This window comes from Streptomyces sp. NPDC003635, from assembly GCF_053587635.1.
On sequence record NZ_JBSFOK010000007.1, the window covers coordinates 1 to 57,671 of the forward strand.

Here is a 57,671-nt window from a genome sequence, read left to right on the forward strand (position 1 = left end):
GCGACCCGGACGATCTGGCAGCCGGACGCCGTCAGCTCGGCGATCTGCTGGAGGGTCGCGCCGATGTCCGACGTACGGGTCGTGGTCATCGACTGGACGGAGACCGGGGCGTCGCCGCCCACCGCGACCGTGCCCACCTGGATCTGCCGGCTCTTCCGACGCTCGGCAACCCTGGTCGGAACGGACGGCATGCCGAGAGAAATCGCAGTCATCTGCTGTGCAACCCCAAGTCGTGGATCAAGGTCCGGTCCCGTCAGCGCCGGGCTCCAGGCTTCGAGATTACGGCACGGGCGATCGTCGAAGCACATCCCGTCGGCAAACCCACCGATTGCGTGACGGCCGGGAACCCATGGTCCCCGGCCGTCGAAAACGCCGTGTGCCCGCTGCGGTGAACTCCGTACGACTAGGAGATTCTCACCGGGTTGACCACGTCCGCGATCAACACGAGCAGGGTGAAGCAGACGAAGATCCCGGCCACCACGTAGGCCACCGGCATCAGCTTCGCCACATCGAACGGGCCCGGGTCGGGACGGCGCAGGACCCTGGCGACGTTCCGGCGCAGCGACTCCCACATCGCGCCCGCGATGTGGCCGCCGTCGAGCGGCAGCAGCGGGAGCATGTTGAACAGGAACAGGGAGAGGTTGAAGCCCGCGACGAGCATCACCGCCATCGCCAGTTGCTGGGAGGCGGGGATGTCGAGGGTGAAGATCTCGCCGCCCACCCGGGCCGCGCCGACCACACCCATCGGTGAGTCCGCCTCGCGCTCCCCGTCGCCGAAGGTCGCGTCCCACAGGGCCGGGATCTTGCCGGGCAGGGCCGCGAGGGAGTCGACGGCGTCGCCCACCCGGTCGCCCATCCAGGTCACGGAGTCGCCGAAGTCCTGCTTGACGATGCCGGTGGCGGCGCTGAAGCCGAGGAAGCCCGCGGTGACGTACTCGCCCTGAACGATCTGGCCGCTGGAGTCCTTCTTGGCGACCTGGTTGGTGGCGATCTTCGCCGTCAGGGTGACCTGCTCGCCGCCCCGCTCGACGACGATCGGCACCTGCTTGCCGGGGTTGGCGCGGATCAGGTCGGAGAGCTTGTTCCAGTCGTCGGTGCGGACGCCGGCGAAGGAGACGATCTTGTCCCCGGCCTTCAGGCCCGCCGCGGCGGCCGGGGAGGCGGGATCGGACTTCTTGCACTCGTCGCGGTTCTCGCTCTGCGCGATCACGCACTGGGAGACCGAGCTGACGCTGGTGGTCTGCTGGGAGATGCCGAAGCCCATCAGCACGGTGAGGAACAGGCCGATGGCGAGGACCAGGTTCATGAACGGGCCCGCGAACATCACGATGACCCGCTTCCACGGCTTGCGCGTGTAGAAGAGGCGGGTCTCGTCACCCGGCTTGAGCTCCTCGAACGCGGCCTCGCGGGCGTCCTCGATCATGCCGCGCCAGGGCGACGTGGAGCGGGCCTCGAGCCGTCCGTCGGGACCGGGCGGGAACATGCCGATCATGCGGATGTAGCCGCCGAAGGGGATGGCCTTGACGCCGTACTCCGTCTCGCCCTTCTTGCGCGACCAGAGGGTCGGGCCGAAGCCGACCATGTACTGGGGCACGCGAATGCCGAAGAGCTTGGCGGTGGACAGGTGCCCCAGCTCGTGCCACGCGATCGAGAACAGCAGCCCGACGGCGAAGACCACTATGCCGAGGATGAACATCAAGGTCGTCATGCACGGGCCTCCGCCGTCTGTGCCGCCAGTTCCCGGGCCCGGGTGCGCGCCCAGGTCTCCGCTTCGAGGACGTCCGCGACGGTGAGTGAGGTTCCCGTCACCGGGGTGCCGTGCTCCTGCACCACGCGGGTGACGGTCTCCATGATCCCGTTGAACGGCAGCGCGCCGGCCCGGAAGGCGTCGACGCACTCCTCGTTGGCGGCATTGAACACCGCCGGGGCCGTGCCCGCGAGCTCGCCCACGTGCCGCGCGAGGTTCACCGAGGGGAACGCCTCGTTGTCGAGCGGGAAGAACTCCCACGTCGAGGCCTTGCTCCAGTCGAAGGCGGGCGCCGCGTCCGGGACGCGCTCGGGCCAGCCCAGACCGATGGCGATCGGCCCGCGCATGTCGGGGGGCGTCGCCTGGGCCATCGTGGAACCGTCCGTGAACTCGACCATCGAGTGGACATACGACTGGGGATGCACGACCACCTCAATGCGGTCGAAGGGAATGTCGTAGAGGAGGTGCGCCTCGATGACCTCCAGGCCCTTGTTGACGAGGGTCGCGGAGTTGATCGTGATCACCGGACCCATGGCCCAGGTGGGGTGGGCGAGGGCGTCCTCGACGGTGACGTGCGCCAGCTGTTCCTTCGTCCGGCCGCGGAAGGGGCCGCCGGAGGCGGTCACGACGAGTTTGCGCACGTCCGCGCGCGTGCCCGCGGCGAGCGCCTGGAACAGCGCCGCGTGCTCGGAGTCGACCGGGATGATCTGGCCGGGCTTGGCGAGGGCCTTGACCAGCGGGCCGCCCACGATGAGCGACTCCTTGTTCGCGAGCGCGAGGGTGCGGCCGGCCTCCAGGGCGGCGAGGGTCGGGGCGAGGCCGATGGAGCCGGTGATGCCGTTCAGCACGGTGTGGCACTCGGAGCCGGCGACCTGGGTGGCCGCGTCGGGCCCGGCGAGGATCTCGGGCAGCGGCTCTCCGGCGCCGTACAGACCGCTGAGCGCCTCGCGCAGATCGGGTACGACGTCCTCGCGGGCGACCGCGACCGTGCGGACCTTCAGCCGGTGGGCCTGCTCGGCGAGGAGGGCGACGCGGCCGCCGTTGGCGGAGAGCGCGGTGACCCGGAAGCGGCCGGGGTTGCGCAGCACGAGGTCGATGGCCTGGGTGCCGATCGACCCGGTGGAGCCGAGGATCACCACGTCCTTGGGACCGTCTCCCGCGACGGGGTCGTAGACCAGGTGCGGGTCGGCGAGGGCGCGGGCCGGAAGCCCCGTCGTCCGCCCGGAGGGCGGGGCCTGCGGCGCCAGGCGCGTGCTCTCGGGGTGCCGGGCGCTGACCCTCGTACTGGATGTACTTGGGTCGGTGCCCGGTGCGCCGAGAGTGCGTGCATGGCGTCGCGGGGCAGACGGGGCTTCCGGCCCGCGCCCTCGGGGGGCTGGAGAGTCGCTCATGCTCCCATTGTTGCCGCAACGCATGTCCGGAAGGACAGGGCGTCCCCCTCGCGTCGGTGGCGAGGGGAACACCCTGTCGGTCACCGCTCAGCGGATCGGGCGGTGGACGTTCTCCCGTTGGCTCGGGCCGGGGGTGGTGTCGGCGATCCAGGGGCCGTCGCCGGAGGGGTCGACGATGCCCTCCTCCAGCCAGGTGTAGGTGCCGGACATGACGCCCTTGACGACCTTGCCGTCGAGGTCGTCGGTGTTGCTCCACAGGCGGCCGAAGAGCTCCTCGACGCGCAGGCGGGACTGCCGGCAGAAGGCGTCGGCGAGCTGATAGGCCTCGCGGCCGTGTTCGCCCTGGGAGCGCAGGTGCTCGGCGCGGACGACGACCGCGCTCATCGCGAACAGCTCCGCGCCGATGTCGACGATCCGGCCCAGGAAGCCCTGCTTGCTCTCCATTCGGCCCTGCCAGCGGGACATGGCGTAGAAGGTGGAGCGGGCGAGCTTGCGGGAGGTGCGCTCGACGTAGCGCAGATGCGTGGAGAGGTCGACTCCGTGCTTGAAGTCGCCGTACGAGTAGGGCAGTTGCCCCTGACCCGCGACCAGTTTCGGCAGCCACTTGGCGTAGAACACGCCCGCGTTCGCGCCCGCCTTCGCCTTGTCCTGGAGGGACTTGTCGGGGTCGATGAGGTCGCCGGCGACCGAGAGGTGGGCGTCGACTGCCTCCCGGGCGATGAGGAGATGCATGATCTCCGTCGAGCCCTCGAAGATGCGGTTGATGCGCAGATCGCGCAGGATCTGCTCGGCGGGGACCGCCTTCTCGCCGCGCGCCCCGAGCGACTCGGCCGTCTCGAAGCCGCGCCCGCCGCGGATCTGGACGAGTTCGTCGGCCATCTTCCAGGCCATCTCGGAGGCGTACAGCTTGGCGAGGGCGCCCTCGATCCGGATGTCGTTGCGGTCCTCGTCGGCCATCTGCGAGGACAGGTCGAGGACGGCCTCCAGGGCGAAGGTGGTCGCCGCGATGAAGGAGATCTTGGAACCGACGGCCTCGTGGTGGGCGAGCGGCTTGCCCCACTGCTCGCGCGCCGCCGACCACTCACGGGCGATCTTCAGACACCACTTGCCCGCCGCCACGCAGGACGCGGGCAGCGACAGGCGTCCGGTGTTCAGCGTGGTGAGCGCGATCTTCAGGCCGGCGCCCTCCGGGCCGATGCGGTTGGCCGCCGGGACGCGGACCTGGTGGAAGCGGGTGACGCCGTTCTCGATGCCGCGCAGGCCCATGAAGGCGTTGCGGTGCTCGACGGTGACACCGGGCGAGTTGGTCTCCACGACGAAGGCCGTGATGCCGCCCTTGTGGCCCTCGGACTTCGGCACCCGGGCCATGACGACGAGGAGGTCGGCAACCACTCCATTGGTGGTCCACAGTTTCACCCCGTCGAGGACGTAGTCGTCCCCGTCCGGCACCGCGGAGGCGGCGAGGCGTGCCGGGTCCGAGCCGACGTCCGGCTCGGTGAGCAGGAAGGCGGAGATGTCGGTGCGGGCGCAGCGCGGCAGGAACCGCTCCTTCTGCTCGTCCGTGCCGAACAGCTTGAGCGGCTGGGGGACGCCGATCGACTGGTGGGCGGAGAGCAGCACGCCGATCGCGGGGGAGGCGGAGCCGGCCAGGGCGAGGGCCTTGTTGTAGTACACCTGGGTGAGGCCGAGGCCGCCGTACCTGGTGTCGATCTTCATGCCGAAGGCGCCGAGCTCCTTGAGGCCGCCCACGACCTCGTCGGGGATGCGGGCCTCGCGCTCGATCAGGGCGCCGTCGACCTTCGTCTCGATGAAGTCGCGCAGCTTGGCGAGGAACTCCTCGCCGCGCTGGGCGGCCTCGTCGGTCGGCATGGGGTGGGGATGGATGAGGTCGAGGCGGAAGCGGCCGAGGAACAGTTCCTTGGCGAAGCTCGGCTTGCGCCAGTCCTGCTCACGGGCCGCCTCCGCCACCTGGCGGGCCTCACGTTCGGTGACGGTGGGTTTGACGGGTGTTGCGGACATGAGGACCACCTCGCCGCGAATCGGGATCATGGGCCGTTTGGTTACCGACGGGTTCTACCCGATCGTATGTACCCGATTCCGGGTCACCCCACCACCCCGCGCGCGGCCGTTCGGCCGATCCTGATGGAATTGCGCGGGGGAGATTGACTGTCGAAGCGCTTCGACAGCCTATGGACACCCACCCCCGCTACAGCTACTGTCGAACCACCCTCACCCGCCCCTGTTCATCGTGCGCTCTGTCGAAGCGCTTCACAAAGCTTGGAGAGCGGATGGTCACCCTCGCCGAGGTCGCCCAGCACGCCGGAGTCTCGGCGAGCACGGTGAGCTATGTCCTCAGCGGCAAGCGGTCCATCTCCCAGTCCACCCGGCAGCGGGTCGAGCAGAGCATCCGCGTGCTCGGCTACCACCCGAACGCGGGGGCCCGGGCGCTGGCCAGCAGCAGGTCGAACATCATCGCGCTGATGATCCCGCTGCGCACCGACATGTACGTGCCGGTGATGATGGAGATCGCCATCGCGGTGGCCACGACCGCGCGCACGCACGGCTACGACGTCCTGCTGCTCACCGGCGAGGAGGGCCCCGACGCCGTGCGCCGGGTCACCGGCAGCGGGCTCGCCGACGCGATGATCCTCATGGACGTCGAACTCGACGACGAGCGGCTGCCGTTGCTGCGCGACACCGACCAGCCCTCCGTGCTCATCGGACTGCCCGCCGACACCTCCGGGCTGACCTGCGTCGACCTGGACTTCCGGGCCACCGGCGCGCTGTGTCTGCAGCATCTGGCGACGCTCGGGCACCGGGACATCGCTGTCATCGGCGAGGCCCCCGCGGTCTACGAACGCCACACCGGCTTCGCCGAGCGCACCCTGGACGGACTGCGCTCGCGCGCCCAGGAGCTGGGCGTACGGCTGCTGCACCGGCCGTGCGAGGGCGGCTACGACGCCATGGCCGTCACCCTCGCCCGCGTCTTCGACGAACGCCCGGGCACCACCGGGTTCGTCGTGCAGAACGAGGCGGCGGTGGAGCCGCTGCTCGCGCTGCTGCGCCAGCAGGGCCGTGCCGTGCCCGAGGACGTGTCGGTGGTCGCGATCTGCCCGGACCAGGTCGCCACCCAGGCCTCGGTGCGGCTGACCTCCGTGTCCATCCCGGCCCAGGAGATGGGACGGCGGGCCGTGGAACACCTGGTCGCCAAGCTGGACGGGCGGGGCGAGGCCGAAGTCGTCCTTATCGCACCCGAGTTGACGGTCCGGGCGAGCTCGGGACCGGCCGCTTCCTGATCAGTACGCCCCGTGCGGCCCCCGCGGGGGCGGCTTCCCCCTGTCATCGTTCAGGAGTACGCCTCGTGAATCAGCCTGCCGGAACCCAAGCCAAGGTCAGCCTGGCGCAGTCCTCCCCCACCGTCGGCATGTTCCGCGAGCGGGACGGGGCGTTGGAGTGGAGCGGGCGTCAGGAGACCGTCCGCGTCGAACCCTGGGGGCCGGACGCGGTGCGGGTGCGGGCCCGGCTCGGCGGCCCGGTCCTCGACGGCCTCCCGGGGGCCCTGCTGGACGAGGCTCCCGCCACCCCCTCCACGGTCAAGATCGAGGACGGCCGGGGACGGCTGACCGTCGGATCGCTGACCGTTGACATCGATGCCGAGGGCCGGCTCCGCTTCCTGCGCACGGGGGACGGCGGGGAGCTGCTCGCCGAGGAGCGCGCGCACTTCTGGTGGCCGGGTCCGCGGCTGTACACGGCCGTCGGGGGCGGCCACCACCGCCTGGAGCAGCGCTTCGCCGCCTACGACGACGAGCGGCTGTACGGCCTCGGCCAGCACCAGCACGGCCGCCTGGACCAGAAGGGCCTGGTGCTGGACCTGGTCCAGCGCAACGCCGAGGTCGGCATCCCGGTGCTCGTCTCCAGCCGCGGCTACACGCTGCTGTGGAACAACCCGGCAATCGGCCGCGTGGAGCTGGCGCACAACGGCACGCGATGGGTGGCGGACTCGGCCCGGCAGATCGACTACTGGATCACCGCGGGCGACCCGGCCGACGCCCAGCGCCGCTACAGCGCGGTGACCGGCCGTACGCCGATGCTGCCCGCGTGGGCGGCCGGTTTCTGGCAGTGCAAGCTGCGCTACCGCACCCAGGACGAACTCCTCGCCGTGGCCCGGGAGTACAAGCGGCGGGGCCTGCCCCTGGACGCGATCGTCTGCGACTTCTTCCACTGGACGCACCTCGGCGAGTGGAAGTTCGACCCGAAGGAGTGGCCGGACCCGGGGGCGATGGTCCGGGAGCTGACCGAGCTGGGTGTGAAGCTGGTGGTCAGCGTCTGGCCCTCGGTGTCCCCGCTGTCCGAGAACCACTCGCTGATGGAGCAGCGCGGCCACTTCATCGGCACCCAGTACGGTCCGATGGCGCACGCCGACTGGCCGGACAAGGAGGTGGCCTCCACCGTGCAGGTCGCGTTCTACGACGCCACGAACCCCGACGCCCGGGAGTTCGTGTGGTCCCGGGTGAAGGCCAACTACTTCGACCCGTACGGCATCACGGCCTTCTGGCTGGACGCCTGCGAGCCGGAGCTGAAGCCCGGCTTCCCGGAGAACCTGCGGTACTGGGCCGGCCCGGGTCTGGAGGTCGGCAACCTCTACCCGGCGGAGAACTCCCGCACCTTCCACGAGGGCCTGACCGCGGCGGGCGAGACCGAGATCGTGACCCTGAACCGCTCGGCGTGGGCGGGCAGTCAGCGCTACGGCGCCGCCCTGTGGTCCGGTGACATCGGCACCGACTTCCCCACCCTGCGCCGCCAGATCGCGGCGGGGCTCAACACCGCCCTCTCCGGCATCCCTTGGTGGAACACCGACATCGGCGGCTTCCACGGCGGCGATCCCGAGGACCCCGCCTACCGCGAGGTCATGGTCCGCTGGTTCCAGTTCGGCGCGCTGTCCCCCTTGATGCGCCTGCACGGCTTCCGCGACCCCGGTATGCCGCTGGGCCCGGACATGACCGGCGGCCCCAACGAGGTCTGGTCGTACGGCGAGGAGGCCGGCGCGATCCTGGAGCGGTACCTGCGGCTGCGCGAGCGGCTGAAGCCGTACGTGCTCCACGTCATGCGGGAGGCGCACGAGGAGGGGCTGCCGGTGATGCGGCCGCTGTTCCTGGAGTTCCCCGAGGACCCGGCGTGCTGGTCCGTCGACGACGCCTACCTCTTCGGCCGGGATCTGCTGGTCGCACCGGTGCTGACGGCGGGGGCCACGGCCCGGACGGTGCGTCTCCCGGCGGGCGCGCGCTGGACGGACGCGTGGACCGGGCAGACCTACGAGGGCGGTGCCCGCGTGACGGTCGACGCGCCGCTGGACCGGATCCCGCTGTTCCTGCGGGACGAAGCGCGGCTGCCGATCGCGGAATGACGTGTGCGGCCGGTCCCGTAGGGGAGGGACCGGCCGCACCTCACCTGGTCAACTGCTGCTGACCGTCAGGTTGTTGGTGACGAAGTCCAGGCCGCCGGAGGACGAGGTGATCTCGTAGCCGAACTGGACGTCCCCGATGGTCTCGCCGCTCGACATCCAGCCCTTGGTGTTCGATATCCAGGTGAGGATCGGCTTGATGTTCACCGTGCCGGAGCTGGAGTCCGAGGTCCGCAGGAACGAGAAGACCTCGTTGGCGCCGTTGTCGCCCTTGTAGACGTTCCAGGTGTGCCCGCCGAGCGTCACCGAGCCCTGGGAGGTGCCGAGCGGGCCGACGGCGCCGTTGTGGTTGACCCACAGCATGATCTCGTAGTCGTAGTCCGTGTCCCAGATGTCGTACGACGTGTTGTAGGCGCCGGACGACGGGACGGTGACGTTGTAGCTGCTGGTCAGCGAGGCGAGGGAGGTGATCGTCCGGTTGACCACCTTCTTGCTGTTCGGGTACGACTTGATGCCCCCGGTGTTGGGGTGGTTGGCCCAGACGCCCCAGTTGGTGCCGGAGTTGGCCCAGACGCACTGGCTGCCCGCGCCGGAGCCCCAGATGTTGTTGTAGAGCGTGTAGCCGTTCAGGGTCGTGTTGCCCCACTGGTCGCAGGAGCTCCAGACGGCGGCGTGGGCGGGGGCGGAGGCGAGGCCGACGGTGGCGCCCAGGGCGAGCGCCGGGGCCAGCAGGGCCTTGGTGAGGCGGCCGAGCGTGCGGGTTGTTGCCATGGTGTCCCTTCCATGGGTGGGGGGAGTGCGGGGAGCTACCACGTCCCCGGGGCGAGGACGTGGTCTTCTCCGGCGACGAGGTCGAGCGGTCTCGTGCCGGTGGAAGTCCTGAGCTCGACGCGGACGGAGCGGCTGGGGTGGATCACCGCGGTCGCCCCCGCCGGGGCCCAGTCGAGGTCGACCACCGCCCCGAACCGGGTACGGACTCCCCGGAGTTCGCCTTGGGGGTACGCCCGTGGCAGCGCGGGCAGCAGAACGAGCCGGGCGGGGGTCGACTGGACGAGGGCCTCGATCAGCACGGCGGGCAGGGCGTGGGCCGCGTCCGCGTTGTAGACGTCGCGGTTCGGGTAGTGCGCGCTCATCAGGGAGGCGTGGAAGAAGTCGCCGTCCAGGACCTGGCCGAGGGCGTGGGCGACGCGTTCGCCGTCGCGCAGGCGGGCCGCGACGAGGGCGTGGTGCAGGTGGCCGTGGGCGGAGTCGTTCTCGGGTCCCCGCAGTTCGAGGGCGCGGTGGGCGGCGCCGGCGAGGTCGGGGGTGTCGTAGGGGTTGATCTCGTCGAGCGGCCAGACGCCGTAGAGGTGGCTCAGGTGCCGGTGGTCGTAGCGGTCCTCCAGGCCTGGCCAGGCCCATTCGGCCAGGGCGCCCCGGTCGTTGACGCGGTGCGGGGGAAGCCGGTCGGCGAGGGCGCGCCAGGGGTGTGCGTGCTCGGGGTGGTACTCGGCGGCGGTGCGCAGGGCGTGCCGGGCCGCGGCGAGGTCCATGGCGGCGTTCAGGGTCCCCCAGCTCGCGTGGGCGGGACGGTTCTCGGGCGAGTAGGAGGGGACGACGACCGGCCGGCCCTGGTCGTCGGTGCGGGTGAGGAAGTCCTCGTAGAACCTGGCGACTTCGGCGAGCCACGCGCCGGTCTCGGGGTCTCGCGCGCCGCGGGTCTCGTCGTGGTCGACGAGAGGCTTGAGCAGCCAGTCGGCGCCCGCGGTCCACAGGTGGAGGGGGTACTCGCGGCTGTAGTGGCAGGTGTGGCCGGACTCGCCGTCGGTGTGCGTCGGCGCGACGACGCCCCGGGCGCCGAAGATCGCGCGGGCGTTCTCCCGCCAGTGCGGCAACTGGCGGCGGATCAGCGCCGCTTGGGCCTCGGTGACCTCGGGGAGCGCCCCGGCGACGGCGGAGGCGGTCTGGAGGTTGAGGTTGGCGTTGGCGGTGAAGGCGCCGGACCAGGCGGTGTTCCACTCCCCGGTCCACAGGCCCACCAGGCGGGGTGGGCACAGGCCGCTGCTGGACAGCAGGTGGTAGCGACCGGCCGCGAAGAGGCGCTCCAGCAGGGCCGCGCTCCGGGGCCGCTTGAGCAGTTCCGAGCCGGGGAGGGCGCGCTCTTCCGGGTCGGCGGCGAGGTCAAGGGTGACGCGTTCGTAGGCGGTCCGGTGCAGGTGCGTGTGCCGGGCCAGGAGAGCCTCGTACGGCCGTTCGACGGCGGGGAGCAGTGCGCGCAGGGCGTGGCCCTCCTGGCGGACGTCGATCTCCCCTGTGTGCCGTCGGACCCGGGTGAGCAGCAGCACGGAGGCGGCGCCCTCGACGCGGAGGCCGGGTGGCACGAGCGACGGGGTGCCCCGGTCGACGACGACGAGGGTGACGCCGGTGTACGCGCGCTCGCTGTCCGGGTAGCGGGCGCGCAGGCCGAGCAGGGCGCCGTCGGGGGTGAGCAGCGCGCTGTGGCCGACGCCCAGGCGATCGGGGGCGCCGGGCAGACGGTGGTCGAGGGAGATGTCGAGGCGCGGGCCCGCCGTGGTGACCCGCTGGACGATCACGTCGTCCGCGCGGGAGACGAAGACCCGGCTGGTCCAGTCGGCGCACTCGGCGGTCGTCTCGCCGGTGGTGAAGTCGACGCGGCGGCGGTAGCCGTGGGTCTCGCCGGGAGGCCTGCGCAGTCGGGTCCGGAAGGCCGGGTGGAACGGCTGTACCCACTGGAGGGGGCGTCCGTAGGTGAAATCCTCGGCGGCGGTGGTGTCACCCGCGAGCAACCGGTCCTGGACCTCCCTGAGCCGGGCGGCCAGTTCCGGGGGACGGGCGTGCTCGCTGCCGTTGGGGCGGACGAGGGTGTGCTGGGTGACGATGACACGGTCGTCGTTCGGATCGCCGAACACAAGGGCGCCGTGATGGCCGTTGCCGCTGAGAAAAGCGTCCTCCCAGCGGGCGGCCGGGGCGGGTTCCCAGGTGCCCTCAGCCCTTGACCGCACCGGTGAGCATGCCCTTCTTGAAGTGCCGCTGGACGAAGGGCGACAGCACGGCCACCGGAAGCAGCGCCATCACCATGACGGCCATCTGCACGGCGAGCCCCGACAGTTGTCCCGTCTTGATGGCCTGCCCGAGACCCACCGGCGCCTCCTGCTTCTGCACCAGCTGGATCATCACGTTCTGCAGCGGCATCATGTCCTGGTCGTTGAGGTACAGCGAGGCGTTGAACCACGCGCTCCAGTAGCCGACCGCGTAGAACAGCGTGATCACCGCGATGACGGCCCGGGACAGCGGCATGACGATCTGCCAAAGGATCCGGACATCGCCCGCGCCGTCGATCCGCGCGCTGTCGGTCAGCTCCTGCGAGATCCCCATGAAGAACCCGCGCAGCACCAGGATGTTGAAGACGCTGATGGCGCTCGGCAGGATCAGCGCGAGATAGCTGTCGGTCAGTCCGAGGGTCTGCACCAGCAGATACGTCGGGATCAGACCGGCGCTGAAGAACATCGTCGCCAGCAGGGTCATCAGGATCCAGCGGTGGCCGAGCGACCCGCTGCGGGACAGCCCGTACGCGCACAGCACGGACACCGTCATCGAGAACGCCGTACCGACCAGGGTGACCAGCACGCTGATGATCGCCGCCCGGGTGACCTGCCCGCCGCTCAGCAGCTCCTGATAGGCGATGAAGGTGACGTCCTGGGGGATCATCACGAGACCACCGGCCTCGTCGATGGTCTCGCGGGAGGAGAGGCTGGTGACGACGACGATCCACAGCGGGAAGAGGATCGCGAGGCAGGCGATCCCGAGCACCAGCGCCTTGCCCGCCAGGCCGGCCTTCGTCGGCTCCTCCTCCCAGACGGGCCGGGGCGGGGCGGCCCAGAGGCGCCGTACCGGCCGCTCCGCCGGCTTCTCCATGACCGCGGTCATTTCTTGTACACCCCCTGCTCGCCCATCAGATGGGCCACCTTGTTCGCGGCGAGGACGAGTCCGATGCTGATGACGCCCTTGACGAGCCCGGCGGCGGCCGCGTAGCCGAAGTCCTGGTTGCGGACGCCGTTCCACCACACGAAGGTGTCGAGCACTTCCGCCGCGCCCGGTCCCACGGCGTCGCGTTGCAGCAGGATCTGCTCGAAGCCGACGGTCAGCGCGTCGCCGACGCGCAGCACCAGCAGCAACGCGATCACCGGCCGCAGCGCGGGCAGGGTGACGTGCCACATCCGGCGCCAGCGGTTCGCGCCGTCCATCGCGGCGGCCTCGTACAGGTCGGGGCTGACCGCGGCCAGCGCGGCGAGGAAGACGATGATCCCCCAGCCCGCGTCCTTCCACACGGCCTGCGCGGTGACCAGGAACTTGAAGGTGCTCGGGTCGGTCATGATGTCGAGCCCGTCGTACCCGTGGTCCCGCAACAGCTGGGAGAGCAGCCCGGCGCCGCCGAGCAGCTGCTGGAAGACCGCGATCACCAGCACCCACGAGAAGAAGTGCGGCAGATAGAGCACGGCCTGCGCGATCGCCCGCACCCGGGGCCTGACCACGCTGTTGATGAGCAGCGCGAGCAGGACCGGGATCGGGAAGAACAGCACGAGCTGGAGGAAGAACAGCACCAGGGTGTTCTGGACCGCCTGCCAGAACGAGGAGTCCTTGAAGATCCGCTGGAAGTTCTCCAGGCCCACCCAGGGGCTGTTCAGGATGGAGACGACGCCGTTCTCGCTGATGTAGGGGTCGTAGTCCTGGAAGGCGACCACGTTGCCGAGGATCGGCACGTAGTTGAAGAGCAGGACCAGGACGAGGGCGGGGATCGTCATCAGCAGCAGGACGCGGTCGCGTGCGAACCTGTGCCGCAGCCTCGGTCGTCCCGAGGGTGGTGTGCCGCCGGACCCGGTGACGTCGCCGGACGCCACCGGGAGCTTCTCCGTCGTGTCGGCCTCGGCCGTGCTCCGAGGCACCGTGCTGTGGGACACGGCCGTCTCCTCGCTGTGGTGCCGGGTCAGTTGGCCGCGGAGCCGTTCTCGTCGAGGATCTGCCGGTACCAGTCGCGCAGCTTGTCGCCGCCCTTGCTCTTCCAGTCGGAGACCGCCTGCTGCATGTCACCGACCTTCTTGCGGCCGCGGACGATGTCGTCCTCCAGCTGCTCGAAGTCGTTGGAGAGATTGGTGTAGCGGCTCGGTTCGGTGATCTGCATGCCGTAGAAGGAGGACTTCCTGGTGAAGGCGCCCATCCGCTGCTGCCACTCGACCTGGCCCTTGGCGACCTCGGGGAAGTCGGGGTGGGCGATGGTCGCGGCCGGGCTCGCCACCATGACGTAGGCGTTCAGCACGTCGATGTTGCCCTGGTCGGTCTTGGTGGGGACGCCGTCCTTGACGGTGTAGTGGGTCCCCTCCACGCCGTAGTTGGTCATCATGTACTCCTTGGTGCCGTACGGCGCCGCGGTGACGTTGGCGACGGCGAGCACCTCGCGGACGACCGACTCGGAGGCCTTCTTGTTGACGAAGGCGAAGATCCCGGCGGGCTGTTCGGCCCACATCGTGGGGTTGCCGCCGTCGTGGCCCCAGACGTCCATGCCCCAGATCTTGAAGTCCGGGTTCTGGGCGGCCTGTTCGGCGGTACGGCTCCACCATTGCGAGATGTTGTTCGGGTAGATGAGGAACTGGCCCGAGGCGAACTTGGGTCCGGGGTCGGGGGCGTTCTTGCCCATCTCGGAGTCGGGGTGGACGACCCCGGCGGCGAAGAGCTTGCGGGACCACTCCAGCGCCTCGAGGTACTCGTCGGTCTCGATGCGGTTGATCAGCCTGCCGTCGACCATGTTCCAGCCGAGCGGCTTCTCGCTGCCCGAGAGGACCCCGAAGGCCTGGAAGGCGGTCCACTTCATGTCCAGACACGCCCAGCGCTTGGCCTTGGCGTTGGTGATGTCCTTGGCCAGCGCGAGGAACTCGGCGCAGGACGTGGGGACTTCGTAGCCCTCCGCGTCGAAGATGTCCTGGCGGTACAGGGGCACCATGCTGGGGGCCCAGGGCGCCGGCATCGGCAGACCGCGCAGCTTGCCGCCGAAGATGGAGCGCTGCCAGGCGTCCGTGGGGATCGCCGCGAGGTTCGGGTACTCCTTGACGGCGTCACCGGAGAGGTAGGGGCCGAGGTCGGCGAACTTGCTGACGATGGCGCTGGGTATCTTGCCGCCCATGTTCCAGCCGGGGACCACCACGACGTCCGGGATGTCACTGGAGGCGAGAACCGCGCCGAGCTTCTGGTCGTAGGTGTTGCCGTCCTGGTTCCGCCAGACGACCTCGACGCCGATGAGGTCGTTCATCGCCTTGTAGTAGGCGTTGTCGCCCTTGGGCGGGGAGCCCCAGAACGGCGACATGACGGTGACCTTGCCGCCCTTGCCGAATTTCTTGGGCACGGAGGTCTTGAGCGTGGCCAGGTCCAGCTTGCTGGTGAAGCCGACCGCCGAGCCGTTCTTGGCGGCGATGTCCGGCACGACGACATGGCCGGCGACGTAGGCCGGCAGGATCTTCTCGGCGTCCTTGCCCGAGGTGGTGCCTTCGCGCGAGCCGTTGTCCGAGCCGCCGCACGCGGCGAGCAGCGGCATTCCGCCCGCCACCGCTGCGGCGGCGACCGCCGAGGAGGCGAGGAAGCTTCTCCGGCTGGGTGCGGAGGCTGCGGAGGAGGCGTTCGGCGTCATTGCGTCAACCCTTCGTGGCGCACCTGGACACCCGGCGGTGGGCCGTCGGCTGCGGTGTCGTAAGTGGAACTGGCCGAGCTGAAGCGAGGCTTCGACGATCCACCGTGTCGAAGCGCTTCGAAGTTGCTGCGAGGTTAAGTGAACACCGGGGGGTGCACAAGGGCCGCCCCCAAGATTCCTCGAAGGTGTGCGCGGACGCCGGGACTCCCACGCCACTTGAAAATGTCGACTCGGAAGTGGTGCACGTCTTGACACCCGGGCCCGCGTCGAATGAGCATCGAAGCGCTTCGAAAGCGCCGCCGTCGCTGCCATCGCAAGGGATCCCCACGTGACCTCACCCACGCCGCCCGCGCCTCCGTTCCGTGATCCGCGACTGCCGGTCGCGAAGCGCGTCGACGACCTGCTGGCGCGGCTCACCCTCGACGAGAAGACGGCGTTCCTGCACCAGTTCGCCCCCGCCGTCGAGCGGCTCGGCATGGCCGCCTTCCGCACCGGACAGGAGGCGCTGCACGGCGTGGCCTGGATGGGCCCGGCGACGGTCTTCCCGCAGGCGGTCGGGCTCGGCGCGACCTGGAACCCCGAGCTGGTGCGCCGGATCGGCGAGGCGGTGTCCCGGGAGACCCGCGCGATGCGCGCCCGCGACGAGCGCGTCGGCCTGAACGTGTGGTCGCCCACCGTCAATCTGCTGCGCCACCCGCTGTGGGGGCGGGGCGAGGAGGGCTACTCCGAGGACCCGAAGCTGACCTCGGCCATCGCCACCGCGTACACCTGGGGTCTGCGCGGCGACCATCCGAGGTACTGGCGCACCGCGCCGGTGCTCAAGCACTGGCTGGCCCACAACAACGAGACGAACCGTGACACCTCGTCCTCCTCGGTCCGCCCGCGCGTGCTGCACGAGTACGACCTGCGCGCGTTCCGCGAGACGGTCGAGGCGGGCGCGGTGGCCGGGGTGATGCCCGCGTACAACCTGGTCAACGGCCGCCCCAACCACGTGTCGCCGTATCTGCGCGAGCAGTTGCGCACCTGGACCGAGGAGGACCTGCTGGTCTGCTCGGACGCGGGCGCTCCCTCCAACCTGGTCGACTCCGAGCACTACTTCGACACCCACGAGGAGGCGACGGCCGCCGCGCTCCGGGCGGGCGTCGACAGCTTCACGGACCACGGCACGGACAGCTCGAAGATCGTCGGGCGGGCGAGGAGGGCCTACGAGCAGGGGCTGTTGACCAAGGCCGACATCGACACGGCGGTCCGGCGCCAGCTGTCGGTCCGGTTCCGGCTCGGCGAGTTCGATTCCGGCGCGTACGACGAGCCGGGCGCCTTCGACACCCCCGAACACCGCGCCCTCGCCCAGGAGGCGGCCGAGCAGGCGGTTGTGCTGCTCCGCAACGACGGGGTGCTGCCGCTGGCCCCGGGCAGCCGGATCGCGGTGGTGGGCCTGCTCGCCGACGAGTGCAAGCTCGACTGGTACAGCGGCACCCTCCTCCATCGCTCCACCCCGCTGGAGGGCCTGTACGAGCGGTTCGGCGCTGAGCGCGTCGAGTTCGCGGAGGGCGTGGACCGGGTCCTGCTGAGGACTTCGGCGGGCCGGTTCCTGTACGCCCCCGCCGCCGACGCCGCCGACGAGGTGCGCGGCGCGGAGGGCGCCCTGGACCCGGCGCTGCTCGCGGGGCGGACCGATCTGCCGCCCCTGACCGCGGAGACCGTCGGCACCGAACTGGCGCTGGTGGACTGGGGCGAGGGGGTGCTGACCCTGCGCGCTCCGGACGGCCGCTACCTCTCGGTCGCCGAGGACGGCTATGTCCGCGCCGCCGCCGACCAGCCCGGCGGCTGGGTGGTCCAGGAGACCTTCCGGCTGGAACCGCACGGCAGGGGACACCTCCTCCGGCACATCGGTACGGGTCGTCATGTCTCGGTCGCCGCCGACGGCGTGAAGGTTGCCGAGGCGGATCCGGAGGTCTTCGAGCTGGTCGTGGTCGAGCGCGGCGAGGAGGCGGTGGCCCGGGCGGCGGCGGGCGCGGACGTGGTGCTGGTGGTCGCGGGCAACGACCCGCACATCAACGGGCGCGAGACCGAGGACCGTACGACCCTCGCGCTCCCCGTCCACCAGGACCGCCTGCTGCGCGCGGCGCGCGCCACCAACCCGCGCACCGTGCTGGCGCTGGTCTCGGCCTACCCGTACGCCGTCGAACCGGGCTCCCTGGCGGCCGTGCTCTGGACGGCCCACGGCGGACAGGCCGCCGGCACCGCGCTGGCCCGGATCCTGGCCGGTGACGTCTCCCCCGCCGGGCGCCTCCCGCAGACCTGGTACGCGAGCGACGCCGACCTGCCGGACCTTCTCGACTACGACGTGATCGGCGGCCGCCAGACGTACCTGTACTTCGAGGGCACCCCTCTCTACCCCTTCGGGCACGGCCTGTCGTACGCGTCCTTCTCGTACGGCGACCTCGCCGCGCGGCCGACGCCGGACGGGGTGCGCGTGGCGTTCACGGTGACCAACACGGGCGACCGGCCGGCCGACGAGGTGGCCCAGGTCTACACCCGGGCCGTGGACCCGTCGGTGCCGCGCCCGCGCCGTGAGCTGGTGGCCCATCGCCGGGTCACGCTGGCCCCGGGCGAGCGCGTCGAGCTGACCTTCGAACTCCCGCTGAGGTGCTTCGAGTTCTGGGACGTGGCGCACGGCCGCCCGCACGTCGACCCCGGTCCGTACGACGTCCTGGCGGGCGGCTCCAGCGAGGACATACGGCTGCGGACGACGGTGATCCTCGACGGAGCGCCCGTGCCGCCGCGAGCGGTCCGGGAACAGGGCCTGGACGCGGCGGACTTCGACGAGCAGAGCGGCGTCGCGATCGTCGACCGCGCGAGGGCGAGGGGCGACGCGGTGACCCCGGCCGGGGACCGAGCGGGCGAACTGCTCTACACCACCTGCGACTTCGGATCGGGCGTCACCCGGGTGACGGCGACGGTGGCGGGCACGGGAACCGTGGAGGTGTCACTGGACGGCGGCCCGGCGCGGGCGGTGCTGACGGCGGAGGCCGAGGGCGGCCCCTACGACTACACCGAGCTGACCGGACAGTTCACGGCCGAGGGCATCCACGACGTCCACCTCGGACTGCGCGGCCCGCTGCGGCTCGCGCACGTCGGCTTCTCCGGTTGAGGGTCCGGACCAGGCCGACGTACAGGAAGGGGCCCGGCGCCGGAAGGCATCGGCGCCGGGCCCCTTCGGGGACGACGATCGCGTCACCGCCAGCTTATATGAAAACGGTTCCCATTAACCAGGGGTTGCGCCGGGAAGTTCCCGTGCCGTCGAGTTCCCCCATGCGCTGGGTCATGGCCCGCGGTACGGCGACGGCCGCAGCCCCCGCACAGTGGGCTGCGGCCGTGCCTCCGACCTGTCCGTGGCAGGTCGGTCAGAGGGCGAGGCCGGTGAGGACCAGGACTCGCTCGTAGGTGTAGTCGTCCATCGCGAACTTCACGCCCTCGCGGCCCACACCGGACTGCTTGGCGCCGCCGTACGGCATCTGGTCCGCGCGGTAGGAGGGCACGTCGCCGACGACCACGCCGCCCACCTCCAGCGCGCGGTGGGCGCGGAAGGCGGCCTGAAGGTCGTGAGTGAACACGCCCGCCTGGAGGCCGTACTTGGAGTCGTTGACCGCGGCGAACGCCTCGGCCTCGCCGTCGACCTTCTGCACCGACAGCACCGGGCCGAAGACCTCCTCGCACGCCAGGGTCGCGCCGGCGGGCAGGTCGGTCAGGACGGTCGGCGCGTAGGAGGCGCCGTCGCGCTTGCCGCCCGCGAGCAGCGTGGCGCCCGCCTCGACGGCCTCCTGGACCCACGCCTCGACGCGCTTGGCCGCGTCCTCGCTGACCAGCGGGCCGACGTCGGTCTTGTCGTCGGAGGGGTCACCGGTGACCTGGGCCTCGACGGCGGCGACGATCCGCGGCAGCAGCCGGTCGTAGACGGAGGCGTCGGCGATCACGCGCTGCACGGAGATGCAGGACTGGCCGCCCTGGTAGTTGGAGAAGGTCGCGATCCGGGTCGCGGCCCAGTCCAGGTCCTCCTCGCTCGCCCAGTCACCGAGCACGACCGCCGCGCCGTTGCCGCCCAGCTCCAGGGTGCAGTGCTTGCGGGGCACCGAGTCCATGATGGCGTAGCCGACCTTCTCGGAGCCGGTGAAGGAGATCACCGGCAGCCGCTCGTCCTGGACGAGGGCGGGCATCCTGTCGTTGGCGACCGGCAGGATCGACCAGGAACCGGCGGGCAGGTCCGTCTCGGCGAGCAGGTCGCCGATGATCAGGCCGGAGAGCGGGGTGGCCGGGGCCGGCTTGAGGATGATCGGCGCACCGGCGGCGATCGCGGGGGCGACCTTGTGGGCGCACAGGTTCAGCGGGAAGTTGAACGGCGCGATGCCGAGCACGACGCCCTTCGGGAAGCGCCGGGTCAGCGCCAGCCGGCCCTGGCCGCCGAGGTCGGTGTCGAGGCGCTGTGCCTCGCCGCCGTTGAAGCGGCGGGCCTCTTCGGCGGCGAAGCGGAACACGGACACCGCGCGGCCGACCTCGCCGCGGGCCCACTTGATCGGCTTGCCGTTCTCGGCGGAGATCAGCTGGGCGATCTCCTCGGTGCGCTCGACGAGCCGGCGGCTGACGTGGTCCAGGGCGGCGGCCCGTACGTGCGCCGGGGTGGCGGCGAACTCGTCCCGCACGGCGTACGCGGCGGCCACGGCCTTCTCGACCTGCGCGTCGGTCGGCACGCTCACCTTGCCGACGACCCGGCCGTCCCACGGAGAGGTGACATCGAAGGTGTCCTCGCCGGTGACCTGGCGGCCGGCGAGCCAGAAGGCGTGGGTGGCCCCCACATTCGTTTCCTGGGGCATGTGCGAATCCCGGCCCTTCCGTGGTTGGCGGTGGTGTTCCTGGTTCGTCCACGGTAGGGGCGCGGCGGCCGCGGGGCGTTTGTCCGAGCCGTAGTAGTGGCGGGCGGGCGCACTACGGAATGGAGTGGGCTGTTCCCCCGAGGTCTACTCCGCCGACGTCGCCTTCAGCGCCAGCCACAGCTCCATCCGTACGTCCGGGTCGTCCAGGGAGCGGCCGAGGATCTCCTCCACGCGACGCATCCGGTAGCGCAGGGTGTGCCGGTGGACGCCGAGGTCCGCCGCCGCCGCGTCCCACTGGCCGTGCCGGGACAGCCACGCCCGCAGCGAGGCGACCAGATCGCCGCGGCCGGTCGCGTCGTGCTCGCGCAGCGCCCGCAGCAGCCCGTCCGCGAAGGCCCGTACCGCGTCGTCCGCGAGCAGCGGCAGCACCGAACCGGCCGCCAGCTGCTCGTGCTCCACGATGACCCGCCCCCGCCGCCGCGCCACCGACAGCGCCTGCTCGGCCTGCTTGTACGCCCCGGCGGCGGCGATCGGTCCGGACGGCGCCGAGAGCCCGACGACGAGTTCGTCGTCCTCCGCCTCCCGTACGGCCGCTCCCGCCCGCGCCCCCTCCAGCGCCGTCGCGTACTGCGCGCAGGCGGCGACCGCGGCCCCGCCGTCGGAGGCCAGCACCACCAGGCGCTCACCGTCCGGTACGACCAGCACGGCCTCCCCGGCCCGCGCGGCGGCGGACTCCACGACCTCCGCGAGCGCTCCGAGGGGATCGCCGTGCTTGTCGGAGGCCGCCGCGAGGGCCGCCGCCGACGGCTTGGCGGTGGCCTGGAGCGGCTCGGCGGGCTCCACCGAGGCCAGCGCCGCCGACACCGCCACCGACTCCGCGACGATCATCCGGAAGGGGGCGTCCAGGAGCTCGCCGTACAGGCCCCCGGCGACAGCCCGGGCGTGGTCCGGCTCCCCGGCGAGCAGCATGCGCAGCACGGCCGCGCCGATCCGCTGCTCGGCCGCGTGCAGGGAGCGGGAGCGTTCCGTGGTCAGGGTGAGCAGGGCGATGGCCGAGTGGACGGCGTACCGCTCGGCGGTGCCGAGGGCCGCCGCCGTGCCGACGGCGAGCGCCGCCCGCGGCCGCCGTCCCGTGCCCAGGGAGTGCAGCTCGACCCGGTCCTCGTTGTCGGGCCCCGGCCCGCCGACCACCGAGGAGGCCGGCGCCGGGCGCTCCCGCAGCCGCTCCACGTCCGCCGTGAGCCGCGCGGCCCGGCGGCCCGCCCAGTCCGGGGCGGTGGCGACGACGGCGCCGGAGGCGTCGTAGAGCGCGGCCCAGCCGTCGACCTGCGAGGCGAGCGCGGCGAGCAGCCCTTCCGGCCCCTCCGCCAGCGCCTGCCTGGTCAGCTCGCGCTGGGCGGCGAACCCCGCCGTCACGGCCCGGTACTGGTCCGCCGCGATGGCCGCCGACACCGCCTTGCTGATGGCGAGGAAGGGAGTGCGCCGCGGCACCTCCAGCAGCGGGAGTCCCTCCTGCCGGGCCGCCTCCACCAGGGCCTGCGGGATGTCCTCGTAGTTCACCCCGACGGCGAAGCCGAGTCCGACGACCCCGGCGCCGGCCAGCCGCTTCACATAGCGGCGCATCGCCTCGGGGTCCTCGGCGTCCAGCTTGAGCGCGGTGATCAGCAGCAGCTCCCCGCCCTCCATGTAGGGGACGGGGTCGGCGAGCTCGCTGACGTGCGCCCAGCGGACGGGCACGTCCAGACGGTCCTCGCCCGCACGCACGGTCAGTTTGAGCGCGGAGTGGTGGACGAGCGAGGCGAGCGTGGGGGGCATGAGGCCTTCAGGTCGGTGAAGTCAGTGTGATCGTCGTGATCATTTGGCCGCCGTGTATGAACAGCCTATGCCGATTCTGCCGCACCGTACGGACGAGCAGTCACTCCCCGAGAGGTCACTGCCGGAGATCCACCAGCAGCGGCGGCGCGTGCTCGCCCCGCACGCTGGTCAGGGACAGCACCGCGTGCCCCGGCGGCACCGCGTGCGCCAGCTCGGACGCCGACCAGCGCTCCCGCTCGACCTGCCGCACGGTGACGGCCCGGGCGGTGGGCGCCTTGCCGGTGATTACCCGGCGCACGGCGTGCAGCGCCTTCCCGGCGGGCGTCTCGGCGATGATCTGCCGGTCGGTTACGTCCCGCGCCTCGGTCCACTCCTTGCCCCACACCTCGGCGAAGTCCTGCCCGTCCCACGGCGTGAGACCGGACAGCGCCATCCGGCATCCGGCGGCCCCGAGCAGCGGCCCGCGCAGCGGCCGGGGCACGTCGTCGAGGCTGCGCAGGGTGAGCACGGCCCCGGCGTTCCCGGACCGCAGCCGCTGGATGCCCCGGACCGCCTCGGGCGTGACCACGCCGGTGGCGTCGTCCAGGATCAGACAGGCGAACAGCGACCGGTCCTCGCGCACGGCGACGCTCGCCGTGAACTGGGCGAGCACCAGACGCGCCAGCATCCGCGAGGCGTCCGCGTGCCCGCGCGCGGGCAGGTCGATCCGGACCCGCACGGGATGGTCGAGGGCCTTGAGGGAGAACGGCCGCGACTGTCCCGACGTGTCGAAGAACCCGGCGAACGCGGGCCGGTCCAGCAGCGCCACCCGGTCGGCGAGCACTCCCCCGACATCGCCGGGATGCGCCAGCTGCCGCTCCCGCGCGTCCAGTTCCCGCAGCAGCGACTCCTGCCCCGAGCCCTCCAGCGCGGTGCGCAGCGCGGCGAGCGGCCCGGGCGCGCCGTCGAGCAGTTGGCGCAGCTCCGGGACGGACGGGAAACGCCCGTGCACCGCCCGGAACGGACCGAGCAGCTGCGCCAGCACGGTCGTCGAGCGGCGGCTGTCGCTCCCGGGGTGCGGATCGGCGAGGTCCCCGACCAGCGCCTCGGCCAGTACGGCGGCGGCCTCGTCGGGGTCGGTGGTCCCGCCGTACAGGTCCAGGTCGTACACGGACTCGGGATTCCCGATGCGTACGACGACGTCGTAGGCGTCGGCCGGGCCGAGCGCGGCGCCCGCGGCGCCGACCACCACGACGGCGGCGCGTCCGGCGAGGGCGTGCAGGCACAGGGACTCGGCGAGCGGGCGGACGACGGTACCGGTCTTGCCGGCGCCGGCCGGGCCTACGGCGAGCAGGGAGGTGCCGAGCAGGTCGGGGCCGAGGGCGAGGCCGGTGCCGCGGTAGGCATAGGGGTTGCGGGTGTCGTCGGCGGTGGTGCCGAGCCGGACCTGGCCGGTGACCAGGTCGTGCCGGGCCTGCCGGGCGGGCAGGTCGCGCTCGCCGGAGGGGTGGGGACAGGCGGCGGCGCCGTCCTTGAGGACCGCGCCGGTGAACGTGGCGAGGGAGTGCCGGCCGGTGCGCACGCCCTGCCAGGCGCGGGTGATCCGGGCGTGGTCGACGTCCCTCATCAGCCCGGCCTTGGCCTCGGTGGCCAGCCGCTCGGCGGCGTCGACGGCCCCGGCGGCCCGGAGCTGCGGCCACTCGGCGGGGTCCTGCTCGGGGGCGGGCGGGCGCTCGGCGGCGGGTGCCCCGCGATTCCAGGAGGGCGGGCCGTAACGGCGCCAGACCTCGCCCCAGCGGCCGAGCCGCCCCACCGCGATCATGATGGCGAGGGCGATCAGCGTGTAGTAGCTGTACCAGAGGATCGCGTTGCCGACGCGGTCGTTGTTCTCGCGCCAGGAGTCCGGGGTGAACAGCTCCAGCGGCAGCACCCACCAGCCGCCGAGGTAGCCGTTCCACAGCAGCGACCAGACCAGCCAGCCCACCAGGAACGCGATCAGCGCCCCGCTCAGCAGCTGCCGTCCGGGGATTCGCTCGGGCTCCTCCTCGGGCCGCGGCCGGTGCCCGAACCGCCAGACCCCGGGCAGCGCCTCCGGGCGGGAGGTGCGCAGCCAGGTCAGGAACGCCGACCCGTCCGGCCTGGGCGGCGTCGCGGGCATCGGCGGAACGGCGGAGCGTGATCGCGGCACAGGCGTCGCATGCGTGCCCCGCGCGTCCTGCGTCCCGTCGCTGTCCATCGCCCTTGCCCCCTGACCAGCCGTTCCGTCCACCGTCGTCAGCGGGAGCCAATCTAACGCCCCGGCAAGGGGAGTTCACCGTTGGCGGCCCCGGCACGCGGGAGGGAGCCGAACTCCGGCTATGTCCACCACGGACAACCGGGCGCGCCGACAACGCCCACATGGAGCATGCCCACCCCCCGCTCCCCGTCCTAGCCTGCGAGAAAAGAGAAGACAAGCATCCGCAAAACCCCCAGGAGCCCCTCATGACCGACCTTCCGCAGGAGCGCCGCGTCGTCACCGCCATCCCCGGCCCGAAGTCGCAGGAGCTTCAGGCCCGCCGCACCGCCGTGGTCGCGCAGGGCGTGGGCTCCGTGCTGCCGGTGTTCACCGCGCGCGCGGGCGGCGGCGTCATCGAGGACGTCGACGGCAACCGCCTCATCGACTTCGGCTCCGGCATCGCCGTGACCTCCGTCGGCGCCTCCGCCGAGGCCGTCGTACGCCGCGCCTCCGCGCAGCTCGCCGACTTCACCCACACCTGTTTCATGGTCACGCCGTACGAGGGCTACGTCGAGGTCGCCGAGGCCCTCGCCGAGCTCACCCCGGGTGACCACGCCAAGAAGTCCGCGCTGTTCAACTCGGGCGCCGAGGCCGTCGAGAACGCCGTCAAGATCGCCCGCGCGTACACCAAGCGCCAGGCCGTCGTCGTCTTCGACCACGGCTACCACGGCCGGACCAACCTGACGATGGCGCTGACCGCGAAGAACATGCCGTACAAGCACGGCTTCGGTCCGTTCGCGCCCGAGGTCTACCGTGTCCCGGTCGCCTACGGCTACCGCTGGCCGACCGGCCCGGAGAACGCGGGCCCGGAGGCCGCCGCGCAGGCCATCGACCAGATCACCAAGCAGATCGGCCCGGAGAACGTGGCCGCGATCATCATCGAGCCGGTGCTCGGCGAGGGCGGCTTCATCGAGCCGGCCAAGGGCTTCCTGCCGGAGCTCGTGAAGTTCGCGAACGCCCACGGCATCGTCTTCGTCGCCGACGAGATCCAGTCGGGCTTCTGCCGTACCGGCCAGTGGTTCGCCTGTGAGGACGAGGGCATCGTCCCCGACCTGATCACCACCGCCAAGGGGATCGCGGGCGGGCTGCCGCTCGCCGCCGTCACCGGCCGCGCCGAGATCATGGACGCCGCGCACGCGGGCGGCCTGGGCGGCACCTACGGCGGCAACCCGGTGGCCTGCGCCGGTGCGCTCGGCTCCATCGAGACGATGAAGGAGCTCGACCTCAACACCAAGGCGAAGAACATCGAGGCGGTCATGAAGGCCCGCCTCGGCGCCATGGCCGAGAAGTTCGACATCATCGGCGACATCCGTGGCCGCGGCGCCATGATCGCCATCGAGCTGGTCAAGGATCGCACCACCAAGGAGCCGAACGCCGAGGCCACCGCGGCCCTCGCCAAGGCCTGCCACGCCGAGGGTCTGCTGGTCCTGACCTGTGGCACCTACGGCAACGTGCTCCGCTTCCTGCCCCCGCTGGTCATCGGTGAGGACCTCCTCAACGAGGGCCTCGACATCATCGAGCAGGCCTTCGCCCGTATCTGACGTCACCCCGGCCCCAGCCCTTACGCGTGTCACGCGTGGGGGACTGGGGCCGTCGGGTTCAGGGCGTGTGAAGAAGGTGTGCGGGGTGTCTGTCGGGACTCGAATCCGACTGTCTTGGGGGCACCCCCTGTCGTAGGTTCTACCCAGATGAGAGATACACCCCGCCCACAGGGGACTGTGGGCGACATCAGGACGGGGCCTCCCCAGCTTCGCCCTGGTCGTGCCCTCGCGCACACATACGGGGCCTCTGGCTCCGGATCTCCTCACCGATCGGACAGTCGCCCGCCCCAAACCCCCCGGGGCGCGCGGCCATCCGATCCGGACGGCCGCCTCGGAACCACCCCCCCTGTTCCGGGGCGGCCGACCTCCCTTCTCGGATTTCTCGCGCTCCTCGGGCTTCCCGCCCTTCTCTTCGCGCTCATCACCTGGCAGGTCGTGGCCGACGGCCCGCTGGTGAGGGTGGACGAGCGGCTCAGCAAGGCCCTCGTCCACCCCGACCGCGTCTCCGAACTGCTCTCCGACCTGGGCAACGCACAGGTCGCGATCCCGGTCATGCTGGCCGGAGCGGGGTACGCGGCCTGGCGGGCCCGGCGCGGTGGTACAGACCGCTGGTGGCAGCCGGCCGTCTGGACCCTGCCGCTCATGGCGCTGGTCCCGGCGCTGGTCGTCCCCGTCAAGGAGCTGACCGACCGCCCGGGCACCCCCGCGGTCCCTCCGGCCACCGGCTACTTCCCGTCGGGCCACACCGCGACCGCCGTCATCGCCTACGGCGCCGCCACCCTGCTCCTTCTGCCCTGGCTGCGTTCCCGGGCCGCCCGCCGCACGCTGGTGGCCGTAGGCGGCGCCCTGGTGCTCGGCGTCTCCTACGGCCTGGTCCGGCGCGGCTACCACTGGCCCCTGGACGTCGTGGCCAGTTGGAGCCTCGGCACGGTGCTGCTGACCTGCTTCGTCCTGGTCGTCAGCCGAAGTACCCGTCGAAGGTCCGCTGGAACTCCCAGTTCGAGTAGCGGTCCCAGTTGATCGACCACGTCATCAGGCCCCGCAGCGCGGGCCAGGTGCCGTGGGTGGCGTACGAGCCGCAATTGGCCTTCTTCGTCAGACAGTCCAGGGTCTTCACGACCTCGGCGGGAGCCACGTGGCCGTTGCCCGCGTTGGTGGACGCCGGCATGCCGATCGCCACCTGGTCCGGGCGCAGCGGCGGGAAGACGTTGTTCGCGTCGCCCGCGACCGGGAACCCGGTGAGCAGCATGTCGGTCATGGCGATGTGGAAGTCGGCGCCGCCCATGGAGTGGTACTGGTTGTCCAGGCCCATGATCGGACCCGAGTTGTAGTCCTGGACGTGGAGCAGGGACAGGTCGTCGCGCATCGCGTGGATGACCGGGAGGTAGGAACCGGCGCGCGGGTCCTGGCCGCCCCACTTGCCCGTGCCGTAGTACTGGTAGCCGAGCTGGACGAAGAAGGTCTCGGGGGCCATCGTCAGCACGAAGTCGTCGCCGTACCTGGCCTTCAGGGTCTTCAGCGCCGAGATCAGGTTGACGATCACCGGGGTCTTCGGGTTCCTGAAGTCGGTGTCGTCGGAGTTCAGCGACAGTGAGTGGCCCTCGAAGTCGATGTCGAGGCCGTCCAGGCCGTACTCGTCAATGATCTTCGAGACCGAGCTGACGAAGGTGTCCCGCGCGGCGGTCGTGCTGAGCTGCACCTGGCCGTTCTGGCCGCCGATGGAGATGAGCACCTTCTTGCCCGCCGCCTGCTTGGCGCGGATCGCGGCCTTGAAGTCGGCGTCGCTCTCGACGTTCGGGCACTCGCTCACCGGGCAGCGGGTGAAGCGGATGTCGCCCGAGGTGACCGAGGTCGGCTCGCCGAAGGCCAGGTCGATGACGTCCCAGCTGTCGGGGACGTCGGCCAGCCGGGTGTAGCCGGAGCCGTTGGCGAAGCTCGCGTGCAGGTAGCCCACGAGGGCGTGGGGCGGGAGGCCGGGATCGCCGCCACCGCCCGCGCCGGTCGTCGCGGTCACCGTGGCCGACTTCGCGGACTCGCCGGCGTCGTTCACGGCGGCGACCTGGAAGGCGTACGCCGTCTGCGGCGCGAGGCCGGTCACCGTGGCCGACGTGCCGCTCACGGTCTGGACCCTGACGCCATCGCGGTAGACGGCGTATCCGGAAGCGCCCGGCACCGCGTTCCAGGACAGGGCGACGCTGGACGAGGTGATGGTGCCGGCTCTCAGGCCGGTCGGCGGTACGGGTGGCTGACCGGGGTCGACGGACGGGCCGACCAGGGAGATGTCGTCGGCGTGGTAGGCGCCGGTGCCGTACCAGCCGTGCGTGTAGACGGTGACCCTGGTGGTGGACGGGCCGGTGCGAAAGGTGGTGCTGAGCTGCTGCCAGGCCGGGGCGGACTGGGTCCAGGCCGAGACGTCCGTGGTGCCGGTGCCGCTCGCGCCGAGGTAGACGTAGGAGCCTCGGACGTATCCGGACAGCGTGTACTGGGAGTCCGGTTTCACGGTCACGGTCTGCGCGCACCGGGCGTTGTGGCTGCCGGCCGGGGTCGCCTGCAACGCCGAACTGCCGCTGCGCACGGGTGAGGTGACGGTCGTGCCCGCTGTGCAGGTCCAGTCGGCGAGGCCGGACTCGAAGCCTCCGTTCTTGACCAGGTCCGCGTCGGCCGCACGGGCGGCCGACGAGAGCGCGGTGATGCCGGGCACGGCCAGCAGGGCGGCCGTGAGTATGGCGACGAAAGGTCTGGAGCGGTCCACAAGTGCCTCCGGGCATGGGGGAATTGGAGGGGTGGAGCGCATACAACTTGGTCCAGACCAATCAGGGTGTCAAGACTGCGAGGCGGTTCATCAACTCCCTATAGGGCGCGGGGAACTGCGCGACCAGCCACGACGAACCCGCAGCCGACCACAACCCCTTCGCGGCACCCCTCATTCGTCATCGGCCAAGCCGGCGGCAGCCTCGTGCATCGCCAGCTCCAGCAGCGCGGGATCCGTCAGCGTCCCCGAGCCGTCCGGCGGCACCAGCCAGCGGACACCTCCCGTGGAACGCCCTGGATACGGCACCACGATCCACGTGCCGGCGCCCGCCGTGCGGATGCCGGTGCCGAGCCAGCGGGCCGCGGTGCCCGGCGGTACGAAGAAGCCCATCCTGGAGTCGCCGAAGTCGACCAGCACCGGGCCCGGTTGGTCGAGGACGCGGGTCAGTACGTCGAGTGTCGGATAGCCGAGTTCGCCCGGCAGGATGAGCACGTCCCAGGCTTTCCCGGCGGGCAGCAGCGCGACCCCGTGCGGGTTGCGCTCCCATTCCCAGCGGCAGGCCTCGGGATCCGGTGCCACGGACGCGAGCCACTCGACCGCCGTCTTCGCCCCTGTCATGACGGGGACCTCCCTCTTTCCGTCGTGGACGCCTTGTGCGTCACGAGGGAGAGGGAGGTCGCCGCCAGGCATTACGCGGGTTCGCGCACCTTTTTGGAGTGATCCGGATCACGCGCGGGGCGCGTCAGCTGTCGAACCCCAGCCCCAGCCGGTCCATCGTCTTCAGCCACAGGTTGCGCCGCCCGCCGTGCGCGTCCGCGCGGGCCAGCGACCACTTGGTGAGCGCGATCCCGGTCCAGGCGAACGGCTCGGGCGGGAAGGGCAGCGGCTTCTTGCGGACCATCTCCAGCTCGGTGCGCTCGGTGGACTCCCCCGACAGCAGGTCCAGCATCGCGTCCGCCCCGAAGCGCGTCGCGCCGACGCCGAGCCCCGTGAAGCCCGCCGCGTAGGCGACCTTCCCGTGATGCGCGGTGCCGAAGAACGCCGAGAAGCGCGAGCAGGTGTCGATGGCGCCGCCCCACGCGTGGGTGAAGCGGACGCCCTCCAGTTGCGGGAAGCAGGTGAAGAAGTGGTCGGCGAGCTTGGCGTACGTCTCCGGGCGGTCGTCGTACTCCGCGCGCACCCGGCCGCCGTACGGGTAGATGGCGTCGTATCCGCCCCACAGGATCCGGTTGTCGGCGGAGAGCCGGAAGTAGTGGAACTGGTTGGCGCTGTCCCCGAGGCCCTGGCGGCCCTGCCAGCCGATCTCCTTGAGCTGGTCGTCGGTGAGCGGCTCGGTCATCAGGGCGTAGTCGTAGACCGGGACGGTGAAGGCACGCACCCGCTTGACCAGGTTCGGGAAGATGTTGGTGCCGAGCGCGACCCGGCGGGCGCGGACCTGGCCATAGGGGGTGCGGACGGCCATTCCGGCGCCGTACGGCTTCAAGGTCAGCGCGGGCGTGTGCTCGTAGACGCGCACGCCGAGCCGGACGCAGGCCTCCTTCAGTCCCCAGACCAGCTTGGCGGGGTTGAGCATGGCGACGCCCCGGCGGTCGTACAGGCCCGCCTTGAAGGTCGGTGAGTCGACCTGCTCCCGTACGGCGTCGGCGTCCAGGAACTCGACGCCCTCGGCCAGGCCCTGGCGCTCGATCTCCTCGTACCAGTCGCGCAGTTCCGCCGCCTGGTAGGTCTCGGTGGCGACGTCGATCTCGCCGGTGCGCTCGAAGTCGCAGTCGATGCCGTGCCGGGCGACCGCCGCCTCGATCTCGTCGAGGTTGCGGGCGCCCAGCTCCTCCAGCTTGTGGATCTCGTCCGGCCAGCGGGTGAGCCCGTTGGGCAGACCGTGGGTGAGGGAGGCGGCACAGAAGCCGCCGTTGCGGCCCGAGGCGGCCCAGCCCACCTCGCGGCCCTCCAGCAGGACGACATCCCGACCGGGGTCGCGCTCCTTGGCCAGGAGCGCGGTCCACAGTCCGCTGTACCCACCGCCGACGACCAGCAGGTCGCAGGTCTCGGGGCCGGTGAGCGCGGGCTCGGGGTGAGGCCTGCCGGGGTCGTCCAGCCAGTACGGAACCGGCTGCGCTTCAGAAAGTGCCTTTGTCCAACGGCTCATGGCGCTTGGGGCCATGATTTTCAACTCCCTACAGGGGGTTTTCGTGAAAGGCCTAGGCCTTTTGCTTGTTACGGCGGTTGGTGATGACCATGGAGGTCAGGACGAGGAGCACGGCGATGACGAACATGGCCGTCCCGATGACGTTGATCTGAACGGGCGTTCCGCGCTGCGCCGAGCCCCAGACGAACATGGGGAAGGTGACGGTCGAGCCCGCGTTGAAATTGGTGATGATGAAATCGTCGAAGGAGAGCGCGAAGGCGAGCAGCGCGCCCGCCGCGATTCCGGGTGCCGCGATCGGCAGGGTGACCCTGACGAACGTCTGGAAGGGGCCGGCGTAGAGATCCTGCGCGGCCTGCTCCAGCCTCGGGTCCATCGACATGACGCGCGCCTTGACGGCGGTCACGACGAAGCTGAGGCAGAACATGATGTGGGCGATGAGAATCGTCCAGAAGCCCAGCTGGACGCCCATGTTGAGGAACAGGGTGAGCAGCGAGGCGGCCATCACGACCTCGGGCATCGCCATCGGCATGAAGATCAGCGAGTTCACCGCGCCGCGCGCCCGGAACCGGTAGCGGACGAGCGCGAAGGCGATCATCGCGCCGAGGACCGTGGCGCCCAGCGTCGCCCAGAAGGCGATCTGGAGGCTGAGGGTCAGCGAGTCGCACAGGCCCGAGACCCCGCACGGGTCGGTCCATGCGTCGGTGGAGAACTCCTGCCATTCGTAGTTGAAGCGCCCCTTCGGGTTGTTGAAGGAGAACACCGTCACGACGACGTTCGGCAGCAGCAGGTACCCGAGCGTGAACAGGCCCGCGATGACGACGACATTGCGCTTGAGCCAGTTGACGAAGGCCATTTAAACCAGATCCTCCGTCCCCGACTTGCGGATGTAGAGCGTGACCATGATGAGGATCGCGAACATCAGGATGAAGGAGAGCGCCGCCGCCGTCGGATAGTCGAGGATCCGGAGGAACTGCGACTGGATGACGTTGCCGATCATGCGGGTGTCGGTGGAGCCGAGCAGATCGGCGTTGACGTAGTCACCGGCGGCCGGGATGAAGGTGAGCAGCGTGCCGGCGACGACACCCGGCATCGACAGCGGGAAGGTGACCTTCCGGAAGGTCGTGACGGGCTTGGCGTACAGGTCGTTCGCCGCCTCGTGCAGCCGGCCGTCGATCCGCTCCAGCGAGGTGTAGAGCGGAAGGATCATGAACGGCAGGAAGTTGTACGTCAGACCGCAGACGACCGCCAACGGGGTGGCCAGCACCCGGTCCCCCGCGGTCATGCCGAGCCAGCTCGTGACGTCCAGGACGTGCAGCGAGTTCAGCGCGCCGACGACCGGGCCGCCGTCCGCGAGGATCGTCTTCCAGGCGAGTGTGCGGATCAGGAAGCTGGTGAAGAACGGCGCGATCACCAGGATCATGATCAGGTTCCGCCAGCGGCCGGCCCGGAAGGCGATCAGGTACGCCAGCGGATAACCCAGCAGCAGACACAGGACCGTCGCGGAACCGGCGTACAGCACCGACCGCAGGAACTGCGGGTAGTACTCGGTCAGCGCGTCCCAGTAGGTGGCGAAGTGCCAGGTGACCTCGTAGCCCTGCTCCAGCGAGCCGGTCTGCACCGAGGTGGAGGCCTGGTAGACCATCGGCAGCGCGAAGAACACCAGCAACCAGGCGAGTCCGGGCAGCAGCAGGAGGTACGGCGTCCAACGGCCCCTCTTGCGCGGGGGTTTCTTCTCGGTGGCGGGGGGCGCCAGGGGCGGCGGCGCGTCGGTGATGGTCGCCATCAGACCGCCTCTTCCTGGATGCCCGCGTCGATGTCCTGCGTCGCGTCCAGGCCGAAGGTGTGCGCCGGGCTCCAGTGCAGGACGACCTCGGCGCCGGGGACCAGGCGGGCGTCGCGGTCGACGTTCTGGACGTAGACCGCGAGCTCGGGGCAGACCGGGCTGTCGACGACGTACTGCGTGGAGACGCCGATGAAGGAGGCGTCGGCGATCGTGCCGGTGACGCGGTTGCGGCCGTCCGGGATCTCGCCGGCGTCGTCCGCGTGCGTGAGGGAGATCTTCTCCGGGCGCACGCCGACCAGCACCTTGCCGCCGGCCGCGGTGGGCGCGGAACAGCGCGCCTCGGGCAGGACGAGCTTGCCGCCGCCCGCCTTGAGGACGATGTCGTCGCCGCTCTTGGTGTCGACCTCGGCCTCGATGAGGTTGGAGGTGCCGAGGAAGTTGGCGACGAAGGTGGTCTTCGGGTTCTCGTACAGGTCGGCGGGAGCGCCGAGCTGCTCGACGCGGCCCGCGTTCATCACGGCGACCGTGTCGGCCATGGTCATGGCCTCCTCCTGGTCGTGCGTGACATGCACGAAGGTGATGCCGACCTCGGTCTGGATGCGCTTGAGCTCCAGCTGCATCTGGCGGCGCAGCTTGAGGTCGAGGGCGCCGAGCGGCTCGTCGAGGAGGAGCACCTTGGGGTGGTTGATCAGCGCGCGGGCGACCGCGACGCGCTGCTGCTGGCCACCGGAGAGCTGGTGCGGCTTCTTGCGCGCCTGCTCTCCGAGCTGGACCAGCTCCAGCATCTCCTCGACCTGCTTCTTCACACTCTTGATGCCGCGTCGGCGCAGGCCGAAGGCGACGTTCTCGAAGATGTCGAGGTGCGGGAAGAGGGCGTAGGACTGGAAGACCGTGTTGACCGGCCGCTTGTAGGGCGGCAGCCGGGTCACGTCCTGGTCGCCGAGGAAGACGGTGCCGGAGGTCGGCTCCTCCAGGCCCGCGATCATCCGCAGGGTCGTGGTCTTGCCGCAGCCGGAGGCACCGAGCAGGGCGAAGAAGGATCCCTGCGGGACGGTCAGGTCCAGCGGGTGTACGGCGGTGAAGTCGCCGTAGGTCTTGCTGATGCCCGTGAGGCGGACGTCGCCGGTGTTGTCGTTGATGTTCGTCACGTCGGTCACGCCCCAGTCAGCTTCGCGAACTTCGTTTCAAAGGCCGTCTCTTCCTCCGAGCTCAGCGAGCGGAAGGCGCGTGATTTCGCGGCCATTTCCTTGTCGGGGATGATCAGCGGATTGTTCGCCGCGTCCTCGTCGATCTTCGCCAGCTCGTCCTTGACGCCGTCGACCGGACAGACGTAGTTGATGTACGCGGCGAGTTCGGCGGCCGCCTTCGGCTCGTAGTAGTAGTCGATGAGCCGCTCGGCGTTGGTCTTGTGCCGGGCCTTGTTGGGGACCAGCAGGTTGTCCGTCGACGTCATGTATCCGCTGTCCGGGATGATGAAGTCGATGTCGGGGCTGTCCGCCTTGAGCTGTACGACGTCTCCGGCCCAGGCGATACAGGCGGCGAAGTCGCCGCTGGTCAGGTCGGAGGTGTAGTCGTTGCCGGTGAAGCGGCGGATCTGGCCCTTGTCGACGGCCTTCTGGATCCGGGCGATGGCGGCGTCGTAGTCGTCGGCGGTGAAGTTCCCGGGGTCCTTGCCCATGTCGAGCAGGGTCATGCCGATGCTGTCGCGCATCTCGGACAGGAAGCCGACCCGGCCCTTGAGCTTGGGGTTGTCGAGCAGGTCCGAGACCGACTTCACCTCCTCGCCGTCCAGCGCCTTCTTGTTGAAGGCGATGACCGTCGAGATGCCCTGCCACACGTACGAGTACGCGCGTCCCGGGTCCCAGTCGGGGGTGCGGAACTGGGCGGAGAGGTTGGCGTAGGCGTTCGGCAGGTTGGCCGGGTCCAGTTTCTGGACCCATCCGAGGCGGATCAGCCGGGCGGCGAGCCAGTCGGTGACGCAGATGAGGTCGCGCCCGGTGTCCTGGCCGGCCGCCAGCTGCGGCTTGATCTTGCCGAAGAACTCGACGTTGTCGTTGATGTCCTCGGTGTACTTGACCTTGATACCGGTCCGCTCGGTGAACGTGTCGAGCGTGGGGTGGTGCTTCTCGCTCTCGTCGACGTCCATGTACTCGGTCCAGTTGGAGAAGCTGACGGTCTTCTCCTTGGCCGAGCGGTCGTCCGCGGACTGCCCGCCCTCGGTCTTGCCCGCGGCCGGGATGCCGCAGGCGCTCAGCGTTCCCAGACCGCCGACCGTGAGCGCGCCGCCGGCGGAGGCGCGCAGCAGGGAACGGCGAGAGAGGGAGGCCCTGCCGTTGCGGAAGCTGCGCCGCATGGCGGCCATTTGGGCCGCGGAGAGGCGGTCGGGCTCGTACTGCTCCATGCGCTTGGTGCCCTTTCGGGTGGGCGGCCGCGGGTCGGGCGGCCTGGCTGCTATCGGTCCCCGAAGATCGTGCGGTGCCAGTCCTTCCTGACGACCGCCGTGTTGTCGAACATGACGTGCTTGATCTGCGTGTACTCCTCGAAGGAGTAGGCTGACATGTCCTTGCCGAAGCCGGACGCCTTGTACCCGCCGTGGGGCATCTCGCTGATGATCGGGATGTGGTCGTTCACCCACACACAGCCCGCCTTGATCTCGCGCGTGGCCCGGTTCGCCCGGTAGACGTCCCGGCTCCAGGCGGAGGCGGCGAGCCCGTACGGCGTGTCATTGGCCAGCGCGATGCCCTCGTCGTCGGTGTCGAAGGGCAGCACGACGAGGACGGGTCCGAAGATCTCGGACTGGACGATCTCGCTGTCCTGGGCGGCGTCGGCGACAAGGGTGGGCCGGTAGTAGGCGCCGCTCTTGAGCTCGCCCTGGGGTGCCTCGCCGCCGGTCACCACGCGCGCGTAGGCCCGCGCCCGGTCGACGAAGGCGGCGACGCGGTCGCGCTGGACGTGGGAGATCAGCGGCCCGAGGTCGGTGCCGTCGGCGAAGGGGTCGCCGAGCCGGACGGTCTCCATCAGCGCGGCGGTCCGCTCCACGAACGCCTCGTACAGCGGCCGCTGCACGTACGCGCGCGTGGCGGCCGTGCAGTCCTGGCCGGTGTTGATCAGGGCGCCCGCGACCGCGCCGTTGACGGCGGCCTCCAGGTCGGCGTCGTCGAAGACGACGAAGGGTGCCTTGCCGCCGAGCTCCAGGTGGATCCGCTTGACGGTGGCCGTGGCGATCTCGGCGACCCGCTTGCCGACCGCCGTGGACCCGGTGAAGGAGGTCATCGCCACGTCGGGGTGGCCGACCAGGTGCTCACCGGCCTCCTTCCCGGTGCCGGTGACGATGTTGACGACACCGTCCGGCAGCCCGGCCTCGGTGCAGGCCTCGGCGAACAGGAGCGAGGTGAGCGGGGTGAGCTCGGCGGGCTTGAGCACGATGGTGTTGCCCGCCGCGATGGCCGGGAGGATCTTCCAGGCGGCCATCTGGAGGGGGTAGTTCCAGGGGGCGATGGAGCCGACGACGCCGATGGGTTCACGGCGGACGTACGAGGTGTGGTCGCCGGAGTACTCACCGGCCGACTGGCCCTGGAGGTGACGGGCGGCCCCGGCGAAGAACGAAGCGTTGTCGACGGTCCCCGGGACGTCGAACTCGCGGGTGAGCTTCAGCGGCTTGCCGCACTGGAGGGACTCGGCGCGGGCGAAGTCCTCGGCACGCTCGGCGAGCACGGCGGCCAGCTTGTGCAGGGCGTCGGAGCGCTCGCCGGGGGTTGCCGCGGCCCAGGCCGGGAAGGCGGCGCGGGCGGCGGCGACGGCGGCGTCCACGTCCGCGGTGCCGGCCAGCTCGTAGGTGAGCACCTCCTCGCCGGTGGCCGGGTCGACGACGGCGTGGGTACGACCCGAGGTGCCCTTGGTCAGCCGGCCGCCGATGAACTGCGCACCGGCGGCGAACCGCTCCTGCGCGGGGAATCGTTCCGGGGTGGTGTTGCCCGGGTTGTGCATGTCGCTCTCCTCCGCCTTCGCCCCGCTGTCCACGGGGGCGGGTGGCGTAGCTCCAGCTCGATTTGAGTGCCGATCCTGACAGAGCCATAGCACTCCAACAAGTGATTCCGTTGTTGCCTTTTGGTTACGCGACGGAATCTGTCGACCAGGTGTCGAGTGAACGGGAAAAAGCCAGGACACCGTGTCAGTGGTGCGTGCCACACTCGCGTGCATGGGAAAGATCGACTCTCGGGAAGCCCTGGTCAGGGAGGTCCGCGCCCGGGCCGGCTCGGCGGGGGCGGGGATCAGGTATCTGCACTTCTGGGGACATCGGCCCTTGCCGGACGGCCGGATCGGAGCGAGCTCCCTGAGCCAGTGGTGGCCCTCGCCGTTCACGGTGGAAGGGGTGGCGTACGCGACGGCCGAGCACTGGATGATGGCCGAGAAGGCCCGCCTCTTCGACGACCCCGAGGCGGAGCGCCGCATTCTGGCGGCGGAGCACCCCTCGCAGGCGAAGAACGCGGGGCGCCTGGTGCGCGGCTTCGACGAGGCCATGTGGGCGCGCGAGCGGTTCGGCATCGTGGTCGAGGGCAGCGTGCACAAGTTCGGCTCGGACGAGGCGCTGCGCTCGTATCTGCTGGGCACGGGTGAGCGGGTGCTGGTCGAGGCGAGCCCCGTGGACCGCGTCTGGGGCATCGGCCTCGCGGCGAACGACGAGGGGGCGATGGACCCGGAGCGATGGAGGGGACCGAACCTCCTGGGCTTCGCCCTGATGGAGGCACGGGAACGCCTGCGGGGCGGGGGCGCCTAGCTGCGGCGGCCTAGCCGGGGGCGCTGGGCTGGCGAGTGAGGGCTTGACTCCGGGGTGGCAGGCCGGGTGGCTGGGGGGCGCTGGGCTGGCGAGTGAGAGCTTGGCTCCGGGGCCTCAGGCCGGGTGGCTGGGGGGCGCTGGGCTGGCGAGTGAGAGCTTGGCTCCGGGCCCCAGGGCGGCTGGCAGGTGGCGCTCGGCTCCGGCCTGCTCGGCGGGCGATTGAGGGCTCGGGAATGCCCGGATGGCGACCGGCAACGTTCAGCGCGGGAAGACTCCGCGGGCAGCTGAACAGCTTGGCCGCGGGCTACCAGGCGGGCAAGCAGAGGGCGATCCGCCCCGGCCGGCCCGGCGGGCGACTGAAGCGCCCGGCCCCGGACTGCCCCCACGGCGACCGGCAGCACTCAGCGCGGAAGACTCCGCGGGCAGCTGAACAGCTTGGCGCGGCCTACCAGGCGGGCAAGCAGAGGGCGATCCGCCCCGGCCTGCTCAGCGGGCGACTGAAGCGCCCGGCCCCGGACTGCCCCCACGGCGACCGGCGGCACTCAGTACGGGAAGACTCCGCGGGCAGCTGAAGGGCTTGGCCGCGGCCTACCAGGCGGGCAAGCAGAGGGCGATCCGCCCCGGCCGGCCCGGCGGGCGACTGAAGCGCCCGGCCCCGGACTGCCCCCACGGCGACCGGCGGCACTCAGTACGGGAAGACTCCGCGGGCAGCTGAACAGCTTGGCCGCGGCCTACCAGGCGGGCAAGCAGAGGGCGATCCGCCCCGGCCTGCTCAGCGGGCGACTGAAGCGCCCGGCCCCGGACTGCCCCCACGGCGACCGGCGGCACTCAGCGCAGGAAGACTCCGCGGCGCCCGGCGCCGGCTGCTGGGCCGGGGGCGTCCTGGTCGCTCAGCCCGTCGCGATCAGGAAGGCCAGGGCCGCGAAGCCGAGGACGATGCCCGCGGCTCCGCAGATCGCGCCGGCCAGGGCCTGGCCGTCGTTGGTGGCCTCCCCGCGCCGGACCTTGCCGCGGCCGAGCAGACCGAAGATCAGTGCCAGCACGCCGAGCACGATGGCCACCGGCCACAGACAGAACACGGCGGCCGAGATGATCCCGAGCACGAGGGCGGCGGTGCCCATGCCGTTGCTCGGCATCGGGTGCTGACCGGACCAGCCGTAGCCATAGCCATAGCCGCCGGGGGCACCGTACGTACCCGGGTAGCCGTAGGGGACCTGGCCGGGGCCGTCGGGGGCGATCGGCGGCGGGGGAACGGGCTCGCCGGTCCGCGGGTACGGCGGCGTGGGGGCGCCGTAGGCCGGGGGCGCGAAGGGGTCGACCGGGGCGGGCCAGGGCCGCGGCTGTGCCGGAGCGTCGAAGCCCGACACGGAGGTGACCGTCTCCTGGTCGTGAACCGAGGGTGCCCGCCAGACCACCGACGAGGAGGGCAGCGTGTCACCGGGACCCTCGGCCTCCGGAGTCGGCGGCGCCCAAGGGTTCGCCTCGGCGGCGCCTTCCTTGCTCAACCCCACCTTCGGGGCGCTCCCCGGGTTCTCCGGCGCGACCGGTGCCGGCTCGTCGTCGGACATGCGCGGCCCCCTCCGTATGCGTGTCGTCATGCTACGGCGCCGCCCCGCACCGGGAGGCCCCGGCCTACGATGATCCCGAGTCACCGATCAGCCGATCACCCGCGTCCCGCCGCACTCCGGCAGGAGACGCCGTTCCCGGGGAGGGACCTTGACCGACCACACCGCCGCCGGCCCGAACAGCGCCCCGCGCGATCTGCACGCCTTCATCGCCGGACTGCCCAAGGCCGAACTCCATGTGCACCACGTCGGCTCCGCCTCCCCGCGCATCGTCTCGGAACTGGCCGCCCGCCACCCCGACTCCAAGGTGCCCACCGACCCCGAGGCCCTGGTCGACTACTTCACCTTCACGGACTTCGCCCACTTCATCGAGGTGTACCTGTCCGTCGTGGACCTGATCCGCACCCCGGAGGACGTCCGCCTGCTGACGTACGAGGTGGCCCGGGACCTGGCCCGCCAGCAGGTGCGGTACGCCGAGCTGACCATCACCCCCTTCTCCTCCACCCGCCGCGGCATCGACGAGCGCGGCTTCATGGACGCGATCGAGGACGCCCGCAAGGCCGCCGAGGCCGAGTTCGGGACCGTACTGCGCTGGTGCTTCGACATCCCCGGCGAGGCGGGCCTGGAGTCCGCCGAGGAGACCGCGAGGCTCGCCACCGACGACCGGTTGCGCCCGGAGGGCCTGGTGTCGTTCGGGCTCGGCGGCCCCGAGATCGGCGTACCGCGGCCGCAGTTCAAGCCGTACTTCGACCGGGCCATCGCCGCGGGCCTGCACTCCGTGCCGCACGCGGGCGAGACCACGGGCCCGGAGACGGTCTGGGACGCCCTGACCCATCTGCGCGCCGAGCGCATCGGGCACGGCACCAGTTCCGCGCGGGACCCGAGGCTGCTGGAGCACCTCGCCGAACACCGGATCGCGCTGGAGGTGTGCCCCACCTCCAACATCGCCACCCGCGCGGTGCGCACCCTCGACGAGCACCCGATCAAGGAGTTCACGCGGGCCGGGGTCGTCGTCACCGTCAACTCCGACGACCCGCCGATGTTCGGCACCGACCTCAACAACGAGTACGCGGTAGCCGCCCGTCTGCTGGACCTCGACGAGCGGGGTCTGGCCAGGCTCGCGCACAACGCCGTGGACGTGTCGTTCCTCGACGACCCCGGCAAGGCCCGGATCAAGGACGAGATCGACACGTACACCACCACCTGGCTGGCCTCCTGACGATGAACGGCACCGTCACCGCCGTCGCCCACCGCGGCGACCCCTACCTGTTCCGCGAGAACACCCTCGACTCCGTACGCTCGGCGATCCGCAGAGGCGCCGACGCGGTGGAGATCGACGTACGGCTCACCCGGGACGGCGTCCCCCTCCTGCTGCACGACGCGTCGCTGAAGCGGCTGTGGGAGCTGGACCGGCCGTTGCTCGCGCTGTCGGCGGACGAGGTGCGTGGGCACACCTCCGGAGGGGTGCCGACGCTGACGGACGCGCTGGCCGCGACCGACGGCTGCCGGGTGATGCTCGACCTGCCCGGCGCCCCGGACCTGCGCACGGTCCGCCGGATCGTCGACGTCGTACGGGAGGCGGGCGCGTCGGACCGCGTGTACTACTGCGCGGGCGCCCCCGCGATGCTCGCCGTGCGCGCCGCCGACCCGGCCGCCGAGATCGCGCTGACCTGGACGACCCTGGCGCCGCCGCGGCCCGCGCTGCTGGACGCGGTCCGGCCGCGCTGGCTCAACTACCGGTTCGGCCTGGTCGACCGGGCCCTCGCCGAACGCGTCCACCGGGGCGGGCACCTGCTGTCGGTCTGGACCCCGGACACCCGCCGCTCGATGCGCCGGCTGATCGCCCTCGGCGTCGACTCGATCACCACCAACCGCATCGACACCCTCCGCGCGCTCACCCGCGCGAACGCTGCCGCACCGGCGCCGGACCGGCGGGCGCCGCGCGGGTGACGTACCGCGGGACGGGCGCGGTGGCGGCGCGGGTGCCGCGGACCATCGAGCGCGGTACCGCCGGGCGCGAGCAGCAGGGAACGGCGGGCATTCCCGCAGGATGCCGTCCGGCCCGTGGGCCGGACAACGGACGCCCCGTCGAACGGAACCGCGGGTGCCCGACCCCTTGTCAACGACAGGGCGCCGGACACCCGCGGTCCGTGGAGCGAGGGTCAGGCCTGCACGCTCGTCAACCGTGCATCGCTCGTCAGCCGTGCATCGACCGTCAGCCGTCGAGCGACGTCATCACGTGCTTGATGCGCGTGTAGTCGTCGAAGCCGTACCCCGACAGGTCCTTGCCGTAGCCGGACTTCTTGAAGCCGCCGTGCGGCATCTCGGCGACCAGCGGGATGTGCGTGTTGATCCAGACGCAGCCGAAGTCGAGCGTCTTGGACATGCGCATCGCCCGCGCGTGGTCCTTGGTCCACACCGAGGAGGCGAGGGCGTAGTCGACGCCGTTCGCCCACTCGACGGCCTGCGCCTCGTCCGCGAAGGACTGGACGGTGATGACCGGGCCGAAGACCTCGTTCTGGATGATCTCGTCGTCCTGCTTGAGGCCGGAGACGACGGTCGGAGCGTAGAAGTAGCCCTTGTCGCCGACCCGCTGACCGCCGGCCTCGACCTTGGCGTGCGCGGGGAGGCGCTCGATGAAGCCGGAGACCTGCTTGAGCTGGTTGGGGTTGTTCAGCGGGCCGAAGAGCACGTCCTCGTCGTCCGGCTGGCCCGTCTTGGTCTCGGCCGCGGCCTTGGCGAGCGCGGCCACGAACTCGTCGTGGATGGATTCCTGGACGAGGACGCGCGTGGCGGCCGTACAGTCCTGACCGGCGTTGAAGAAGCCCGCCACCGAGATGTCCTCGACGGCCTTGGCGATGTCGGTGTCCTCGAAGACCACGACCGGCGCCTTGCCGCCCAGCTCGAGGTGGACCCGCTTGAGGTCCTTGGACGCGGACTCGGCGACGGACATGCCCGCGCGCACGGAGCCGGTGATGGACGCCATCGCCGGGGTCGGGTGCTCGACCATCAGGCGGCCGGTGTCACGGTCGCCGGTGATGACGTTGAAGACGCCCTCGGGCAGGATCGAGCCGATGATCTCGGCGATCAGGACGGTCGACGCCGGAGTGGTGTCCGAGGGCTTCAGGACGACCGTGTTGCCCGCCGCGATGGCCGGCGCGAACTTCCATACGGCCATCATCATCGGGTAGTTCCACGGCGCGACCTGCGCGCAGACCCCGACCGGCTCCCGGCGGACGATCGAGGTCATGCCCTCCATGTACTCGCCGGCCGAGCGGCCTTCGAGCATCCGGGCCGCACCGGCGAAGAACCGGATCTGGTCCACCATCGGCGGGATCTCCTCGGACCGGGTCAGTCCGATCGGCTTGCCGGTGTTCTCCACCTCGGCCGCGATGAGCTCCTCGGCCCGCTCCTCGAACGCGTCCGCGATCTTCAGAAGGGCCTTCTGGCGCTCGGCGGGGGTCGTGTCGCGCCAGGCGGGGAAGGCGCGGGCGGCGGCCTCCATGGCGGCGTCGACGTCCGCCTGCCCGGAGAGCGGGGCGGTCGCGTACGCCTCACCCGTCGCGGGGTTGACCACCTCGGTGGTCCGTCCGTCGGCGGCGTCCCGGAACTCACCGTCGATGTAGTTGCGCAGACGACGCAGCTCGGTGCTCACTGCCGGCCTCCTGTGTCAGGGTCGAACTGTCCAATCAATGAGACACCCACCCTAATCGGCAAGCCCACGTTTTCAACACCCCCGATCCGCCTCGAACTGCGAAATCCGCAAGTCTCGGTCACGCAAACAACGAATTTCATCGCTCGGCCCTTGCGAAACCGACGAGACCTCGTGCACAGTGAGGTCGTGGCCAGTCGAAGCGCAGACCCCAGGGACTCCCGCGAGTCCCCCCGCGAATCCAGGAACGGCAGCTCGCCGCACCTGGACGCCGTCTCCCTCGCCATCATCGAACAGCTCCAGGAGGACGGCCGCCGGCCGTACGCCGCCATCGGCAAGGCCGTGGGCCTCTCCGAGGCGGCCGTGCGCCAGCGCGTCCAGAAGCTGCTCGACCAGGGCGTGATGCAGATCGTCGCCGTCACGGACCCGCTCACCGTGGGCTTCCGTCGCCAGGCGATGGTCGGCATCCATGTCGAGGGCGACGTGGAGTCCGTCGCCGACGCGCTGACCGCGATGGCCGAGTGCGAGTACGTCGTGATGACAGCCGGTTCCTTCGACCTGATGGTGGAGATCGTCTGCGAGGACGACGACCACCTGCTGGAAGTCATCAACCGCCGCATCCGAGCCATCCCCGGAGTGCGCTCCACCGAGAGCTTCGTCTACCTGAAGCTCAAGAAGCAGACCTACATGTGGGGAACCCGATAGCCGTGAGGACCCGATAACCGTGAGCTCCAAGGACCTCAGCCAGACCGCGTACGACCACCTGTGGATGCACTTCACCCGCATGTCCTCGTACGAGAACTCGCCCGTCCCCACCATCGTCCGGGGCGAGGGCACCTACATCTACGACGACAAGGGCAAGCGTTACCTCGACGGTCTCGCCGGCCTGTTCGTGGTCCAGGCGGGCCACGGCCGGACCGAGCTCGCCGAGACCGCCTCGAAGCAGGCGCAGGAGCTGGCCTTCTTCCCGGTCTGGTCCTACGCCCACCCCAAGGCCGTCGAGCTGGCCGAGCGACTCGCGCACGAGGCGCCGGGCGACCTCAACAAGGTCTTCTTCACCACCGGTGGCGGCGAGGCGGTCGAGACCGCCTGGAAGCTCGCCAAGCAGTACTTCAAGCTGACCGGCAAGCCCACCAAGTACAAGGTCATCTCCCGCGCGGTCGCCTACCACGGCACCCCCCAGGGCGCCCTGTCCATCACCGGCCTGCCGGGCCTGAAGGCCCCCTTCGAGCCGCTGGTGCCGGGTGCGCACAAGGTCCCGAACACCAACATCTACCGCGCCCCGATCTTCGGCGACGACCCGGAGGCCTTCGGCCGCTGGGCCGCCGACCAGATCGAGCAGCAGATCCTCTTCGAGGGCCCGGACACCGTCGCCGCGGTCTTCCTGGAGCCCGTGCAGAACGCGGGCGGCTGCTTCCCGCCCCCGCCCGGCTACTTCCAGCGGGTGCGCGAGATCTGCGACCAGTACGACGTGCTGCTCGTCTCGGACGAGGTCATCTGCGCCTTCGGCCGCCTCGGCACGACCTTCGCCTGCGACAAGTTCGGCTACGTCCCGGACATGATCACCTGCGCCAAGGGCATGACCTCGGGCTACTCCCCGATCGGCGCCTGCATCATCTCCGACCGCCTGGCCGAGCCGTTCTACAAGGGCGACAACACCTTCCTGCACGGCTACACCTTCGGCGGCCACCCGGTCTCCGCGGCGGTCGGCCTCGCCAACCTCGACCTGTTCGAGCGCGAGGGCCTGAACCAGCACGTGCTCGACAACGAGGGCGCCTTCCGCTCCACGCTGGAGAAGCTGCACGACCTGCCGATCGTCGGCGACGTCCGCGGCAACGGCTTCTTCTACGGCATCGAGCTCGTGAAGGACAAGGCCACCAAGGAGTCCTTCAACGACGAGGAGACCGAGCGGGTCCTGTACGGCTTCCTCTCCAAGGCGCTCTACGACAACGGCCTGTACTGCCGTGCCGACGACCGCGGCGACCCGGTCGTCCAGCTGGCCCCGCCGCTGATCTCCAACCAGGACACGTTCGACGAGATCGAGCAGATCCTGCGCGCGACGCTGTCGGAGGCGTGGACCAAGCTCTGATCCTCCGGAGGGATCTTCCTTCTGCATGATCAACACCGGCCCCGGTGCCGCCCGTTCGAGTGAGAATCGGCGGCCCGGGGCCGCGTGCTGTCCGGCCTGTGTGCACGGACTGCCTAGCGTGCCGAGTGACCGATCGGCCCTGTCTTCGTTCCCCCGCACGGGGGATCACGGCAGGGAAAACGGATCAGAACGAGGTGTACGCGCATGGAGGCCCCGCCCGACAACGATGTGCTCTGGGCCCGTGCCCTGCACTTCACCCACCACGACGGCTCGCCCGCGCTCGGCGGTGTCTCGCTCGGCGTCCGGGAGGGCGAGATCCTCGCCGTCAGCGGCCCGCGCGGCAGCGGCAAGTCGACGCTCCTGCGCTGTCTGTCGGGGCAGGTGCCCGCTCAGCGCGGCGAGGTCTGGTTCAACAGCGTGCCCGTGCACACCATGGGCCCCGTCGGCCGGGAGCGGCTGCGCCGGGACCGCTTCGGCTGGATCGACCCGGAGCCGGTCCTCGTCCCCGAGCTCAACGTCTGGGAGAACGCCGCGCTCCCCCTCATGCTGCGCGGCACGAGCCGGCGCCGCGCCAAGACGGCCGCGCTGGAGTGGCTGGAGCGACTCGACATCGGCGACGGCTCCCGCAAACGCCCGAGGGAACTGACCCAGGCGCAGCGTCAGCGCGTGTGCATCGCCCGCGCCCTCGCCCCCGCTCCGACGGTCCTGTTCGCCGACGAGCCGACGGCCCCGCTGCACCGCGCCGACCGCGCTCATGTGCTGCGCACTCTCACCACGGCGGCCCGCTCGCACGGCATCACGGTGGTCCTCGCCACGCACGACGCGGAAACGGCCGCCCTGGCCGACCGTACGGTCTCCCTGCTGGACGGCCGCCGGGTGAACACCGTCCACCTGCCGCCGATGGCCGAGGCGGAAGGCCGGGCCGCGTGCTCGCTCTCCGTCTGACCCGCCGCGCCCATCCCGCCGTACAACTGCGCCGTCTGCTGGTGGCGGCCGCGTCGGCGGGCACGGGTTTCCTCCTCCTGTGCGCCCTGGGCCACGCGATGACCCACGCCGACTCCCCCGGCGCGTCCGTCCTCCGCCTGATCTGGTGCGCGGCGCCCCTGGCGGCGACGGTCCACTTCGCCGTGGCGGTGGCCCGGACGGACCCCGCCACCCGCCCCCGCCCCGGCCTGGCGGCCATCGGCCTGGGACCGGCCCGCCTGATGGCCGTCTCCGCGACGACGACGGCCCTGTCGACCCTCCTCGGCTCCATGCTGGCGCTGCTCGTCTTCCTCCACCTCCGAGGCGACCTGACCGGCATGCCCTTCGACGGAGCGGCGACGGACTTCCTGGCGGCCTCCGAGCCCCTCCCCCTCCCGGCTGCCCTGACCCTGCTGTCCCTGCCCCCCGCGGCGGCATCCTTGGCGGTGGCGGTGACACTCCGCCCGAGGGACATGAGACCGCCCGCAGGCGACGGCCCCCGGCGCTTCGGCCGCTTCGGGGCCCACGGCGGCTCGGCAGCACGAGAGACCTTCGGCGCATACGGCAGATTCGGCGCCCGCCTGAGAAGCACCGCCAGGCAGTCAGCGGGCAGGCCTGCCGCTGGGGCGGTCCCCGCAGCCACAGAAGGCGGCACCGCGCAGGCGCGGGCGAGCGCATCCCGCCCCGGCCCCGAGACATCCGCAGCCGCTCCCGCCCCGACCACCACCCCACCAGGCCTGCCCTGGGGCACAGCCATCCTCGCCGCGGGCCTGGCCGTGGAGGCCTACGCGAGCACCGCCACCAACCCCTCCGCCCCCATGCCCACGGGCCTCCCCAGCGGCCCTACCGCGGTCCTCCTCGGCTGGGCCCTCACCGCGGTCGGCCTCGCCCTCGCCGGCCCCGGCCTCACCCACCTCTGCGGCCGCCTCCTCCAGTCCCTCCACCCCGGCGCCCTGCGCCTCCTCGCCGGAAGGGTCCTCATGGAGGAAGCCACCCGCATCGGCCGCCCCCTCGGCGTCGTCTGCGCCGTGGCCTCCGCCGCGTACGCCATGGCCGTGTTCCACGACCCCACCACCGCCGGCCGCGCCCCGGGCCCGCTCACCACCCTCGGCGCCACCGTCGTCACCGGCTGCGCGGTGGCCACCCTCCTCACCGCTGCCGTGGAGGCACGACAGGCCCGCGCCGACACCACGGCCGCCCTGCTCCGTCTCGGCGCCCCGCCCACGATGCTCCGCAGCGCCGCCGCCCTCCGCGCCGGCGCACTGCTCACCCTCTTCGGCCCGCTCACAGTGATCGTCGCCGAGCTGGCGGCCCTCCCCCTGGCCCGCTGAACGCCCGTACGAAAAAACTCCCGGAAAAAAATCAACGGACCGCGATGAGTTCCGCCCAGGCCGTCGGTCTACCCCACCGAACCGACCGACCCTGATGGGAGAGACCCCGATGTACCAGCAGATGATCTTCGTCAACCTGCCCGTCGCCGACCTCGACGCCTCGAAGAAGTTCTTCACCGAGCTGGGCTACTCGATCAACCCCCAGTTCAGCGACGAGAACGCGGCCAGTGTCGTGATCAGCGACACCATCGTGGCGATGCTCCTCACCAAGCCGTTCTTCGCGACCTTCACCGACAAGGAGATCGCGGACGCCACGAAGACCAGCGAGGTGGCGATCTGTCTGAGCGCCGAGAGCCGCGAGAAGGTCGACGAGCTGGTGGAGAAGGCCGTCGCCGCCGGCGGCACCGCCTCGAACAAGGTCCAGGACATGGACTTCATGTACGGCCGCGGCTTCGACGACCTCGACGGCCACAGCTGGGAGGTCGTGTGGATGGACCCGGCCGCGATCGAGGGCTGAGCAACCGCCTCAGGGGTCGTGTCTAGCATGGGCGGGTGCAGACGATGCCCGCCCATGCGGCCCACCACGACGACCGCGAGATCGAGACACTCCAGGAGTTCGACGCCACGGTGGCGGCGCGCGGCTCCCTCGCCGGATTCCGGGTCCAGGCCGTCGATCTGACGGACCGTACCCGCGAACTGCTCACCACGGACACCACGGGCGCCGTGTTCCTCGGCTGCCCGATGCGCGAGAACGCCACCGCGAAGATCCGCGCCGACGGCGCCATGGTCTTCCCGCCGGTCCCGGACCTGCCCTTCGACCCGTACCGGGGCGCGCTCTACACGCCGGACGAGCTCTTCGCCGGACTGCGCAAGGGATACGAGGGAACCCCCGACGCCCTCGCGTACGCCTGGTTCCAGCGGACCAAGGCGGACGGCGACATATACGCGTCGATGCTCCGCTCCGTCCACGACGACGCCGTCTCCGACGCGCTCGACGAACTCCTGCGCGGCGCAAGGGTCGTGGGCGTCATGGGCGGCCACGCCATGGCCCGCGGCACGGAGGCGTACGCCGGTGCCGCCCGCCTCGGCCGGGAGCTGACCCGCGCCGGGTTCACGGTCGCCACCGGCGGCGGCCCGGGCGCGATGGAGGCGGCGAACCTCGGTGCCCACGCCGCCCCCTTCGAGGACGCGATGCTCACGGAGTCGCTCGAACTCCTCGCCAAGGAACCGAAGTTCACCCCGTCGATCACCGCCTGGGCGACCGCGGCCTTCGAGGTCCGCACCCGGTGGCCCCAGGGTGGCGGCTCGGTCGGCATCCCGACCTGGTTCTACGGCCATGAGCCGCCGAACCCGTTCGCCTCGCACATCGCCAAGTACTTCGCCAACGCCACCCGCGAGGACGGCCTGCTGGCCCGCTCGAACGCCGGGGTGGTCTTCCTGCCGGGCGCCGCCGGCACCGTACAGGAGATCTTCGACAACGCGACGCCGAACTACTACGAGTCGCGTGGCGAGCCCACGCCGATGGTGCTCGTGGACCGGGTGCACTGGACCGAGAAGTTGCCGGCCTGGCCGCTGCTGCAGGCGCTGGCGCGGGAGCGGTCCATGGAGTCCCGTATCGCGCTGGTGGACCGGATCGAGGAGGCTCCTGAGGCCCTGAAACGTCTTGGCGGTTAATAAGAGGGCAAAGCCAAGGTCCTTGTCCGGCATATGCGTTGACACTACTTACGCAGCCCTTATAAATCTGTGAGCCTCGTGGGAGTGGTGAGGCCGGTGCGCCTGACCTCTCCCTCAACCCCCCGCATATGCGCAACATGTGAAGGACCAACGTGGCAGTCCTGTCAGCTGTGTCTATATCTCGCCGTACGGTCGCCCGCTCCGCCCGTGCGCTCGGTATCGCCTCCGCCTCCGCCGCGCTCGTGCTCGGGCTCGGCGGCAACGCGTTCGCCTGCAACATCAACGAGTTCTCGGCCGAGGCCAAGTGCGACGGTGACAACGGTGTCATCACCGTGACCGACGTGGACCCGACCGGTGTGCCGGCCACCGTCACCGTGTACCTCCAGAACAACGGCGCCGACCTGAAGAAGGTCGGTGAGCAGGTGGTCGAGGGCTCGCGCGAGGGCACCACGATCACGTTCGCCGAGAACTGGAAGCCGAACGCCGAGTACCGCATCCACGTCAAGGCCGGCAACCAGGTCGACGAGGACATCAAGCCGAACCTCACGACCCCGTCCACCGCCTGCAAGAAGGAGGACACCCCGGCCCCGTCGGACGCCCCCACGCCGACCCCGACCCCGTCGGACGACGCCTCCACCCCGGCGGAGGAGACCACGGCCCCGTCGCCCTCCGAGCCTGAGAGCACGGCTCCCGCGGACACCTCCAGCAACGCCCCGTCCCCGGCCGGTGAATCCAACCTCGCCGAGACCGGTGCCGACTCCAACACCCCCGTGATCGCGGGCATCGCGATCGCCCTGGTCGCGGTGGGCGGCGGCGCCGTCTTCTTCGGCCTGCGCCGGCGCGGCGCGAACAGCGACCGCTGATCGCCGCACGGCACGCGCGGGCCATCTTCGGTCGAAGGTGGCCCGCACACCGCTGAGGGGCCGACCGCCGGGGGCGAGGCCGGGAAGGCGTGACTGCCGCCCGGTGATCAGTCGAGGACCACGATGTCAGCCGCGTCGAACTCCACCCCGACCTCGTCCCCGACCTCCGGGGCCGCCCGTAGCGCGCAGGCGGCCTCCAGCCGGGGCGCGTCCTCGGGTTGCAGGTGCACGGCGACATGGGTGCCCTTGAAGGTGCGGGCGGCCACCGTGCAGGGCAGGCCCCGCTCGGCCGCGACCAGGCGCACCCCGGCGGGCCGGACGAGGAGCGTGCGGGTGCCCTCGGGAGTGTCCTCGGGCACCGGGAGCTTGCCCCAGGGGGTGGCGGCCGCCTCCCCGGCGACCGTCGCGGGCACCACGTTGTCGAAGCCGAGGAAACGGGCCACGAACTCGTCCGCGGGCCGCTGCCACACCTCAAGCGGCGTACCGGACTGGGCGATCCGCCCGTCCCGCATCACCACGACCCGGTCGGCGAGCGCGAAGGCCTCGCCCTGGTCGTGGGTCACGGCGAGTACGGTCGTGCCCAACTCGCTGAACAGCTGCCGCAGTTCCACCACCAGACGCTCCCGCAGCGAACGGTCGAGCTGCCCGAGCGGTTCGTCGAGCATCAGCAGCCGGGGCCGGGGCGCCAGCGCGCGGGCCAGCGCCACCCGCTGCTGCTCCCCGCCGGAGAGCGCGGCCACGGCGCGGCGGGCGGCACCCGGCAGTCCGACGAGTTCGAGCAACTCCGCCACGCGGTCGCCCTGTTGCCGCTTGGATCCGCCCCGCATCCGCAGCCCGAAGGCGACGTTGCCGCCCACGTCCCGCTGCGGGAAGAGCTGGTGATCCTGGAACATCAGCCCGACACCGCGCCGGTGCGCGGGGACCCCGGACTGGTCCTGCCCGTCGAGCCACACGCGCCCCGCGTCCAGGGGCTGAAGCCCCGCGACCGCCCGCAGCAACGTCGACTTGCCGCTGCCGCTGGGCCCGAGCACACACACCACCTCGTGCTCGGCCACCGCCAGGTCCACGGCGTCGAGCACCGCCCGGCCACCGAACCGCACGGTCGCGTTCTCCAGGCTGAGCAGCATCAGAACTCCCCCGTCCGATCGGTCCGCAGCCGCTCCAGCACCAGCAGCGCCACCGCGCACACCACCATCAGAATCGTCGAAAGGGCCATCGCCTGGCCGTAGTTGAGCTGCCCGGCCCGCCCGAGGAGCTTGGCCACGGCGACCGGCAGCGTCGGATTGTCCGGCCGCGCGATGAACACGGTCGCCCCGAACTCGCCGAGCGACACCGCGAAGGCGAAACCGGCCGCGATCAGCAACGCCCGCCGCACCAGGGGCAGATCGACCTCCCGCCACACCCGCCAGGGCGAGGCCCCCAGCACGGCCGCGGCCTCCCGCAGCCGCTGATCCACGGCCCTCAGCACGGGCAGCATGGTCCGCACGACGAAGGGGACGCCGACCAGCGCCTGCGCCAGTGGCACCAGGACCCAGCTGGCCCTGAGGTCCAGCGGCGGCTCGTCCAGGGCGATCAGGAACCCGAAGCCGACGGTCACCGCGGACACCCCGAGCGGCAGCATCAGCAGCGCGTCGAACCCTCGTACGAACCGCCCCGCGTCCCGCCGGGTCAGCGCGGTGGCGGCGAGACCCCCGATCACCACCGCGACGGCGGTCGCGACGAGGGCGTACTCCAGCGAGTTGCCGATCGCCTCGATCGGCGGAACCAGGAAGACTCCACCGTCGGAGCTGGTCAGCGCCCGGTAGTAGCCGAAATCGGGCGCGTCGAGCGACCGCTGCACAAGCACGGCGAGCGGCAGCAGGAGCAGTACGGCGATGGTGGCGAGGACCCCGCCGAGCAGCGCCCACTGTCCTCCCCCGCGCGGGCGGCGGGCGGTCAGCGAGGCGTCCACGAGGCGCAGGGCGGTCTCCCGCCGCCGTACCGTCCAGGCGTGCAGGGCGAGGATCGCGCCGACGGCCGCGAACTGGACGAGCGTGAGGACCGCGGCCGTGGAGAGGTCGAAGATCTCGGAGGTCTGGCGGTAGATCTCCACTTCGAGCGTGGAGAAGGTCGGTCCGCCGAGGATCTGCACGACACCGAAGGAGGTGAAGGTGAACAGGAAGACCATGAGGGTCGCGGCGGCCACGGCCGGACCGAGGGCCGGCAGGGTCACCTGCCGCCAGGCCCTGAGGGGCGACGCGCCCAGCATCCGGGCCGCCTCCTCCTGCCGGGGGTCGAGCTGCGCCCAGAGCCCCCCGACGGTGCGCACGACGACGGCGTAGTTGAAGAAGACATGCGCCAGCAGGATGGCCCACACGGTGGTGTCCAGCCGTACGCCCCACAGCTCGTCGAGCAGTCCGCCGCGGCCGACCAGCGCCAGGAAGGCCGTACCGACGACGACGGTCGGCAGCACGAAGGGGACCGTGACGACCGCCCGCAGGATCTGCTTGCCGGGGAAGTCGAAGCGGGCGAAGACGTAGGCGCCGGGGAGGGCCACGAGCAGGGTCAGCGCGGTGGAGGCGAGGGCCTGCCAGGTGGTGAACCACAGGACGTGCCGGATGTCGGACTGCCCGAGCACGTCCGCCAGCCGCCCGAACTGCCAGACCCCGTCGACCTTCAGACCGCGCGCGACGATCGCGGTGACGGGGTAGGCGAAGAACAGCGCGAAGAACGCGACGGGCACGGCGACGAGGCCGAGTCGCACCGCCGCGCCCCTCATCCGCGGGGCCGCTACTTCAGTACGAGCGACGTCCACGACTTGACCCAGTCGTCACGGTTCTCGGCGATCTTCGCGGGGTCCATGGTCTCGGGGTCCTTGGCGGCGGGCCCGTACTCGGTGAACTCCGCGGGCACGCTCGCCTCCTCGACCACGGGGTAGACGAACATGTTCAGCGGCATGTCCTCCTGGAACCGCTTGCTGACCAGGAAGTCGATCAGGGCCTTGCCGCCCTCGCTGTTGTGGGCGTTGCTCAGCAGGCCCGCGAACTCGATCTGCCGGAAGCAGGTGCCCTCCGCCACGCCCGTGGGCGCGGTCTTCGGCTTCGGGTCGGCGTAGATCACCTCGGCGGGCGGCGAGGAGGCGTACGACACGACGAGCGGCCGGTCGGCCTTCGCGGCCTTGCCGCCGGCGGAACCGGAGAACTCCTCGTTGTAGGCCTGCTCCCAGCCGTCGACGACCTTGACGCCGTTGGCCTTCAGCTTGGTCCAGTACTCCTCCCAGCCGTCGTCGCCGTACTTGGCGGCCGTGCCGAGCAGGAAGCCGAGGCCGGGCGAGGAGGTGGAGGCGTTCTCGGTGACCAGGAGGTTCTTGTACTCCGGCTTGACCAGGTCGTCGAGGGAGGACGGCGGCGCCAGCTCACGGTCCTCGAAGTACTGCTTGTCGTAGTTGACGCAGATGTCGCCGTAGTCGACGGGCGTGACCCGGTGCTCGTCCCCGTCGAGCTGGAAGGTCGGGTCGATCCGGTCGAGGCCCTTCGCCTCGTACGACTGGAAGAGTCCGTTGTCGAGCGCCCGGGACAGCAGGGTGTTGTCGACGCCGAAGAAGACGTCGCCCTGCGGGTTGTCCTTGGTGAGGATGGCCTTGTTGACGGCCTGTCCGGCGTCGCCGTCCTCGAGGACCTTGACCTTGTAGCCGGACTCCTTCTCGAAGGCGGCGAGGACGTCCTTCGAGACGGCCCACGAGTTGTGGCTGACGAGGGTGACGCTCTTGGATCCGCCGGAGGACTCGCCGTCGTCGGACGACCCGCACGCGGACAGCACGACGAGACCGAGGCCGACGAGGGCAGCCAGATGCTTCTTGTTGTTCACGGTGATGACCGAACTTCCTACCCAGAATGACCTGGGCGAGGTTCAGAGGGTCTGCGGCCCGATCGCCGCACTCTCAGCGCTGTCGCGCTCCCCTGTCGGATATGAAGATGAAGGTGTCGACCACAAAGAAGATGTACGTACGACGATCAGACTACCGCTCGGTGGCCGCGAGCTGACCACAGGCCCCGTCGATCTCCTGACCACGGGTGTCCCGGATCGTCACCGGTACCCCATGGGCGGCGATGGCCTCGACGAACGCCTTCTCGTCCTCGGGACGGGAGGCGGTCCACTTCGAGCCCGGCGTCGGGTTCAGCGGGATGAGGTTGACGTGCACGGGCTTGCCCTTGAGCAGCCGCCCGAGCCGGTCGCCCCGCCAGGCCTGGTCGTTGATGTCCCGGATGAGCGCGTACTCGATGGAGAGCCGGCGCCCGGACCTGGCGGAGTACTCGAACCCGGCGTCGAGCACCTCACGCACCTTCCAGCGCGTGTTGACGGGTACGAGCGTGTCGCGGAGCTCGTCGTCGGGGGCGTGGAGCGAGATCGCGAGCCGGCACTTGAAGCCCTCGTCGGAGAACCGGTGGATGGCCGGCACGAGTCCGACGGTGGAGACGGTGATGCCGCGCTGCGAGAGCCCCAGCCCGTCGGGCTCGGGATCGGTCAGCCGCCGGATCGCGCCGACGACGCGGTTGTAGTTGGCGAGCGGCTCGCCCATGCCCATGAAGACGATGTTGGAGAGCCGGGCGGGCCCACCGGGCACGTCCCCGTCCCGCAGCGCCCGCATGCCGTCGACGATCTGATGGACGATCTCGGCGGTGGACAGGTTCCGGTCGAGACCCGCCTGCCCGGTCGCGCAGAACGGGCAGTTCATCCCGCACCCCGCCTGCGAGCTGATGCACATGGTCACCCGGTCCGGATACCGCATCAGCACCGACTCGACGAGCGTCCCGTCGAACAGCCGCCACAGCGTCTTGCGCGTGGTCCCCTCGTCGGTCGACAGATGCCGCACGACCGACATCAGCTCGGGAAACAGCTCCTCGCGCAGCTTGTCCCGCGCCCCGGCGGGAATGTCGGTCCACTGCGCGGGGTCATGGGTGTACCGGGCGAAGTAGTGCTGCGAGAGCTGCTTGGCACGAAACGGCTTCTCCCCGACCGCGGCGACAGCGTCCTTACGCTGAGCGGGCGAAAGATCAGCAAGATGCCGCGGCGGCTTCTTGGCTCCGCGCGGGGCGACGAATGTGAGTTCTCCGGGCTTCGGCATAACCCTTCAAGTGTCGCAGATCAACTGCGGGCCCCAGGCCGGAGCCGGGCGACGGCCGTCACGGTGCGGGGAGGACCGGTCGCCACGTGTCCCTGCCCCCGCTGCCGGGCACGCGCAAGGGATGACCTCTTACCACGTGGCATCGGTTCAACTGGCAGAGCGCTGGCAAGGCCCGCCGTGGTTCAAGTGGGCCTTCCTGGGCGTGTGGGCGCTCTGCGGAGTGTTCATCCTCTACAAGCTGCGCCAGAACGGTTGGAAGTTCCCCCGACGACGTTGAGGCTGCCCGGCTGCGCGAGTCCGACGCCCTGGAGGCGGCCCCGTACCCCACACCGAATCCGCGTCACGCCGTGGGACCCTCCAGGCGCCGCTTCAGGAGTTCCTCGTCGCGGGGGAGTTCCTTGCGGACCTGGGGGCGGACCACCAGGGGAACCAGGACCTTGCCCAGGCCGCGGCCCTCGAAGTCGATCTCGATGGTCACCCGGGAGCGGCGGCCGTCGTCGAGCGGTTCGATGGAGCCGTGGGTGCGAGGCCGGACCGGCCCCTCGACTCCGTGCAGATCCCAGCTGTGCGGCGGGTCGAGGTCGTCGAACTCCACGGTCATCGGGATCTCACGGCTGCCGAGACGGCGGGTGACCTTGACCCGGGAGCCGGGGTGGACCGGACCCTCTTCCAGGGGCTCCGCCTTGACGGCGCTCAGCTGCCATTCGGGCAGGTGGGAGGGGGTGGTGATGTAAGCGAAGACTTCCTCGGGCGTGCGGTCGACGTCGATGGATTCACGGATGGCGGACATGGTGGACCCCCTTTGCGGGCGTACACCCAAATCGTCCCACCGGACGGCCTCCGGCAACAGCAGAGCCCCCGCCGGAAGGACGGGGGCTCTCGCGGACGTCGTACGACACTCAACCGGAACCGACGAACAGCACCAGCAGCAGCCACACCACCGGAGCCGTGGGCAGCAGTGAGTCCAGGCGGTCCATGATGCCGCCGTGGCCCGGCAGCAGGGTGCCCATGTCCTTGATGCCCAGGTCGCGTTTGATCATCGACTCGCCCAGGTCGCCGAGCGTCGCGCTCGCCGCCACGGCGAGGCCCAGCAGCAGGCCCTGCCACCACGTGCCGTCGTCGATCAGGAACTGCATGCACAGCGCGCCCGCCACCATGGCGAAGGACACCGCGCCCAGCAGCCCCTCGCGGGTCTTGCCGGGGCTGATGCGCGGGGCGAGCTTGTGCTTGCCGAAGCGCCAGCCGACGGCGTACGCGCCGGTGTCGCTGACGACCGTCAGGAGCAGGAAGGTCAGCACCCGCCAGGCCCCGTCGTCCGCCGTCAGCATCATCGCGACGAAGGTCGCGAGGAAGGGGACGTAGAACGCCGCGAAGACGCCGGCCGTGACGTCCTTGAGGTAGCCCTCGGGCGGTTCCGTCATCCGCCAGACCAGGACGGCCAGCGCGGTCAGCGCCATCGCCACCCAGGCGCCCTCGGCCCCGCGGACGTATCCGGCGACGACCATCGCCGCACCGCCGAGCGCCAGCGGCACGAGCGGCGCCCGGATCCCCTTGCGCTCCTCGAGCCGCTTGGTCAGCTCCCACAGGCCGACGACCACGGCGACGGCCACCACGCCGACGAACACGGCCTTGACGACGAACAGCGAGGCGACGATCACCGCACCGAGTCCGACGCCGACCCCTATGGCCGCACCCAGGTCGCGCCCCGCGCTCTTCTTCTGCGGTCGGGGCGCCGGCTGCGGGGCGTCGTGCATGGGCTCCGGATTCTGCGGCGCGGCCTGGTAGGTCTGCGCCCGCGGCGTCTCGTCGCGTGTCTCGTCGCGGAACAAGGGGCCGCTCAGCCGGGCGGCCCCCCGGTCGTCATCCTGGTCGTCGCCATATCCAGGTACGGCGGGTCCGTCAGGCACGATGGGCATGGGGCGAGTGTGCTGCGCCTCAGGCGCATCGTACGCGGGACCCGCCGGGACAGCCCCCTGGACAGGCCCCTGGTCGGACGGTCCCCAGTACCCGGCCGAAGGGTCGGCGTGTGGCGGAGCGCCCCAGGAAGAGTCGTTCATCAGACCTCGAGCAGCTCCGCTTCCTTGTGCTTCAGGAGCTCGTCCACCTGGGCGACGTACTTGTGCGTCGCGTCGTCGAGCTCCTTCTCCGCACGGCGGCCCTCGTCCTCGCCGACCTCGCCGTCCTTGACGAGCTTGTCGATCCCGTCCTTGGCCTTGCGGCGCACGGAGCGGATGGACACGCGCGCGTCCTCGGCCTTGCCCTTGGCGACCTTGATGTAGTCGCGGCGGCGCTCCTCGGTGAGCTCGGGGAACACCACACGGATGATGTTGCCGTCGTTGCTCGGGTTGACGCCCAGGTCGGAGTCGCGGATCGCCTGCTCGATGTTGCGCAGCGCGCTCTTGTCGAACGGGGTCACGACCGCCATGCGCGGCTCCGGCACGGAGAACGAAGCCAGCTGGTTGATCGGCGTCGGCGCGCCATAGTAGTCGGCCACGATCTTGTTGAACATCGCCGGGTGCGCACGGCCGGTGCGGATCGCGGCGAAGTCCTCCTTGGCGACCACGACGGCCTTCTCCATCTTCTCCTCGGCCTCGAGGAGGGTCTCTTCGATCACCACTTGCTCCTGCGTGTCTTGAGTAGGCCCGGCTGCTGTTCCGTATGCGTGGGGGCGGCGGCCGGCTGCGTCGCGTCTTCTTCCTGCACGGTTCCCGACCGCCAGGACATTGTCCATCCCCCGGTCAGGGTCCGCGGGTGTTGCCTGTCAGTCCCGGCTGTCCTGGTCACCCACCAGCGTGCCGATCTTCTCACCCTTGACGGCGCGGGCGATATTGCCTTCCGCCAGAAGCTCGAAGACGAGGATCGGAAGCTTGTTGTCGCGGCACAGCGTGATGGCGGTGGCGTCGGCGACCTTGAGGTCCCGGGTGATCACCTCGCCGTAGCCGAGGGAGTCGAACTTGACCGCGTCCGGGTTGGCCTTGGGGTCGGAGTCGTAGACCCCGTCCACGCCGTTCTTGCCCATCAGCAGCGCCTCGGCGTCGATCTCCAGGGCGCGCTGGGCGGCGGTGGTGTCGGTGGAGAAGTACGGCATGCCCATACCGGCGCCGAAGATGACGACCCGGCCCTTCTCCAGGTGGCGCACGGCGCGCAGCGGGATGTACGGCTCGGCGACCTGACCCATGGTGATGGCGGTCTGGACCCGGCTGTCGATGCCCTCCTTCTCCAGGAAGTCCTGGAGGGCGAGGCAGTTCATCACGGTGCCGAGCATGCCCATGTAGT

General features: G+C 70.9%; 44 protein-coding genes and 1 pseudogene (1 of these 45 running past the window's edge). 15 read left to right on the forward strand and 30 right to left on the reverse strand.

Features of this window, described 5'->3' with window-relative positions:
- From ACWDRW_RS08910 to ACWDRW_RS08925, 4 genes are all read right to left on the reverse strand, one after another.
- Nucleotides 1-212: flavodoxin-dependent (E)-4-hydroxy-3-methylbut-2-enyl-diphosphate synthase (locus ACWDRW_RS08910; RefSeq protein WP_451721616.1), on the reverse strand; the 212-nt coding region annotated here is incomplete at its 3' end.
- Nucleotides 213-403: 191 nt separating this feature from the next.
- Complete coding sequence (locus ACWDRW_RS08915) at nt 404-1,696, reverse strand: M50 family metallopeptidase (protein ID WP_451721808.1); 1,293 nt, start codon at nt 1,694-1,696, stop codon at nt 404-406.
- Between the two features lie 8 nt (nt 1,697-1,704).
- A complete protein-coding gene (gene dxr / locus ACWDRW_RS08920) occupies nt 1,705-3,138 on the reverse strand; it encodes a 1-deoxy-D-xylulose-5-phosphate reductoisomerase (protein ID WP_451721617.1) in 1,434 nt (477 codons plus the stop codon).
- An 87-nt stretch (nt 3,139-3,225) separates the two neighbouring features.
- Nucleotides 3,226-5,157, reverse strand: coding sequence for an acyl-CoA dehydrogenase family protein (locus ACWDRW_RS08925; RefSeq protein WP_451721618.1), 1,932 nt, complete (start codon nt 5,155-5,157; stop codon nt 3,226-3,228).
- 269 nt (nt 5,158-5,426) lie between these two features.
- Here ACWDRW_RS08925 and ACWDRW_RS08930 point away from each other — a divergent pair, with 269 nt between their 5' ends.
- Together ACWDRW_RS08930 and ACWDRW_RS08935 are read left to right on the forward strand one after the other, a co-directional pair.
- Complete coding sequence (locus ACWDRW_RS08930) at nt 5,427-6,434, forward strand: LacI family DNA-binding transcriptional regulator (RefSeq protein WP_451721619.1); 1,008 nt, start codon at nt 5,427-5,429, stop codon at nt 6,432-6,434.
- Between the two features lie 65 nt (nt 6,435-6,499).
- Nucleotides 6,500-8,542: a glycoside hydrolase family 31 protein gene (locus ACWDRW_RS08935; protein WP_451721620.1), complete on the forward strand. Its 2,043-nt coding sequence runs from the start codon at nt 6,500-6,502 to the stop codon at nt 8,540-8,542.
- 48 nt (nt 8,543-8,590) lie between these two features.
- Here ACWDRW_RS08935 and ACWDRW_RS08940 read toward each other — a convergent pair whose 3' ends face one another.
- From ACWDRW_RS08940 to ACWDRW_RS08960, 5 genes are read right to left on the reverse strand one after another with little or no spacing between them, the layout of a single operon-like run.
- A complete protein-coding gene (locus ACWDRW_RS08940; protein WP_451721621.1) occupies nt 8,591-9,310 on the reverse strand; it encodes a glycoside hydrolase family 12 protein in 720 nt (239 codons plus the stop codon).
- 35 nt (nt 9,311-9,345) lie between these two features.
- Nucleotides 9,346-11,541: a glycosyl hydrolase family 95 catalytic domain-containing protein gene (locus tag ACWDRW_RS08945; RefSeq protein ID WP_451721622.1), complete on the reverse strand. Its 2,196-nt coding sequence runs from the start codon at nt 11,539-11,541 to the stop codon at nt 9,346-9,348.
- Nucleotides 11,525-12,466, reverse strand: a complete 942-nt coding sequence (locus ACWDRW_RS08950) for a carbohydrate ABC transporter permease (protein ID WP_451721623.1) — start codon at nt 12,464-12,466, stop codon at nt 11,525-11,527. The genes ACWDRW_RS08945 and ACWDRW_RS08950 overlap by 17 nt, the downstream gene beginning before the upstream one ends.
- On the reverse strand, nt 12,463-13,497 hold the full coding sequence (locus tag ACWDRW_RS08955) for an ABC transporter permease (protein ID WP_451721624.1): 1,035 nt from the start codon (nt 13,495-13,497) through the stop codon (nt 12,463-12,465). The genes ACWDRW_RS08950 and ACWDRW_RS08955 overlap by 4 nt, the downstream gene beginning before the upstream one ends.
- A 26-nt stretch (nt 13,498-13,523) precedes the next feature.
- On the reverse strand, nt 13,524-15,215 hold the full coding sequence (locus ACWDRW_RS08960) for an extracellular solute-binding protein (protein WP_451721625.1): 1,692 nt from the start codon (nt 15,213-15,215) through the stop codon (nt 13,524-13,526).
- Nucleotides 15,216-15,543: 328 nt separating this feature from the next.
- On the opposite strand from ACWDRW_RS08960, the gene ACWDRW_RS08965 reads away from it, so the two are divergent.
- On the forward strand, nt 15,544-18,369 hold the full coding sequence (locus ACWDRW_RS08965; RefSeq protein WP_451721626.1) for a glycoside hydrolase family 3 C-terminal domain-containing protein: 2,826 nt from the start codon (nt 15,544-15,546) through the stop codon (nt 18,367-18,369).
- 253 nt (nt 18,370-18,622) lie between these two features.
- On the opposite strand, the gene ACWDRW_RS08970 is transcribed toward ACWDRW_RS08965, so the two are convergent.
- From ACWDRW_RS08970 to ACWDRW_RS08980, 3 genes are all read right to left on the reverse strand, one after another.
- The gene (locus ACWDRW_RS08970; protein WP_451721809.1) at nt 18,623-20,068 is read right to left on the reverse strand and encodes an aldehyde dehydrogenase family protein; all 1,446 of its coding nucleotides are present in this window, start codon (nt 20,066-20,068) and stop codon (nt 18,623-18,625) included.
- Nucleotides 20,069-20,230: 162 nt separating this feature from the next.
- Entirely contained in the window at nt 20,231-21,901 is a 1,671-nt protein-coding gene (locus tag ACWDRW_RS08975) for a PucR family transcriptional regulator (protein ID WP_451721627.1), read from the reverse strand.
- 115 nt (nt 21,902-22,016) lie between these two features.
- Entirely contained in the window at nt 22,017-24,116 is a 2,100-nt protein-coding gene (locus ACWDRW_RS08980) for an ATP-binding protein (RefSeq protein ID WP_451721628.1), read from the reverse strand.
- Between the two features lie 245 nt (nt 24,117-24,361).
- Between ACWDRW_RS08980 and gabT the strand changes: the two genes are divergently transcribed.
- Nucleotides 24,362-25,696: a 4-aminobutyrate--2-oxoglutarate transaminase gene (gene gabT / locus ACWDRW_RS08985; RefSeq protein ID WP_451721629.1), complete on the forward strand. Its 1,335-nt coding sequence runs from the start codon at nt 24,362-24,364 to the stop codon at nt 25,694-25,696.
- Nucleotides 25,697-26,131: 435 nt separating this feature from the next.
- Nucleotides 26,132-26,716, forward strand: a complete 585-nt coding sequence (locus ACWDRW_RS08990; RefSeq protein WP_451721630.1) for a phosphatase PAP2 family protein — start codon at nt 26,132-26,134, stop codon at nt 26,714-26,716.
- Here ACWDRW_RS08990 and ACWDRW_RS08995 read toward each other — a convergent pair.
- The 8 genes from ACWDRW_RS08995 to ACWDRW_RS09030 all read right to left on the reverse strand — a co-directional run bounded on the left by ACWDRW_RS08995 (nt 26,655) and on the right by ACWDRW_RS09030 (nt 36,364).
- Nucleotides 26,655-28,448 (reverse strand): chitinase, encoded by a 1,794-nt coding sequence (locus tag ACWDRW_RS08995; RefSeq protein WP_451721631.1) that lies wholly within the window; start codon nt 28,446-28,448, stop codon nt 26,655-26,657. The genes ACWDRW_RS08990 and ACWDRW_RS08995 overlap by 62 nt on opposite strands.
- A gap of 171 nt (nt 28,449-28,619) precedes the next feature.
- Complete coding sequence (locus ACWDRW_RS09000; RefSeq protein ID WP_451721632.1) at nt 28,620-29,066, reverse strand: hypothetical protein; 447 nt, start codon at nt 29,064-29,066, stop codon at nt 28,620-28,622.
- 124 nt (nt 29,067-29,190) lie between these two features.
- Nucleotides 29,191-30,609 carry an NAD(P)/FAD-dependent oxidoreductase gene (locus tag ACWDRW_RS09005; protein ID WP_451721633.1) on the reverse strand — a complete coding sequence of 473 codons (1,419 nt, stop codon included), beginning with the start codon at nt 30,607-30,609 and terminating at the stop codon, nt 29,191-29,193.
- A 37-nt stretch (nt 30,610-30,646) separates the two neighbouring features.
- Complete coding sequence (locus tag ACWDRW_RS09010; RefSeq protein ID WP_451721634.1) at nt 30,647-31,447, reverse strand: ABC transporter permease; 801 nt, start codon at nt 31,445-31,447, stop codon at nt 30,647-30,649.
- Nucleotides 31,448-32,377 carry an ABC transporter permease gene (locus ACWDRW_RS09015; protein ID WP_451721635.1) on the reverse strand — a complete coding sequence of 310 codons (930 nt, stop codon included), beginning with the start codon at nt 32,375-32,377 and terminating at the stop codon, nt 31,448-31,450.
- Nucleotides 32,377-33,534, reverse strand: coding sequence for an ABC transporter ATP-binding protein (locus ACWDRW_RS09020; protein WP_451721636.1), 1,158 nt, complete (start codon nt 33,532-33,534; stop codon nt 32,377-32,379). The genes ACWDRW_RS09015 and ACWDRW_RS09020 overlap by 1 nt, the downstream gene beginning before the upstream one ends.
- Nucleotides 33,531-34,778: an ABC transporter substrate-binding protein gene (locus tag ACWDRW_RS09025; RefSeq protein WP_451721637.1), complete on the reverse strand. Its 1,248-nt coding sequence runs from the start codon at nt 34,776-34,778 to the stop codon at nt 33,531-33,533. The genes ACWDRW_RS09020 and ACWDRW_RS09025 overlap by 4 nt, the downstream gene beginning before the upstream one ends.
- 50 nt (nt 34,779-34,828) lie before the next feature.
- A complete protein-coding gene (locus ACWDRW_RS09030) occupies nt 34,829-36,364 on the reverse strand; it encodes a gamma-aminobutyraldehyde dehydrogenase (RefSeq protein WP_451721638.1) in 1,536 nt (511 codons plus the stop codon).
- A 211-nt stretch (nt 36,365-36,575) separates the two neighbouring features.
- Between ACWDRW_RS09030 and ACWDRW_RS09035 the strand changes: the two genes are divergently transcribed.
- Entirely contained in the window at nt 36,576-37,154 is a 579-nt protein-coding gene (locus ACWDRW_RS09035) for an NADAR family protein (RefSeq protein WP_451721639.1), read from the forward strand.
- Nucleotides 37,155-38,044: 890 nt separating this feature from the next.
- Here the strand turns inward: ACWDRW_RS09035 and ACWDRW_RS09040 are convergent.
- Nucleotides 38,045-38,722, reverse strand: a complete 678-nt coding sequence (locus tag ACWDRW_RS09040) for a DUF4190 domain-containing protein (protein WP_451721640.1) — start codon at nt 38,720-38,722, stop codon at nt 38,045-38,047.
- A gap of 20 nt (nt 38,723-38,742) precedes the next feature.
- Here ACWDRW_RS09040 and ACWDRW_RS09045 point away from each other — a divergent pair.
- Together ACWDRW_RS09045 and ACWDRW_RS09050 are read left to right on the forward strand one after the other, a co-directional pair.
- Nucleotides 38,743-39,938 (forward strand): annotated as a pseudogene (locus tag ACWDRW_RS09045) (adenosine deaminase).
- Nucleotides 39,939-39,940: 2 nt separating this feature from the next.
- A complete protein-coding gene (locus ACWDRW_RS09050) occupies nt 39,941-40,669 on the forward strand; it encodes a glycerophosphodiester phosphodiesterase (protein WP_451721641.1) in 729 nt (242 codons plus the stop codon).
- A gap of 265 nt (nt 40,670-40,934) precedes the next feature.
- Here the strand turns inward: ACWDRW_RS09050 and ACWDRW_RS09055 are convergent, their stop codons facing one another.
- Complete coding sequence (locus tag ACWDRW_RS09055; RefSeq protein ID WP_451721642.1) at nt 40,935-42,374, reverse strand: gamma-aminobutyraldehyde dehydrogenase; 1,440 nt, start codon at nt 42,372-42,374, stop codon at nt 40,935-40,937.
- Nucleotides 42,375-42,545: 171 nt separating this feature from the next.
- Between ACWDRW_RS09055 and ACWDRW_RS09060 the strand changes: the two genes are divergently transcribed.
- From ACWDRW_RS09060 to ACWDRW_RS09090, 7 genes are all read left to right on the forward strand, one after another.
- Nucleotides 42,546-43,076: an Lrp/AsnC family transcriptional regulator gene (locus ACWDRW_RS09060; RefSeq protein ID WP_451721810.1), complete on the forward strand. Its 531-nt coding sequence runs from the start codon at nt 42,546-42,548 to the stop codon at nt 43,074-43,076.
- Nucleotides 43,077-43,095: 19 nt separating this feature from the next.
- The gene (locus tag ACWDRW_RS09065) at nt 43,096-44,460 is read left to right on the forward strand and encodes an aspartate aminotransferase family protein (protein WP_451721643.1); all 1,365 of its coding nucleotides are present in this window, start codon (nt 43,096-43,098) and stop codon (nt 44,458-44,460) included.
- A 204-nt stretch (nt 44,461-44,664) separates the two neighbouring features.
- Complete coding sequence (locus tag ACWDRW_RS09070; protein ID WP_451721644.1) at nt 44,665-45,405, forward strand: ABC transporter ATP-binding protein; 741 nt, start codon at nt 44,665-44,667, stop codon at nt 45,403-45,405.
- Nucleotides 45,387-46,754: a hypothetical protein gene (locus ACWDRW_RS09075; protein WP_451721645.1), complete on the forward strand. Its 1,368-nt coding sequence runs from the start codon at nt 45,387-45,389 to the stop codon at nt 46,752-46,754. Before ACWDRW_RS09070 ends, ACWDRW_RS09075 begins: the two co-directional genes overlap by 19 nt.
- Nucleotides 46,755-46,863: 109 nt before the next feature.
- On the forward strand, nt 46,864-47,271 hold the full coding sequence (locus tag ACWDRW_RS09080; RefSeq protein ID WP_451721646.1) for a VOC family protein: 408 nt from the start codon (nt 46,864-46,866) through the stop codon (nt 47,269-47,271).
- A gap of 35 nt (nt 47,272-47,306) precedes the next feature.
- Nucleotides 47,307-48,428 (forward strand): LOG family protein, encoded by a 1,122-nt coding sequence (locus ACWDRW_RS09085; RefSeq protein WP_451721647.1) that lies wholly within the window; start codon nt 47,307-47,309, stop codon nt 48,426-48,428.
- A gap of 170 nt (nt 48,429-48,598) precedes the next feature.
- On the forward strand, nt 48,599-49,291 hold the full coding sequence (locus ACWDRW_RS09090; protein ID WP_451721648.1) for an LAETG motif-containing sortase-dependent surface protein: 693 nt from the start codon (nt 48,599-48,601) through the stop codon (nt 49,289-49,291).
- Between the two features lie 107 nt (nt 49,292-49,398).
- Here the strand turns inward: ACWDRW_RS09090 and ACWDRW_RS09095 are convergent, their stop codons facing one another.
- From ACWDRW_RS09095 to pyrH, 8 genes are all read right to left on the reverse strand, one after another.
- Nucleotides 49,399-50,418 carry an ABC transporter ATP-binding protein gene (locus tag ACWDRW_RS09095; RefSeq protein WP_451721649.1) on the reverse strand — a complete coding sequence of 340 codons (1,020 nt, stop codon included), beginning with the start codon at nt 50,416-50,418 and terminating at the stop codon, nt 49,399-49,401.
- Nucleotides 50,418-52,049 carry an ABC transporter permease gene (locus ACWDRW_RS09100; RefSeq protein ID WP_451721650.1) on the reverse strand — a complete coding sequence of 544 codons (1,632 nt, stop codon included), beginning with the start codon at nt 52,047-52,049 and terminating at the stop codon, nt 50,418-50,420. Before ACWDRW_RS09100 ends, ACWDRW_RS09095 begins: the two co-directional genes overlap by 1 nt.
- A gap of 11 nt (nt 52,050-52,060) precedes the next feature.
- The gene (locus tag ACWDRW_RS09105) at nt 52,061-53,137 is read right to left on the reverse strand and encodes a thiamine ABC transporter substrate-binding protein (RefSeq protein ID WP_451721651.1); all 1,077 of its coding nucleotides are present in this window, start codon (nt 53,135-53,137) and stop codon (nt 52,061-52,063) included.
- A gap of 151 nt (nt 53,138-53,288) precedes the next feature.
- On the reverse strand, nt 53,289-54,395 hold the full coding sequence (gene rlmN, locus ACWDRW_RS09110; RefSeq protein WP_451721652.1) for a 23S rRNA (adenine(2503)-C(2))-methyltransferase RlmN: 1,107 nt from the start codon (nt 54,393-54,395) through the stop codon (nt 53,289-53,291).
- 340 nt (nt 54,396-54,735) lie between these two features.
- The gene (locus ACWDRW_RS09115) at nt 54,736-55,185 is read right to left on the reverse strand and encodes an SRPBCC family protein (RefSeq protein ID WP_451721653.1); all 450 of its coding nucleotides are present in this window, start codon (nt 55,183-55,185) and stop codon (nt 54,736-54,738) included.
- 109 nt (nt 55,186-55,294) lie between these two features.
- Nucleotides 55,295-56,452, reverse strand: coding sequence for a phosphatidate cytidylyltransferase (locus ACWDRW_RS09120; protein ID WP_451721654.1), 1,158 nt, complete (start codon nt 56,450-56,452; stop codon nt 55,295-55,297).
- On the reverse strand, nt 56,452-57,009 hold the full coding sequence (gene frr / locus ACWDRW_RS09125) for a ribosome recycling factor (RefSeq protein WP_363165270.1): 558 nt from the start codon (nt 57,007-57,009) through the stop codon (nt 56,452-56,454). Before frr ends, ACWDRW_RS09120 begins: the two co-directional genes overlap by 1 nt.
- A 147-nt stretch (nt 57,010-57,156) precedes the next feature.
- A protein-coding gene (gene pyrH, locus ACWDRW_RS09130; RefSeq protein ID WP_451721655.1) for a UMP kinase crosses the window boundary here: on the reverse strand, nt 57,157-57,671 show its 3' portion. It continues 244 nt past the right edge of the window; the window shows 515 of its 759 coding nt (coding positions 245-759); its start codon lies beyond the right edge, outside the window — the gene reads right to left on this strand; its stop codon occupies nt 57,157-57,159.

Bases quoted from the DNA above. Each gene is read 5' to 3' on its own strand.
- ACWDRW_RS09120 (WP_451721654.1), bottom strand. From the start codon at position 56,452: ATGAACGACTCTTCCTGGGGCGCTCCGCCACACGCCGACCCTTCGGCC.
- ACWDRW_RS09025 (WP_451721637.1), bottom strand. From the start codon at position 34,778: ATGGAGCAGTACGAGCCCGACCGCCTCTCCGCGGCCCAAATGGCCGCC.
- ACWDRW_RS09040 (WP_451721640.1), bottom strand. From the start codon at position 38,722: ATGTCCGACGACGAGCCGGCACCGGTCGCGCCGGAGAACCCGGGGAGC.
- ACWDRW_RS09000 (WP_451721632.1), bottom strand. From the start codon at position 29,066: ATGACAGGGGCGAAGACGGCGGTCGAGTGGCTCGCGTCCGTGGCACCG.
- ACWDRW_RS09095 (WP_451721649.1), bottom strand. From the start codon at position 50,418: ATGCTGCTCAGCCTGGAGAACGCGACCGTGCGGTTCGGTGGCCGGGCG.
- ACWDRW_RS09030 (WP_451721638.1), bottom strand. From the start codon at position 36,364: ATGCACAACCCGGGCAACACCACCCCGGAACGATTCCCCGCGCAGGAG.
- ACWDRW_RS08915 (WP_451721808.1), bottom strand. From the start codon at position 1,696: ATGTTCATCCTCGGCATAGTGGTCTTCGCCGTCGGGCTGCTGTTCTCG.
- ACWDRW_RS08950 (WP_451721623.1), bottom strand. From the start codon at position 12,466: ATGACCGCGGTCATGGAGAAGCCGGCGGAGCGGCCGGTACGGCGCCTC.
- ACWDRW_RS09010 (WP_451721634.1), bottom strand. From the start codon at position 31,447: ATGGCCTTCGTCAACTGGCTCAAGCGCAATGTCGTCGTCATCGCGGGC.
- ACWDRW_RS09015 (WP_451721635.1), bottom strand. From the start codon at position 32,377: ATGGCGACCATCACCGACGCGCCGCCGCCCCTGGCGCCCCCCGCCACC.
- dxr (WP_451721617.1), bottom strand. From the start codon at position 3,138: ATGAGCGACTCTCCAGCCCCCCGAGGGCGCGGGCCGGAAGCCCCGTCT.
- ACWDRW_RS08980 (WP_451721628.1), bottom strand. From the start codon at position 24,116: ATGGACAGCGACGGGACGCAGGACGCGCGGGGCACGCATGCGACGCCT.
- ACWDRW_RS09070 (WP_451721644.1), top strand. From the start codon at position 44,665: ATGGAGGCCCCGCCCGACAACGATGTGCTCTGGGCCCGTGCCCTGCAC.
- ACWDRW_RS08940 (WP_451721621.1), bottom strand. From the start codon at position 9,310: ATGGCAACAACCCGCACGCTCGGCCGCCTCACCAAGGCCCTGCTGGCC.
- ACWDRW_RS09080 (WP_451721646.1), top strand. From the start codon at position 46,864: ATGTACCAGCAGATGATCTTCGTCAACCTGCCCGTCGCCGACCTCGAC.
- ACWDRW_RS09115 (WP_451721653.1), bottom strand. From the start codon at position 55,185: ATGTCCGCCATCCGTGAATCCATCGACGTCGACCGCACGCCCGAGGAA.
- ACWDRW_RS09050 (WP_451721641.1), top strand. From the start codon at position 39,941: ATGAACGGCACCGTCACCGCCGTCGCCCACCGCGGCGACCCCTACCTG.
- ACWDRW_RS08925 (WP_451721618.1), bottom strand. From the start codon at position 5,157: ATGTCCGCAACACCCGTCAAACCCACCGTCACCGAACGTGAGGCCCGC.
- gabT (WP_451721629.1), top strand. From the start codon at position 24,362: ATGACCGACCTTCCGCAGGAGCGCCGCGTCGTCACCGCCATCCCCGGC.
- ACWDRW_RS09035 (WP_451721639.1), top strand. From the start codon at position 36,576: ATGGGAAAGATCGACTCTCGGGAAGCCCTGGTCAGGGAGGTCCGCGCC.
- ACWDRW_RS08975 (WP_451721627.1), bottom strand. From the start codon at position 21,901: ATGCCCCCCACGCTCGCCTCGCTCGTCCACCACTCCGCGCTCAAACTG.
- ACWDRW_RS09005 (WP_451721633.1), bottom strand. From the start codon at position 30,609: ATGGCCCCAAGCGCCATGAGCCGTTGGACAAAGGCACTTTCTGAAGCG.
- ACWDRW_RS08930 (WP_451721619.1), top strand. From the start codon at position 5,427: ATGGTCACCCTCGCCGAGGTCGCCCAGCACGCCGGAGTCTCGGCGAGC.
- rlmN (WP_451721652.1), bottom strand. From the start codon at position 54,395: ATGCCGAAGCCCGGAGAACTCACATTCGTCGCCCCGCGCGGAGCCAAG.
- ACWDRW_RS09100 (WP_451721650.1), bottom strand. From the start codon at position 52,049: ATGAGGGGCGCGGCGGTGCGACTCGGCCTCGTCGCCGTGCCCGTCGCG.
- ACWDRW_RS08960 (WP_451721625.1), bottom strand. From the start codon at position 15,215: ATGACGCCGAACGCCTCCTCCGCAGCCTCCGCACCCAGCCGGAGAAGC.